Source organism: Amycolatopsis sp. CA-128772, assembly GCF_002904295.1.
In the GTDB taxonomy this organism is placed as follows: domain Bacteria; phylum Actinomycetota; class Actinomycetes; order Mycobacteriales; family Pseudonocardiaceae; genus Amycolatopsis.
Genome location: NZ_PPHG01000017.1, coordinates 1 through 57,671 on the forward strand (window position 1 = coordinate 1; position 57,671 = coordinate 57,671).

A 57,671-nucleotide genomic window follows, 5' to 3' on the forward strand; every position below is an offset into this window, starting at 1 on the left:
GTGTTCGGGGCGGGCTGTGTCGGTGAGGGACCCTCTGGGGCCTGACCGAGCCGGCGAGCGGCGGTCGGGTGAGGCGGTCCTGATCGGGAGCGAGCTATGCCGATGGGCGGTGCCGGGCCGGTGAGCCGCGGCCCGGCAGGGCGGGCCGAGCCGGTCAGCCGCAGCCCGGGAGCTGGGCCGAACGGCGAGCCGGGCCCGGCAGGCGGGCCGAGCCGCTCCAGCGCCGCTGATCGTCGGCCCCCGAAAAGGTTCCCTCAGCCGAGGCCGAGGCCCGAGGCCGAGGCCGAGGCCCGACAACAAAACCTTCGCCGAGCCCACCAAAGGCAACAAACGACAGAACGGCGGGCCGCGCCGAAGCGCGACCCGCCGTCCTCAAGACCTCAAGACCTCACGCCTGCGCGTCGAAGTCCCGCGCCGCCAATGCGCGCAGAATCCCCGCCCGGCCCTCCGACACCAGCCGGCGCAACGCCTGCGGGTGCTCGCCCGCCAGCCACTCGTCCGAGGCCGTCACCGTCTCCGGGGCCACCGCCCATGACGGGTACAGGCCGATGGCCATCGGCTGGGCGCGCTCGCTCGAGCGTCGCTGCCAGACCTCGTCGATCACCTCGAAGTACCGGGCCACGTACGCGCCCAGCAACGACTTCTGGCCCGGGTGGGAGAAGCCCGAGATGAGCGAGTCGCTCACCGCGTTGGGGAGCTCGTCGTCGTACACCGCGCGCTCCCACGCGTCGGCCTTGGCCTCCGCCGTCGGGCGCAGGGCGCGGGCGCGCTCCGCCTGGCGGCGGCCCGTGGCCGTGTTGTCGCGGGACAGCTCCGCTTCGATCTCCGGTGCCGCCGCCTTGCCGTGCGCCACCAGCGCGTGCAGCAGGCGCCAGCGCAGGTCCGTGTCCACCGTCAGGCCTTCGAGCGGCGCCGATCCGTCCAGCCAGCCGGACAGAACCGACAGAGTGGCGTCGTCCAGCACCGAGCCGGCCAGGGAGTTCACGAACGCCAGCTGGTGGTCCGACCCCGGCTCGGCGTTGCGCACCAGCTCCAGCAGCCGCGCGGTGAACGTCGGCCAGCCGCGCGAGGCCGCCCACTCCTGCTCCGCGTAGGAGTTCAGCGCCGTCTGGGCCTGCAGCAGCAGCCGCTGGACCACACCGACCTCGGTCTCCGTGTGGATGCCGCGCTGGACCAGCGTGACGAAGTCGCGGGCCTTCAGCTCCGCCTCGCGGGTCATCTCCCACGCCGCCGACCAGCACAGGGTGCGCGGGAGCGGCTCGGTGATGTCGGCGATGCGGTCGATCAGCGTGGTCAGCGACGCCGGGTCGAGGCGCATCGTGCAGTACGTCAGGTCGTCGTCGTTGACCAGGACCAGCTTGCCCGCGGGGTGGCCGACCAGGTCCGGCACCTCGGTGCGCTCGCCGTCGACGTCCAGCTCGACGCGCTGGGTCCGGACGATCTTCCCGTTGGCGTCCTCGTCGTAGACGCCGACCGCGACCCGGTGGGTGCGCAGCTCACCGGCGCCCGGCTTGGCGCCGGACTGCACGACGGCGAAGGACGTGAACTTGCCGTCCGCGCCGACCTCGTAGCGCGGGCTCAGCGAGTTCAGCCCGGTGGTCTCCAGCCACTGCGCGCTCCACCACGACAAGTCGCGCCCGGACGCCTCTTCCAGCGCACCCAGCAGGTCGGCCAGGGTCGCGTTGCCCCAGGCGTGCTTGCCGAAGTACACCTTCAGGCCGTCGAGGAAGTGGTCCAGCCCGACGTAGGCGACGAGCTGCTTGAGCACGCTCGCGCCCTTGGCGTAGGTGATGCCGTCGAAGTTGACCTCGACCGCGTGCAGGTCGACGATGTCGGCCGCGATCGGGTGCGTCGAGGGCAGCTGGTCCTGGCGGTACGCCCACGACTTCTCGATGTTCGCGAAGCTGGTCCACGCGTTCTTGTACTCGGTGGCCTCGGCCTGGGCCAGCACGCTGGCGAAGGTCGCGAACGACTCGTTCAGCCACAGGTCGTCCCACCAGCGCATGGTGACCAGGTCGCCGAACCACATGTGCGCCATCTCGTGCAGCAGCGTCTCGGCGCGCCGCTCGTAGGCGTAGCGGGTGACGCGGCTGCGGAAGACGTAGTCCTCCAGGAACGTCACCGCGCCGGCGTTCTCCATCGCGCCCGCGTTGAACTCCGGCACGAACAGCTGGTCGTACTTGGAGAACGGGTAGGGCGTGCCGAACTTCTCGTGGTAGAAGCCGAAGCCCTGCTTGGTCTCGGTGAACAGCCGGTCGGCGTCCATGTGCTCGGCCAGCGACGCGCGGCAGTAGACGCCGAGCGGGATGGTCTTGTGGTCGTCGGTGTACTCGTCACGCCACTCGGCGAACGGGCCGGCGACCAGCGCGACGAGGTAGGTGGAGATCCGCTCGGACTCCTTGAACACCGTGCGGACGGCGCCTTCGGGCGTCTCTTCGGTGGACTCGGCGATGGCGTTGGAGACCACCTTCCAGTCCCTCGGCGCGACGACCGTGAGCCGGTAGACCGACTTCAGGTCGGGCTGGTCGAAGCAGGCGAACATGCGCTTGGCGTCGGCCGTTTCGAACTGCGTGTACAGGTAGACGCCGTCGTCGACCGGGTCGACGAACCGGTGCAGGCCTTCGCCGGTGTTCATATACCGGCAGTCGGCGGTCACCGTGAGCTCGTTCGACTCGGCGAGCCCGGCGAGCGCGATGCCCTTGTCCTCGACGTAGGCGCTGACGTCCACGTCCGCGCCGTTCAAGGTGGCCGAGTGCACGCGGTCGGCGACGATGTCGACCCACGTGTTTTCGCCGGCCCGGGCGCTGGAGAACCGGACGGTCGTCGTCGACGCGAAGGTCTTCTCCCCGGGACCGCCGTGGCCGTCGGTGAGATCGAGCTCGATGTCGTAGCCGGTCACGTCGAGCAGATCCGCGCGCAGCTTGGCTTGGTCACGGGTCAGGTTGGGGGCGGGCACAGGCACCTCTGGTCGTTGGTATCGGTTTTCAACTCCTCGCATCCAATCATGGGGACGGGGTGGCAGGCGATAAGGGAACAAGCCCGCGTTCCGAGGTGTTGGGCCGCTACGTGGGGGTCCGCCCACATCGAGACGTGACTTTGGAGTACCCAGATGACCGCTGCCGAGCAGCCCACCAAGGTCGATTTCTACTTCGACCCGATCTGCCCGTTCGCGTGGATCACCTCCCGCTGGATCCTGGAGGTGGAGAAGCACCGCAACCTGGACCTGCACTTCCGGATCATGAGCCTGTCGGTGCTCAACGAAGGCCGGGACGAGCTGCCCGAGCAGTACAAGGAGCTGCTGGCGAAGGGCTGGGGCCCGGTCCGGGTGGCCGTGGCGCTGTCGCAGCTCAAGGGCGAAGAGGTGCTGCGCGACTACTACACCGAGTTCGGCACCCGGTACCACAACCAGGGCACCAAGGACTACGACGTCGTCATCAAGGAGGCCCTGGCCGCGATCGGCGCGCCGGCCGAGCTGGCCGAGGCCGCGCACTCGACCGAGTACGACGAAGCACTGAAGAAGAGCCACCACGAAGGCATGGACCCGGTCGGCATGGACGTCGGTACGCCGACGATCCACATCGACGGTGTCGCGTTCTTCGGCCCGGTCCTGACCTCGATCCCGCGGGGCGAGGACGCGCTGAAGGTGTTCGACGGCGCGGTCGCGCTGTCGAGCTACCCGGACTTCTTCGAGCTCAAGCGCACCCGGTCGGGTGAGCTCAACTTCGACTAGGGGGTCGCGAGGGCGGCCAGGGTGACGTCGCTGGGGTAGCGCGCCGCCGCCACGGCCGCCACCTCGGTCGTCTCGCCGCGGCCCACGCCGGCCTTGAGCGTGATCAGCTCGTGCAGGCCGTCGCGGTGGTAGCGGACGAACTCCGTGCCGACCGGATCGCCGTGGCCGGGCACGACGACGCGCGGCTCCAGCGCGAGGATCGCGTCGAGCGCGTCCGGCCAGGCGGTCAGGTCGGTCTCGTCGCTGAACGAGAACTCGCTGAACCCGGCTTCGGCGTGCTCGACGACGTCGCCGGCGAAGACCACCGCCGCGTCCGGGACGTGCACCACCACGTCGTGGTCGGTGTGCGCCCGGCCGGGGTGCAGCAGGACCGCCGTGCGGCCGCCCAGGTCGAGCTCCACGCGGTCGGTGAACGTGTGGTCCGGGCCGGTGATGGTCGTGCGGGAAATCGCGTCGGCGATCTCCGGCTTGCCCTCCTTGCGGTAGTGGGCCTCCCAGGTGGCGCGGCGAGCGTCGGGATCCGCGCTCAGCTCGGCGGCGCAGCGCTCGTGCGCCCAGACCTCGCAGGGCAGGAACGCCTCGGTGCCCCAGGCGTGGTCGAAGTGCGCGTGCGTGTAGACGACGGCCCAGGGCAGGGGTGTGATCTCCCGGACGGCGGCGGCCAGCTCGGCGCCCTGTTCGAGGTCGCCGCGGGTGTCGACGACCAGGCACCGCTCGGCGCCCACCGCCAGCCCGACGGTCAGGTCCAGCTCCTCGTAGCGGCGGGCGTGGACGCCGTCGGCGACCTCGATCCAGCGGCCGGTCATGCCAGTACTCCTTCGGTCAGGACGGGAGCGGCGTCGCTCACGTCGATCCGCGCGGCCCATGCGACGTCGCCGCCGTGGCCCGATTCGGCCAGTTCGCGCCCGGACACGCAGTTCACCAGCGCCTCGGCGTCGACGGACCGGGCGGCGAGAGCGGCTTCGGCGGACACCGAAAGACCGTAACCGGCCAGCGCGGCGGCGATCGCCCCGGCGCCCACCTGGTCCTCGACGCACGGCCGCAGCGGGCCGAACGTTTCGCCGTCACCGAAAACGTTCACCCCCCAGCGTTCCCCCGCCGCGATCAACCCGATCGGGCCACCCAGCGACACGGCCTTCGCGGCGACGGCGGAGGCGTTGCGCAGACAGCCCGCGAGCACGTGCGCGCCGGTCGCCGCGGCGGCCTCGCACAGCGTCGCGCCGTTGGGCGAGGGGAGCGCGAGCAAGGTCCCCGGAGGGATGTCCGTCACAGAAGACGGCCGGAGGGTGAATTCGCCCTCGCCCGCGATGACCGCCCCGGCCGCCCGTGCCCGGGCGACCCCGCGTTCGTCGCGCCACCGGACGGGCAGCACGCGCCCGCCGCGGCCGACCACCAGATCCGTGGTGGTACTGAAGGAAAGCACGTCGACGACCACCAGGACCGCGCATTCGCGACCGAGGGCGGCGACGCCTTCGGCGCCCCAGTCGAGCCGCACGTCGCTGCCGGTCTGCTCCCAGATCCCCACCCCCGGAGCATGCCCGATATCGGCCCTGGTGGCAGACTCCTGGCCGTGCGCGTCTACTTGGGATCCGACCACGCCGGTTTCGAGCTGAAGAACCACCTGGTGGCTCACCTGGAGAAGCAGGGCCACGAGGTGACCGACATCGGTCCGCACGTCTACGACGCGGCCGACGACTACCCGGCGTTCTGCGTCGAGACGGCGCTGCGCGTGGTGGCCGACGAGGGCAGCCGCGGCATCGTCGTCGGCGGCTCCGGCAACGGCGAGCAGATCGCCGCCAACAAGGTCCCCGGCGCGCGCGCCGGGCTGGCCTGGAGCGTCGAGACCGCGAAGCTGTGCCGGGAGCACAACCACGCCCAGCTGATCGGCGTCGGCGCGCGGATGCACTCCGCCGAGGAGGCCGTCGAGATCGTCGAGGCGTTCCTGGCGACCGAGGTCTCGCCGGAGGAGCGGCACGCCCGCCGCGTGCAGCAGCTGCTCGACTACGAGCGCACCGGGACCCCGCCGGCGTTGCCGGAGGCCTGATGCCCGAGGGGCACACGCTCCACCGGCTCGCGCGGCTGCACAAGCGCCGGTACGCCGGCGCCCCGGTCGAGGTACGCAGCCCGCAGGGCCGGTTCGCCGCCGAAGCGTCCCGTTTGGACGGTCAGGTGTTCGTCGGGGCCGAGGCGCACGGCAAGCACCTGTTCCACGACTACGGCCCGCACGGCGTCGTGCACATCCACCTGGGCCTCTACGGGACCTTCGGCGAAGCCCCGCTGCCCGCGCCCGAGCCGGTCGGCCAGGTCCGGCTGCGGCTGGCCGGCCGGACACATTGGACTGACCTGCGCGGGCCGACGCGGTGCGAGCTGCTGGCTCCGGAGCAGGCCGACGCGATCAAGGCCCGGCTCGGGCCCGACCCGCTGCGCCGCGACGCGAAACCGGAGCTGGCGTGGGCCCGCATTTCGCGGTCCAGGACGTCGATCGCGGCGTTGCTGATGGATCAGGCCGTCCTGGCCGGCGTGGGCAACGTTTACCGCGCCGAAGTGCTGTTCCGCCACGGCGTCGCGCCGATGACGCCGGGACGGTCACTCGATCGTGCGCTCTGGGACGACATCTGGGCCGACCTGGTGACCCTGATGCGCGACGGCGTCCGCGTCGGCCGCATCGACACCGTCCGCCCGGAGCACCTGCCGGAGGCGATGGGCCGCGCCGCCCGGGTGGATCGCCACGGCGGCGAGGTCTACGTCTACCGGCGGGCCGGCGAGCCGTGCCTGGTGTGCGGGACGCCGGTGGCGCACTCGGAACTGGCCGGGCGCAACCTGTACTGGTGCCCGCGCTGCCAGACGGCTTGATCCCGCACGCCCCAATGTGGCGTCGGGTGCATCGGACGCACCCAATGTGGCGTTCGGTGCGTCCAACGCACCGAACGCCACATTGGGGCGCATGAAGCCAGGCGTCAGAAGTCGAAACCGCCGCCGTCGAAGCCTCCGCCGTCGAACCCGCCGCCGTCGAAGCCGCCGCCGCCCCAGTCACCGCCGCCGTCTCCGCCGAAGTCGCCTCCGCCGTCGCCGCCGGCGTCACCGCCGCCGTCGCCGCCCATGTCGCCGGACTCGAGCGCGTCCTGCTGGCCCGCGTCGTAGCCGGACTCCCAGGCCGAGGCGCTCGCGATGCCGCCCATGCCGGAGAACATCGCGCTGAACAGGAACATCGACCCGAGGCCCCAGGCGCCGGCGACGAGCGCGGGCTTCCACCACGGCTCGCTGTACCAGCCCTGCGGCACCGGACGGCCCGCGACGCGGCCGCCGGGGTAGTAGTACGGCGTGTCCTGGCCGGCGTCGGGAGAGGCGGCGTAGTGCTGGCCCTCGACGTCGACGTCCCGGCGCTCGGTGACCTTGCCGGCGCGCTCGCGCTCGGCCTCTTCCGGCAGCTGCGGACCCGGGTCCATGCCCATCGCGACGCGCGCGGCGCGGACGTAGTAGAGGCCCTCGACGGCGGTGTCCTTCACCAGCCGGGCCTGCTCGATGGTGCGAGCCTGCTCCATCTGCGAACCGGCCGCGTTGTAGCGCTCGGCGGCGTCGGCCATCGCCTGCTGCGACGCGGTGTCCGTGCCGTTGAGGTTGAGCACCTGGCCGCCGAGCCGCTCGACCAGGCGCCGGGCGTCGGCCTTGGCGTCGTCGAGCTCCCGCTGCCGGGCCGCGGCGCGCTGCCGCGAGAAATAGAGGCCGCCACCGACGATCACGACGACGAGCACGATCAGGAAGATCGCGGTGCCCATGGACCACTCCCAGAAGTTCGGGGCTCGGTGACCGGTGGTCACCTTTGAAACGGACAACGCGGACGCTACGCGGTGGGTTCCCGGCGAGTGACCGGGCCCACCGCGGGACCTGGCCGAGCAAACTAGAACACGTTATAGTTCAACGCATGAAGTTCACCCTGTCGATCGCGATGAACCCGCTCGATCAGCTGGGCGAGCTCGCCCGGGCCGCCGAAGAGGCCAGCTTCGCCTCCATTGCCCTGCCCGACTCGCTCTTCTACGCCGAGACGGTGGACACGGACTACCCGTACACCCCCGACGGCAGCCGGTTCTGGACCGGGGAAACGCCCTGGGTGGACCCGCTCGTCGCCACGGCGTCGATGGGCGCGGTGACCAGCCGGATCCGTTTCTACACGTCGGTGCTGAAACTCGGCTCGCGCAACCCGGTGCTGCTGGCCCGCCAGGTCGGTTCGGCGGCGGTGCTCACCGGCGGCCGGTTCGGCCTCGGGCTCGGCGTCGGCTGGCTGCCGCAGGAGTTCGAGTACTGCGGCGTCCCGTTCGAGCGGCGCGGCAAGCGCGTCGACGAGGCCGTCGACGTGCTGCGGCTGCTCCTCGACGGCGGGATGGTCGAGTACCACGGCGAGTTCTACGACTTCGACAAGATCCAGATGAGCCCGGCGCCGCCCTCGCGGGTGCCGTTCTACATCGGCGGCCACACCGAAGTCGCGCTGAAGCGCGCCGCCCGGGTCGCCGACGGCTGGTCGTCGGCGATGATGAAGCTCGAAGAACTGCGCGACACGATCGCGCGGATCAAGGAGCTGCTGGCCGAGCAGGGCCGCGCCGACGTCCCGTTCGAATACCAGGCCGTCTGCATCGACAAGTTCGGTCTCGACGGCTACCGCGAGCAGGCCGAGGTGGGCGTCACCGACGTGATCACCATGCCGTGGGTGTTCGACGGCGTCGGCTTCGACGCGCCCATCGAGCCGAAGCTCGACGCGATCCGCAGGTTCGGGGCCGAGATCATCGCGAAGTTCGAGGAGTGAGTGCCGTGGGCGTGCAGGTCAGCTGGGACACGGCGGCGGAGCAGCCGCCGGCGCGGCGCGCGGCGCTCGCGTCGATGACGGCGGTGACGGCGGGCGACAAGGAGGGCTGGCTCGCGCTGTTCGCCCCGGACGCGGTGGTCGAGGACCCGGTCGGCCCGTCGTTCTTCGACGAGGCGGGCAAGGGCCACCACGGCCGCGAGGGGATCGGCGCGTTCTGGGACAAGACGATCGCGAACGTCGAGCGCTTCGAGTTCACCATCCGCGACTCCCACGCGGGCGGCGACGAGGTGGCCAACGTCGGCACGATCACGACGTTCCTGCCCGGCGGCTACCGGGTGGACACGGACGGGGTGTTCGTCTACCGCGTGGGCGAGGACGGGCTGATCCGGTCGGTGCGGGCGTTCTGGGAGACCGACCGCGCGATGGCGACGGCGCGGCAGGTGGACGGCTAGCCCGGTCGGCTCCGCGGCGGGCGGGTTCGCGGCGGGCCGGGCCGGTTCGGATACCGGCGTGCCCGGCAGGTTCGCGTGGGTGGGGCCGCGCGGCCGGTCGACAGCTGACCCCTCACCCTTCGAAGGCCACCCCGGAAGCCCGGGGTGGCCTTCTTCGTGCCCGTGATCGACACATACCGCAACCCCCTCGTTGCGGAAAGACCGCATTCTGGCGATTGTTTGCTCAGCCGTGCTACTTTTTGCTCATGCAAGCAAAAACGTTCACCGAGAACGCACGGCGGGCGCAGATCGTCCGCGCGGCGATCGAGACCATCGGTGAACTGGGGTATGCGAAGGCTTCGTTCGGGCAGATCGCGAAACGTGCCGGGCTGAGCAGCACCGGCATGATCTCCTACCACTTCGACGGCAAGGCCGACCTGATCGCCGAAGTCGTGCGGGACGTGCTGGCCACGAGCCTCGCCTACATGCGGGAGCGGATCGATGCGGTGGCGGGGCCGGCGGCGGAGCTGCGGGCCTACATCGAGTCGAACCTGGCGTTCGTCGCCGAGCACCCGGTCGAACTCACCGCGCTGCTCGACTGCCTGCGCCACGGTGGTGGCGGTGCCGCCGCCGCGGGCAACGACGACTGGTACCACGGCGCCGTCGACGTCCTGGAATCCTGCCTGCGCGAGGGGCAGCGCACCGGCGACTTCGGCCGGTTCGACCCGCGCGTCATGGCGATCACCGTCCGCCAGGCCATCGACGGCGTCCACACCGAACTGATCCGGCGTCCCGAGACGGACGTCGACGCCTACGCGGCCGAGCTCGTCGCCATCGTCGAACGGGCCACCGCACACGACTGAACTGGGGAACCATGGCCACCTCGACCACGTCCGACCGCGCGCTGCGGCCGGTCATCGCCCTGCTCTACCTGAACCTGCTGGTCAGCGTCGCCTTCGCGGTGCTCACCTTCCTGCACAAGGACGGCATCCTCGACTACCAGGTGCTGCACTGGGAATCGACCGGGCAGGCGAACCCGGCCGACCGGGCCGGGACGCGCGCCTCGCTGGAGAGCGTGCTGTGGATCCGGCCGGTGTCCGTGCTGGTCATCGCGATCATCTACGTCCGGCTGGCGGGCCGGCTCAAGCTCGGCCGCCGCCGCACCTACGTACGGCTGGTGGTGATCACCGTGCTCGGGCTGGCCGGCCTGGTCTACCTCGTCGTCGCCGCCGAATTCCCGGACTGGATGCGGGCCGGTCAGGCCGGGCAGGCGCTGGTGCTGCTCGTGCTGTTCCTGCTGCTGTGCACGAAGCGGGTCCGCGGGTACTTCTCGAAGGAAGGGCGCGTGCCCGCCCGGGTCTGACGCGGAACCGGATTTCGTTCACATTGTGTTTCCCGGAGCTTATTCGGCGACGCCGGAAAAAGTGCGGGTTCCGAAGGGGTAATCGTTACCCGACGGCAAAGTGCCCCTACTTCATTCACTCGAATGCCCGAGTGCGCGAGCAGTGGCTTCGACCGTGAGTGGAGTGCGGGTTCCCGCAGCTTGCGCCCGCTGCCCGGGGGCCGGTGCCCGCCTGAGCGGAACGGGACCAATCGGACATCCTTTCGTCGTGTGTCCCCCCATCGGGGTTCGTTGCGGCACGTAGGGGCAGGTGGTAGCTTCTGATCGTTATCTCCTCGCGGCGAACCGGGCGATCAGGGCAGTAATCGTCCAACCGTGAACCGCGGGGATCTGGGGTCTGGGGAAAGGTTGTCCGATGAACGTTTACCGCGGTCCGTCATAACGGACGCCGAATAACACTTCGACGCCGGCTCGTGCGCGAGTCGTCGGGACTTTGTCATCACCGGGCACTCGTCGGGGAGCGGTCTGCCGGGCTGATCGACCGTGAAGCATTGCTCGCGGCGGCATTTGCCCGCTGCGCGCTGCTGTGCTGGTGATTCACGGGAAAATCCGCGTTGGGCCCGTCTGGGGTGGCCGCAACGCGGGCGTGGATCAGACGAATCCAACACGCAACGAATTTCTGGGGGCAGTTCCCGCCATGCTCATCGAACGTGATTTCGAAACGGCGACACTGAGTCAGATGCTCGCCGACACCCACTCCGGGGCCGGCGGTGTCGGCCTGATCCTCGGCCCGGTCGCCAGCGGCAAGACCGCGCTGCTGGAGGCGTTCGGCCGGCAGGCCGCCGGGACCGGCGCGGTCGTGCTGTCCGCCTCCGGCGCCCGGTCGGAAACCGCCGTCGGCCTCGGCGTCGTTTCGCAGCTGGTCCACACACCGGGTGTCCGGGCGGACATCGCGGAGCAGGTTTCGGCGTACGTGGAGGACGCCGAGGCCGACGCGACGCTGCTGGACAGCCGGTTCCTGCACCGCCTTTCCAGCGCGGTCATCGGCTGGTCGGCCGAGAGCCCGCTGGTGATCTGCGTCGATGACGCCCACCACGCCGATCCCGCGTCGCTGCAGTTCCTGCAGCACATGGCCCGGCGCATCCGGCCCGCCCGGGTGCTCGTGCTGCTGGCCGAGCGGGCGGATCCGGGCGAGCGGCGCCCGGTGCGCCACGTCGACCTGATGCGGCGCCCGCACTGCCGCCAGCTGCGGCTGGCGCCGTTGTCCCGCAACGGTGTCGGCGTCCTGCTGGCCGGCAAGCTCGACGAGGTCAAGGCGCACGCCCTGGCCGCCGAGTGCTTCGCGGTCAGCGGCGGCAACCCGCTGCTGGCCACGGCGCTGGTGCACGACATCCGGGCGGCGGGCACGGGCGAGGTCGTCGCCGGGGCCGCCTACCGGCACGCCGTGCTCAGCTGCCTGCACTCCAGCGAGCCGCGGGCGCTCGAGCTCGCCCGGGCGCTCGCCGTCCTCGGCGACGACGAGCAGTCGCAGATCTCGCTGGCCGGCGGCATGGTCTCCTTCGCGCCGGCCACCACCGAGCCGGTGCGCCGGGCGCTGGAGTCGGCCGGTGTCCTCGCCGGGCACCGGTTCCGGCACGCCGAAGCCCGCATCGCGGTGCTCGAGGAGCTCGATCCCGCCGTCCGGTCCGCGCTGCACGGCCAGGCCGCCCGCCTGCTGTTCGACCAGGGCGCCCGGCCGACCGCCATCGCCGCTCACGTGGTGGCGGGCAACGTCGGCGAACCGTGGACCGAGCACCTGCTGTCCGAGGCGTCGGAGGCGGCGCTGCTCGAGGACGACGTCGAGCTGGCCCGCGCCTGCATCGCGCTGGCCAGCCGCTGCTGCACCGACGACCGCGACCGGGCCATCGCCAAGGCGTCGCTGGCCGACATCGAATGGCGGACCACGCCGGCGAAGGCGATGCGCCGGCTGCCGGAGCTGGTGCACGCCACCCGCGCCGGGCACCTGCCCGGCATCCGGGTCGTCGGCATCTTCGAGTTCCTGCTCTGGTTCGGGCGGGTCGACGAGGCCGTGGAGATCGCCAACGCGTTCGGCGACCTGGTCGACTGCCGGGACCGCCGCACCCGCGGCGAGCTGCTGACGCTGTCGTCGTGGCTGGCCAGCTCGGTGCCGGGGATGCTGCACCTGGTGGAGCCGATGCTCGCTTCGATCACCGACGGCACCGCGGCCCCGCAGCTCGGCCTCGCGGTGAACTCGCAGCTCAAGGCGATCGACGCGCTGACCAGCGCGGTCTGCGAGGGCCCGTCCGAGGCCGCCGTGCTCGACGCCGAGCAGGTGCTGGAAGGCACCCGGATGACCGACATCACCCTGCGGCACCTGGTGTTCGCGGCGACGGTGCTGATCTACGCCGAGCGGCTCGACAAGGCGGCCACCTGGTCGGATCACCTGGTGGCGCAGGCCGCCGGCCGCCCGGCGCCGACCTGGCAGGCGTCGCTGGCCGAGCTGCGCGCGGAGGTCGCCCTCCGGCAGGGCGACCTGCCGCTCGCGGCCCGCAACGCGAAGATCGCGCTGACGAAAATGACCCCGGAGGCGTGGGGTATCGGGGTCGGCGCGCCGCTGGCCACGCTGCTGGCCGCGCTCACCGAGATGGGCCGGTTCGACGAGGCCGCGGAGCTGCTGAACCAGCCGGTGCCCGACGCGCTCGGCGAGACCCGGTTCGGCCTGCACTACCTGCACGCTCGCGGGCACTACTACCTCGCGACGGGCCGGCTGCCGACGGCGCTGAACGACTTCCTCGCCTGCGGGGAGCAGATGGCCCGCTGGGACCTGGACCAGCCGTCGCTGGTGCCGTGGCGCTCCAGCGCCGCGGAGGTCTACCTGAAGCTGGGTGACCGCGAGCAGGCGCGGGCGCTCGCCGAGGAGCAGGCGGCGAAACTCGGCCCGGGCTGCGGCGACCGCACCCGGGGCATCACGCTGCGGACGCTGGCCCTCGTGGCCGACCCGGCGAGGCGGCCGAAGCTGATGCAGGAGGCGGTGGACGTGCTCGAGAAGTCCGGCGCCAAGCTGGAACTGGCGCGGACGCTCGCCGAGCTGAGCCGGGCGGGCGGCGACGCCGCCACGGTCCGCACGGCCGGCCGGGACGCACGGGCGCTGGCCAAGGAATGCGGTGCGGAGCTGCTGCGGAAGACGTTCCTCGACGGCGGCGACGAGGACGTGGTGGTCTCGCTGCGCGGCGCGGTCGCCCCCGCCGACGTCAAGCTGCTGACCGACGCCGAACAGCGCGTCGGCTGGCTCGCCGCGCGCGGGCACACCAACCGCGAGATCGCCAGCCAGCTGTACATCACCGTGAGCACGGTGGAACAGCACCTGACGCGCGTCTACCGCAAGCTGAGCGTCAGCCGGCGGCGCGACCTGGCGTCGGAGCCGCAGCTGCGGGTGCCGGAGCAGCAGGAGCGCCTGCCGGGCGGGCCCCGGCCGCCGGTGGCGGTCAACCACCGCGCACCGGCGCCGCCGGTGCGCCGTCCACTGAGGCCGGTGCCGCCACAGCGCTGACGACGACCGGAAGAGCCGGGACCCCGTGCGGGTCCCGGCTCTTCCGGTTGGGGCCCCTAGGTACCCCCTGGGTTTCGCCGCGGGGCCACTGACTTGGCGCCGGATTCATTGACAAAGAAACGGTGTGACGCGAGCGTGGACGTCGTTGCCGGGCACCGGGTTGCGGCGCCCACAGCGCGATTTTCGCGGCGGCAGGGGTTCACCGAAGCTGCTCGCACGGCGGCCGGACGACGCCACGGCGGGGGCTGTACTCGTTACGTGGCAAGGAAGGCGTCTTCATGGCGAAGCGTGCGTTGATCACCGGCATCACCGGGCAGGACGGGTCGTACCTGGCCGAGCACCTGCTGGCCGAGGGCTACCAGGTGTGGGGCCTGGTCCGCGGCCAGGCGAACCCGCGCAAGTCGCGGATCAGCAGGCTGGTCGCCGACCTCCACTTCGTCGAAGGCGACCTGATGGACCAGGTCAGCCTGGTGTCCGCGGTGGACTTCGTGCAGCCGGACGAGGTGTACAACCTGGCGGCCATCTCGTTCGTGCCGATGTCGTGGCAGCAGCCCGAACTCACCACCGAGGTGAACGGCATGGGCGTGCTGCGGGTGCTCGAAGCGGTCCGGATGGTCTGCGGCCTGGACAAGTCGCGGCCGACCGGCGGCGGAATCCGGTTCTACCAGGCGTCGTCGTCGGAGATGTACGGCAAGGTCGCCGAAACCCCGCAGAACGAGCAGACCATCTTCCACCCGCGCAGCCCCTACGGCGTCGCGAAGACCTACGGGCACTTCATCACCAAGAACTACCGCGAATCCTTCGGCATGTTCGGCGTGTCCGGGATCCTGTTCAACCACGAGTCGCCGCGCCGCGGCGCCGAGTTCGTCACCCGCAAGATCACCATGGCGGTGGCGGAGATCAAGCTCGGCCTGCGCGACAAGCTCTACCTCGGCAACCTCGACGCGGTGCGCGACTGGGGGTTCGCCGGCGACTACGTCCGCGCGATGCACCTGATGCTGCAGCAGGACACGGCGACTGACTACGTAGTCGGCACCGGCCGGATGCACTCGGTCCGCGACGCCGTCCAGATAGCCTTCGACGCGGTGGACCTGAACTGGCGCGACCACGTCGTCGTCGACCCGGCGCTGGTGCGGCCCGCGGAGGTCGAAACCCTCTGCGCCGACCCGGAAAAGGCCCGGGCCGAGCTCGGCTGGAAGCAGTCGGTCGACTTCGAGGAGCTGATGCGCATGATGGTCGAGGCCGACCTGCGGAAGGCGTCGAACGAGCACAAGTACAGCGAGCTGATGCTCGCCGGGAGCTGGTGACGGCCGTGGCGCCCATCCTGTTCGCGTCGATCGCCGACGCCGGCATGATCAACCCGTTGCTCGTCATCGCCGGGGAGCTCGCCCGCCGCGGCGTGCCGGACCTGTACTTCGCGTCCACTGAGGACCGCCGCGCCGACGTCGAGGCGATCTCCGCCGGCAACCCGGTCCGGTTCGTTTCGTTCGGGGAGCGGCTCGAACGCCCGCCGGGCGAGTGGGACCCGGACCTCTACGCCGCGTCGACGCGGCCCGCGAAGCCGGGCAGCCTGACCGCGCGGCCGCAGAACGTCGTCGCCTACCTCGCCGGCGTCACCGACGCGAGCATCATGGTGACGATGTACGAGCGCGCGCTGGCCGTGGTCGACGAGGTGAAGCCGGCGTTGATGGTGATCGATTCGTCCAGTGTGTACCCGACGGACGCGGCGATCGCCCGGGACATCCCGTATGTCTACAGTGTACCGATCTCGGTGAGTGAGATCTTCGCCGAGCGGCTCCCGCTGAGCTACCCGAGCCCGAACACGGGCCTGCCGCGCGAGCTTTCGGGGCGGCAGAAGCTGGCGAACCTCGGGTTCCGGCTGCGGCTGCTGTACGGCATGCTGACGAAGGTGCCGGCGGTGCAGTTCACCAAGGCGCGCAGGGAAGCGGGGATCGTGAACGCCACGGCGGGCCAGTCCGGCTACGCCGACCGCGCCCAGGCGATCCTGGGGTATTCGGTGTTCGGCATGGAGTACCCGTTCGACGCGGCGCCCTCGCACCTGCGCATGGTCGGCCCGGTGGTGCCGCCGCTGCCGGAGGCGGTCGAGCCGGATCCGGCGCTGTCGGCCTGGCTGGACGAGCACGAATCGTTGGTGTACCTGGCGTTCGGCACCCACATGCGGCTTACGGCCCCGCAGGTCGCGGCGATCGCCGAAGCGGCGCGCCGGATCGGGCCGGAACACCACCTGCTGTGGAAGCTGCCGAAGGCCCAGCGCGCGATGCTGCCGGCCGGCCTGCCGCCGAACGTCCGGCTGGAGAACTGGGTCCCGTCCCAGTTCGACGTCCTGGCCCACCCGCACGTGCGCGCCTACTACCACCACGGCGGCGGGAACAGTGCGTACGAGGGGATCTACTTCGGCAAGCCGGGCCTGGTCCAGCCGTTCTGGATGGACTGCCACGACCACGCGGCCCGCGTGCTCGACAGCGGTTGCGGGCTGGTGCTGTCGTACGAGGAGACGATTTCCGCCGGCGCGATCGTGGCGAAGCTGCGTCGCGTGCTGGAGGAGAAGGAGTTCACGGCGCGCGCCGAGGAGTGGGCGGACCGCTTCAAGTCGGCGGGCGGCGCGTCGGCCGCGGCCGACGCCGTCCTGGCCGCTCTCTGAAAGGAATCGGCATGTCCGTCAAGTACCCGGTTTCCCGGCCGTACCTCAACGGCGACGAGCTGGCCAACGTCACCGACGCGGTGACGAGTGGCTGGATCTCTTCGCAGGGGCCGTACGTGGCCCGGTTCGAGGAGGCTTTCGCGGCGTACAACGGAGTCGCGCACGGGGTGGCGTGTTCCTCGGGCACGACGGCGTTGACCCTGGCGCTGCGGGCGCTGGGGATCGGCCCGGGCGACGAGGTGATCGTCCCGGAGTTCACGATGATCGCGTCGGCCTGGGCGGTGACGTACACCGGCGCCACCCCGGTGTTCGTCGACTGCGGCGACGACCTGAACATCGACGTCTCGCTGATCGAAGCGAAGATCACCCCGCGGACCCGGGCGATCATGCCGGTGCACGTCTACGGGCGTCAGTGCGACATGGACGCGATCATGGAGCTGGCGTACGAGTACAACCTGCGGGTGGTGGAGGATTCCGCGGAGGCGCACGGGGTGCGCCCGGTGGGCGACATCGCCTGCTTCTCCCTGTTCGCGAACAAGATCATCGCCTCGGGCGAGGGCGGGATCTGCGTGACGGCGGACCCGCGCCTGGCGGAGCAGATGAAGCACCTGCGGGGGATGGCGTTCAACCGCGACCACACGTTCCTGCACAAGAAGCTCGGCTACAACTTCCGCATGACGAACCTGCAGGCGGCGGTGGCGACCGCCCAGGTGTCGCAGCTGGACGCGATCCTGGCGTTGCGCGCGGAGATCGAGGCCCGGTACGACGCCGGGCTGCGCGACGTCCCCGGGGTGACGCTGATGCCCCGGCGTGACGTGCTGTGGATGTACGACCTGCTCTGCGACCGGCGGGACGAGCTGCGGGCGTACCTGACGGCCGAGGGCATCGAGACCCGGGTGTTCTTCAAGCCGATGAGCCGGCAGCCGATGTACCTCGATCCGGTCTGGGTTTCGTTGCGGGCCAACCGGTTCGCCGAGGAGGGGTTGTACCTGCCCACGTACACGTCGCTGGGCGAGGACGACCAGGAGTACATCGTGTCCCGGGTGCGGAAGTTCTACGGGTAGGTCACTGCCGGACCTTGCTGCTCAGGTACGTCAGCACGGCCAGCACCCGCCGGTTGTCGTCCTCGTGCTGGGCCAGGTCCAGCTTCGTGAAGATGCTGGCCGTGTGCTTGCCCACCGCGGCCTCGCTGATCGTCAGCCGCTGCGCGATCGCCGCGTTGGAGCGGCCCTCCGCCATCAGCTCCAGCACCTGGCGCTCCCGCGGGGTCAACGCGTCCAGCGGGTCCTTGCGCGACCGGCCGGCCAGCAGCTTCGTGATCACCTCGGGGTCCATCGCGGTACCTCCCGCCGCCACCATGCGGAGCGCGTCGACGAACTGGTCCGCGTTGAGCACCCGGTCCTTCAGCAGGTACCCGATCGCGCCGGCCCCGTCCGCCAGCAGCTCGCGCGCGTACGTCTGCTCGACGTGCTGGGACAGCACCAGCACCGGCAACCCCGGCCGGCGGCGGCGGGCCGCCAGGGCGGCCTTGATCCCCTCGTCGCTGAACCCCGGCGGGAGCCGCACGTCCACCACCGCGATGTCCGGTGCCTCGTCGTCGATCGCCTTCAGCAGCTCTGTGGCGTTGCCGACCGCGCTCACCACGGTGAACCCGTGTGCCTCGAGGAGCCTCGTCATGCCGTCTCGAAGCAGGTAGAGATCCTCCGCGAGGACAACGCGCACGAACCGCTCCTGGGTTTCCGGGCCGGGCGGGGCCGGGGCTGGGGTGGCCCCACCGTACCGCCCGGCCGCGGCGCGTCAGTCCAGGGCGCGCTTCAGGAACCCGGCGATGCCGAACGCGCCGAAGATCGCCGTGGCCGCCACCATCACCAGCAGGGAGATCCACAGCGGGATCGACGGGACCTGGCCCGGCATCACCAGCCGGCGTAGCGCCTCCGACACGTACGTCAGCGGGTTCGCCGCGCAGATCACCTGGAACCATCGCAAACCGGACAGGCTCAGCCAGGGGAACTGACCCGAACCGGTGAAGATGAGGGGGACCAGGAGGATGGTGAACACCAGGTTGATGTGCCGGGGCGGGACGATCGTGCCCAGCACCATGCCCACCGCCGCGCCCGCCAGCGAGCCCAGCGCGACGACACCCGCGACGCCCGGCAGGGCCGCCGGGCTCCAGCGGACGCCGTCCAGGATGAGCAGGCCGATCGGGATCATCACCAGGCCCGCGATGATGCCGCGGATCGCGCCGAACAGCATCTTCTCCACCGCCACCAGGCGGATCGACAGTGGGGCCAGCAGGCGGTCCTCGATCTCCCGCGTCACCGAGAAGTCCAGCACCAGCGGCAGCGCGGTGTTCTGCAGCGCGCCGGTGAACGCGTTCATCGCCACCATGCCGGGCAGCAGGATCTGCGCGTACCCCGCGCCCGCGTAGCCGATCTGGGACAGCACCTTGCCGAAGATGAACAGCAGGAATAGCGGCTGGATCAGCATCTGGGCCAGGAACGGCAGCAGCTCGCGGCCGGTGACGAAGGCGTCGCGGCCGAGCACCGCGAAGAACGCGCGGGCCTGGCCGGGCTGCGGAGCGGCAGTGGCGGCGGTCATCGGAGGTCCCGTCCGGTGATGGAGATGAACACGTCTTCGAGGGTGGGCTTGCCGAACGAGATGCCGGTGACTTCGCACCGCTCGCGGCCCAGCACGGCCAGGACACCCGGCAGCAGCGACGCCGGCTCGGCTTCGGTGTACAGGCGGAACTGGACGGCCTTCTCGTCGGCGGCGGCCCGGCCGGCCGCGGCGAGCCGCTCGACCCGCTCCACCGACGGCACCTGCTCCAGTTCCTTCCCGACGGCTTCGGCGGGCGAATCCGCCAGGCCCACGCCCACGGTGAGGGTGGTGTTGCCGGGCAGGGACCGCGTCAGCGCGTCCGTGGTGTCGAGCGCCAGCAGCTTGCCGTGGTCGACGATGCCGACCCGGTCGCACAGCTTGGCCGCTTCGTCCATGTCGTGCGTGGTGACCACCACCGTGACGCCCTCGGCGGTCAGCTCGGCGACGCGCTCGTGCACGAACAACCGCGACTGCGGGTCCAGCCCGGTCGCCGGCTCGTCGAGGAACATCACCTGCGGCCGGTGCATCAATGCGCGGGCGATCATCACGCGCTGGGCCTGGCCGCCGGACATCTCGTCGACGCGGGCCTTCGCGCGCGGGCCGAGGCCCATCCACTCGATCAGCTCGTCGGCCCGGCGGTGCCGCTGCGCGCGGCCCATGCCGTGGTAGGCGGCGTGGAACAGCAGGTTCTGCCGCACGGTCAATGACTGGTCGAGGTTGTTGCGCTGCGGCACGACGGCCAGCGCCTGCCGGGCCGCCGTCGCGTGCTTGACGACGTCGATGCCGGCCACCTCGGCCCGGCCGGACGTCGGCAGCGCGCGGGTGGTCAGCATGCTGACCGTCGTCGTCTTGCCCGCGCCGTTGGGGCCCAGCAGGCCGAACACCTCGCCGGCGGCGATGGTGAAACCGAGGCCGTCGACCGCAGGCCGTTCTGCTTTCGGGTACCTCTTGACGAGGTCCCTTACCACCACAGCGTCCGGCACGCCGGGCCTCCAGGAGATCAGTATGGACAGGAAGAGGTGAGGAAGGGCCGCGGTGCTGGGGGACAACCTCGGCCCTTCCCCACCGGCGGCTGGTTCTGCCGAACCAGCGGGTCAGGAAGCGTGTTTGAGGTGCCGCTCGAGCTCGTCGGCCGCGCGCGCCGCGCCACCGGCGGCGCGGACCCGCGCGCCCATCGCCGCGACCGCGGCGCGGATCCGCCCGTCGGCGGCCGTCGACCGCACGGCGGTGCGCAGCAGCTCGGGTGTCGGCTCCTGGCCGGCGAGGTTCGTGCCGAGGCCGAGCTCGGCGACCCGGTGGGCGACGGCGGCCTGCTCGACGCTCTGCGGCAGGGTGACCATCGGCGTGTCGAAGTACAGCGCCTCCATCGTCCCGCCCATGCCCGAGTGGGTGAGGAAAGCCGAGGCGTGCTCCAGCACCGTCAGCTGCGGCAGGTGGGCGTGCGCCTCGACGTTCGGCGGCAGCTCACCCAGCGTCGCCGGGTCGAGCGCGCCGATCGAAAGCACGACGTGCCAGTCCTCGCCGGTGAACGCCGTCACGACGGCGCGGAAGAACTCCGGCCGGTCGTTGAACGCCGTGCCGAGCGAGACCAGCAGCACCGGCCGCCCGTCCGACGGCGGTTGCCAGCCGCCCTGGTACGTCCGGTCGCCCAGGCACGGGCCGACGAACGCGAAGTGGTCGTCGAAGGTTTCGCCGTGGTACTGGAATTCCTTGGCCACGAAGGCGACCGCGAACTCTTCGCGGCCGATGGCGAAGTCGGCCGGCGAGATCGCCGGGACGCCGTGGGCCGCGGTCAGTGCGGCGATCTTCTCGCGGAAGGCGACGCGGGCGGGGTGTTCCTCGCTGAAACCGTTTTCCTCGCCGAGGAACTTGGCCAGCGACCAGTGGTCGTTGTAGGCGAAGGAGGGGAACAGCTCCACCGCGGGCACGCCCCACTTCGCGGCGAGCACACGCCCGGTGGCGTAGACCGTGCGGTCGTAGAGGATCAGATCCGGTACGTCGCCGGCGAACGCCGCCTCGAACACCGGGATCGTCGCGGTGCTTTCCATGACCAGCACCAGCGGCAGCCACGCGGCGAAGTCGGCGGGCGGGTCCTCGGTGCGCGGCTTCGGCGTCAACGAAGATTCGTAGCGCAGGACCTGCGCTCCGGTCGCCGCCACGAGGTCCGCGAACTGGTCCGTGGTGGCGAAGGTGACGCGGTGCCCGCGGCGGACCAGCTCGGCGGCGACGTCCAGCGTCGGCATGACGTGGCCGTACGCGGGGATGTTCAGCAGCGCGATGTGTGCCATGGGAAAGCTCCTCGGGGTGCGGTGGTCGGCCGGGGGCCCTCAGGCACGCAGGTCGTGCTTGCGGGTGTAGTAGGCCATGAAGCCGATGAGCCCGCCGAGGACCACGATCCACTGCACGGTCGTCACCAGGTTGATGTCGTCGAGCGGCAGCGTGTAGGCGAGCGCGACGCGGACGACCGCGTCCACGATCATGCCGACGCCGAAGACGACGGTCAGCAGGCGCAGCCCGTGGCGCATCTTCGGTTCGGTGTCCCAGCGGCGCTCCCACACCTCGGCGCCGGCGCCGCCGCGCTTGGTGCGCGCGATGCTGACCCCGGCGTGCAGGAAGAACGGCTTCTCGAAGAACAGCGTGATCAGCATCCAGATGCCGAACATCGCGGTGAGCCAGCCGTCCTTGGCGAAGAAGAACCGCGCGTCGCCCGAAATCAGCGAGACCGCGGTGCCGATGACCATCATCGTCACCATGAAGAGGCCGAGCCCGTCGATCTTGCGGTAGCGGGCGAAGACGTACACGGTCCGGACCACCGGGACGATGCCACCGATGATCGCGGCGGTCAACAGCGGGACACCGTTCTGGCGCAGGATGTAGTAGACGGCGAGCGGGACGATCAGGTCGAAGGCCGCGGAAGCGAACAGCGCCAGCCGCGGGTTGCGCGGTTCTCCGGGGGAGGCGGTGGCCGGGGTGCGTTGAATGCCGGTTTCGTTCATGGCTTGCTCCTGGTGGTTCGCGAGTTCGTTCTCGTGCGGAACGCCATTCGCTTGCGTCGTGGCGCTGCTCCGGTGACAACGGTAGTGTCGCGATACCGGTGGACGTGAGCCTGTTAGGCCGAACATAGGGGTATGGCTTCCTATACCCCTAGGAGTGGGCTGGGCCGATTGTCCGGTCCCCGGGACGCCGCCACACTGGAGTGACCTCGAGTGCGAGCGGGCCGGTCCGGCCCCCTGGAGACGATGGGGGACGCGATGAGCCGACCGGGAACACTCTCCCGCGGAGAGTATGATCTGGCGATGTCGACGATTCCCCGGCGCAGCGTCTCCGCCCTCCGGCGGGGGCTCGCCGGAATGGCGCGGCTGGTCGTTTTCGTGCTCTTCGCGGTGGTGCAAGTCGCCGTTCTCACCGTGCCCGCGCTGATCTGGCTGCCGGAATACGTCGCCGCCGCGGGACTGACCGTACTGGTCGCCATTCCCGCGTGCCGGCTGCTGCCGGCCCTTTCCCGCAAATGCGCGCCCGCGCTGCACGGCCGCCCGATCGAGTCGCCCTATCTCCCGTTGCCGGCGCTGGAACGCACGGAGAACGGCTGGTACTGGAACGGTTACGACTTCCACAAGTTCCGCTGGGTCTCCCTCGCCCAGCGGCGCGGCCGCTGGTTCTTCACCGACCCGGCGACCTGGCGAGACCTGTGCTGGCTGGTGGTCAACCCGCTGTCGGGCGGCCTGCTCGCCGCCGTCCCGGTCGCCCTCGCCGGCTTCGGGGCGTTCCTGCTGGTCGCGCCGCTGACCGCGGCGCACCTCGCGGCCGGGGCGTGGTACTTCCCGCTGCCGGTGGACACCCCGGCCGGGATCGCCGGGACCGTCGTCGCCGGGCTGGCGCTGCTCGTGCTGGGGCTGGTGGCCGCGCCGGGCGCGGTCGGCCTGCACGAGGCCTGGACGCGGTGGCTGCTGGCGCCGGACGAGCGGGCCCTGCTCGCGCGGCGCGTGGAGCGGCTGTTCGCGACCCGGGCCGCGGCGATCGACGCGCAGGCCGCCGAGCTGCGGCGGATCGAGCGTGACCTGCACGACGGCGCCCAGGCGCGGCTGATCGCGATCGGCATCTCGCTCGGCACCGCGGAGATGCTGCTCGACACCGACCCCGACGAGGTCCGGCGGCAGCTGGCCGGCGCGCGGGAGCTGTCCGCCGCCGCGCTGCGGGAACTGCGCGGGCTGGTGCACGGCATCCAGCCCCCGATGCTCGCCGACCGCGGCCTCGGCGCCGCGCTCGAGGACCTCGCGATGGACGCGCCGGTGCCCACCGACGTCGAGGTCGGGCTGATCGGCCGGCCCGACGCGGCCCTGGAGTCGGCCGTCTACTTTTCCGTGGCCGAACTGCTGGCCAACGCGGCCAAGCACGCGGCCGCCAAGCGCGTCCGGGTGCGCGTCACGCACCGGGCGGGCGCGTTGCAGGTCGTCGTCGCCGACGACGGCAAGGGCGGGGCCGACTTCGGCCGCGGGACCGGGCTCGCCGGCGTCCAGCGGCGGGTCGCGGCGTTCGACGGGATCGTGGAGTGCGTCAGCCCGCCGGGCGGGCCGACCGAAATCACCATCGTCATTCCGTATGCCGAATAACCGGGGGGATCAGCATGCGTCGCCGGATTGCCGGGTGCCTGTTCGCCGTGGTCACTTTCCTTACGGTGACCGGGTGTGACCATTTCGTGGACCTCGGGTGCGCGGAACGGTCCTGTCATTTCAACCTCGTCAGCGGTGGCAAAGTGGACCTCGGCGGCCAGGAGCTGAAGGTCCAGAAAATGGACAACAATTCCGTGACCTTCCTGACCGACGGCATCAGCGTCTCGCTGTTCCAGGGCGTCGATCTCGATTTCCTGGGGTACCACCTGCACCTCGGGGAGATCCGCGGCGGCGAGGCCAGCCTGGACGTCACGCGGAATTAGCCGCCGGGAGCCCCGTCCGTGCTGGTCAAGACAGGGGTTACGGTGCGTGCAACAGTCACCTAGGTTGGTCTCGATTGGACCAACAAGCGGCGGGGGTGACCCGCTCGCGGGTTTCTGGGGTGACTATGCGTAATGATCTTCTACGAACGCGCCCGCGCGCGGTGGCGGTCGTCCTCGCCGGCGTGCTGCTGACGTCCGGGCCGGCGGCCTCCGGTGCCGCGGCCGACCCGATCGCGAAGTTCTCGCCGAAGGTGCGCGGCCTCGTCGGCGAGCTGACCCTCGACGAGAAGCTTTCCCTGGTGCACGGCGGAAACGACCCGGACAGCGTCGGCGAGGCCGGGTACGTGCCGGGCGTGCCGCGGCTCGGGATCCCGTCGCTGCGGCTGGCCGACGGCTCCGCCGGCGTGCGCGTCGACAAGCCGTCGGTCGTCATGCCGGCACCGGTTTCGCTCGCGTCCAGCTTCGACGAGTCGCTCGCCACGCGCTACGGCGCCGGGGTCGGCCGCGAGGCCCGCGCGCTGGGCACCGACGTGCTGCTGTCCCCGATGGTCAACACCATCCGCATCCCCTACGGCGGCCGGAATTTCGAGACCTTCAGCGAGGACCCGCTGCTGACGTCGCGGATGGCCGGGGCCGAGGTGCGGGGCATCGCCGGCCAGGGCACCATCCCGGTCGTCAAGCACCTGGCCGGGAACAACCAGGAGAACGACCGGCAGACGATCGACGTCCTGATGGACGACCAGACGCTGCACGAGGTCGAGCTGCCCGGCTTCGAGGCCGCCGTGAAAGCCGGTGCGGGCGCGGTGATGTGCTCGTACAACAACCTCAACGGGCCGTCCGCGTGCGCGAACCCGGACCTGCTGACCGGCATCCTGCGCGAGCAGCTGGCGTTCCAGGGCTGGGTGATGTCGGACTGGCGGATGTCGCTGACGCCCGGCAGCCTGCCGCTGGGGCTCGACCAAGAAATGCCGGGCGGGACGTACTTCGGCGACCAGCTCAAGGCCGCCCTCATCGCGGGCACCATCCCGCAGTCCGCTTTGGACACGGCCGTCGGCCGCATCCTGAGCCAGCTGGACCGCTTCCACCTGCTCGGCCACCCGGCCCGGCCGTCCCGCGACCTCGCCGGGCTGACGGCGACCGCGCAGGACGTCGCCCAGGCCGGCGCGGTCCTGCTGCGTAACGAAAAGGCGGCGTTGCCGCTGAGCGCCGCGCGTTCGGGCAAGGTGGCGGTCATCGGCTACAACGCGAAGACGCCGAAGCTCAACGGCGGCGGCAGTTCGCACGTGCTGCCGTCGGCCACCCCGGCCGCGCCGCTGGACCTCGTCAAGCAGCGCGCGGGCAGCACCACGACGTACACCCCGGGCTACGACCCGGCGGGCGAGGTCGTGCCGGCCGGCGCGCTGTCGCCGGCCTTCACCCAGGGCGGCGGGCTGCCGGCCGGTGCGGAGGGCGTGTTCTACAACGGCACGATCTCCGCGCCGAGCGAGGGCGACTACAGCATCCAGCTGCAGTCGACCGGGGGCGGCGGGTTCCTCCAGGTGGACGGGACGGCGAGCGGCCTGTTCGGCGATTCCATCGCGGCGGGCTACACCGGGATCACCGTGCACCTGACCGCGGGGCCGCACACGCTGCTGCTGTACGGGTTCGCGGACTTCGTCAACCCGCTGAAGGTCAGCCTGCACTGGATCACCCCGGCCGCGGCGCAGGCGAAGATCGCCCAGGCGGTGGCGGCGGCCAAGGCGGCCACCACACCGGTCGTGTTCGCCTACGACGACAGCTCCGAGGGGCTCGACCGGCCGGACCTGTCGCTGCCGGGCTACCAGGACGAGCTGATCGACGCCGTCGCCGCGGCGAACCCGCGCACGGTCGTGGTGCTGAACACCGGGTCGGCGGTGAAGATGCCGTGGCTGGCCAAGACGGCCGCGGTGCTGGAGATGTGGTACCCGGGCCAGAAGGGCGCCGAGGCGACGACGGCGTTGCTGTACGGCGACGTCAACCCGCAGGGCAAGCTCACGCAGACGTTCCCGGTGGACGAAGCCCACACGCTCGTCAGCGGTGGCGCGGGGCTGTACCCGGGGCAGGACGGCCAGGTGCGCTACACCGAGGGCGTCGACATCGGCTACCGCTGGTACGCCGGCCACAAGACGGCCCCGCTGTTCCCGTTCGGCTTCGGGCTTTCGTACACGACGTTCGCCTACAGCGGCCTGACGGCGGCGAACGCCACCGACGGGGGCCTGGACGTGAAGGTGACGGTCCGCAACACGGGCACCCGCACGGGCACGGAGGTGGCCCAGGTGTTCGTCGGCCCGAGCCCGGAGGTGACGGCCCCGCAGCCGCCGACGGCGTTGGGCGGCTACGCGAAGGTGACGTTGTCTCCCGGTGCCTCCCGGACTCTGACGATCCACGTCGACCCGCGCCAGCTGTCCTATTGGGACGCGACGGCGAAGGCGTGGAAGCGCGGAGCAGGTACGCGCGCGATCCAGGCGGGGTCGTCCTCGACGTCGCTGCCGCTGAGCACCCGGGTCGCGGTGCGCTGACGGGCATCACGCGTGTGCTCAGGGGCATCACGTGTGATGGGCGGGGCATCAGGCTGATGCCCCGCCAGTCGCGTGGAGTTGTCCCGTGGGGTCGGACACCTTGATTCCAGACAGTGTTCTGGAGGGAGGATGTCCTGGTGTCTCGCAGGTCGATCGCCCGCGAACTCGGGGTCAACCACGAAACCCTGCGCTCCTGGGTCAACACCGCCACACAGGCCGCCGAAGCCGGCCTGCCGGCGGCGGATCCCGCGGGATCACCTCGATCCACGCCGAGTACCGCGGCGCCTACGGCGTCCCGCGGATCACCGCCGAACTGCACCGCCGCGGCCACCTGGTGAACCACAAACGGGTCGAGCGGCTCATGCGCGAAAACGGATTGACCGGGATCACCCGCCGCAAACGCCGCACCACCACCCGCCCCGCGGCCGGGCCGGTCGCTCCCGCTCTACCTGGCCACCGTGACCGACCTGCACACCCGGGAGGTCGTCGGGCACGCCATGGCCGAGCACATGCGCACCGACCTGGTCTGCCAGGCGATCGACCTCGCGGCCGCCCGCGGTCCTGTCCAGCCCGACGCGGTTTTCACTCCGACCGCGGCGTCCAACACACCTTGCCGATCTCGGTTTTGAACGTGGCGAAGAAGGCTTCGGCGACGGTGTTGTCGTAGCAGGACCCGACCCGCCCCACCGACGGCCGGATCCGCTGTTGGGCGAGAGCGGTGCGGAACTGGCTGGATCTGGTCACGGATGATGCTTCCTGGATCACGGATCCGGGCATCACGAAACGGCCGGCGCCCGGAGGGGTGCCGGCCGTTTCCTCGTGCTCGTCAGCCGTTCGTCACCGGGAGGTGGCGGAGGCCGCGGATGATTGCCGAGCGGCGGCGGTCGGCGGGGGCCGTCTGGTGCAGGTTCGGCAGGCGGGTCGCCAGGACGCGGAACGCCACCTCCGCCTCCAGGCGGGCCAGCGGCGCGCCCAGGCAGTAATGCGAGCCGCCCGAGAACGAGAGGTTGTCCGGTGTGGTGGGGCGGGTGAGGTCGAAGTGGTCCGGGTCGGACCACACCTGGGGGTCGCGGTTGCAGCCCGCCGTCAGGATCACCACCGCCGTGTCCGCGGGGATCACCGTGTCACCGACTGAGACATCCACTGTGGACACCCGGCTCGACTGCTGGACCGGCGCTTCGAACCGCAGCGACTCCTGGACCGCCTGCGGGGCCAGGTCCGGGTCCGCCACCAGCTTCTCCCACTGGTCCCGCCGCGCCAGCATGGTCTTCACGCCGACGCCGATGAGGTTCACCGTCGACTCCGCGCCGGCCAGGGTGAGCAGCTGGCACAGCGACACCAGTTCGTGCGTCGACAGCCGGTCCTCGGCGCGCGCGGTGAGCAGCGTGCTGATTGCGTCGTCGCCCGGGTGGGCCAGGCGCAGCTCCATCAGCTCGGTGAACAGCGCGTCGAGTTCGTCCAGCGACCGCTGGACGGCCGTGATGTGCTCCACCGAGGTGATCTCGTCGAAGATCGAGCCGAACTTCGGGCCGTGTTCGAGGTAGCGGCTCAGGAACGGCTCGGGGATGTCGAAGATGGTGGCGACGACGGTGACGGGGATGAGGTCGGCGAACGCCGTCATCAGGTCGAACTCCCGGCCGGTGTCGACGCGGTCGAGCAGCTCGTGGCAGATCGCCGTCAGCCGGTCGCGGAAGCCGGCGATCGCCTTGGGGCCCAGGAACGGCGTGGCCAGCTTCCGCAGCCGTGCGTGGTCGGCGCCGTCGGCTCCGAGCATCGAGTTGTCGAACGTGGTGATCACCGGGCTGATCGGCGTGCCGTCGGACTTGAGGACGCCGAACCGGCGGTCCCGCAGCACCTTCGTGGCCGTCGCGTGGTCGACCGTCGTCCACGCCCCGAGCTCGCTGCGGTGCAGCGGGCCCTTCGCGCGGATCCGTTCGTAGAGCGGGTAGGGATCCTCCGGGCCGCGCAGCAGCAGCGCCAGGGGGTCGCCGAGTTCGCCGAGGGTCCACAGCACCCGCATCTGCGTGGTCATGTCCTGGACCGTCATGCCGGCTTCCCCGCGGTGATCAGCCCGGCCACCCCGCGCACGGTCGGCGCCTCGAAGACCTGGGAGATCCGCAGCTTCACGCCGAGGTCGCGGCTGATCCGCGAGCACAGCTGGGCCGCGGACAAGGAGTTCCCGCCCTGCCGGAAGAACGAGACGTCGGTGGCGATGGACGGCACGCCGATGATCTCACGCAGGATCTCCGCCACGGCGGCTTCGGTTTCCGACAGCGGCAGGCCGTCCGCAGGTGCGGCCGCCGTCCGCAGCCGGGCGGCGAGCTCGGCCAGCGCGCGGCGGTCCACCTTCCGGTCTTCCAGCACGGGCAGCCGTTCCAGCCGTTGCACGAGCGCGGGCACCAGGTAACCGGGCAGCCGCTCGGCCAGGTGGGTCCGCAGCTCGTCCTCGTCCGGCGCACCGGTGTAGCACAGGAAGAGGTCCTCGTAAGCGCCGTCGGCGCCGGTCACCGGCACCACCGCGCACGCGCCGACCCCGGGCACGCGGCCGGCGTTCTGCTCGACGTCGTCGAGTTCGATTCGGTGGCCGCGGATCTTGACCTGGCGGTCGGCGCGGCCTTCGAAGTGCAGCAGGCCGTCGGCGGTCCGGCGGCCGAGGTCGCCGGTGCGGTACACGCGCTCCGGCCCGGACGGCAGGGAAACCGTGACGAACTTCCGCGCGGTGAGGTCCTCGTCCTCGAAGTACCCCAGCGCGAGTCCCCGGCCACCCAGGCAGATTTCGCCGACGTCGCCCGGCCGGTCGCCGTCGAGGAGGTACACCTGGGTGTGGGGCAGGGAAAGCCCGAGCGGCACCTCGGAGCGGTCCTGCGGCCGTACGCGGTGGCAGGTGGCCGCGACGCTCGACTCGACCGGGCCGTACATGTTGTACAGCGGGATGTCCGGGTACGCCTCGAGGAACCGGGCCGCGTGCCGAGCCGAGAGCTTCTCGCCGCCGGTGCCGACCGCGCGCAGGCCGGCGAAGGCGTCGAGGTCGTTGTCGACCATGCTGTGGAACACCGCGGTGGGCGGGAAGATCGTGGTGACGCCGTGGATCGCGATCAGGTCACGCAGTTTCGTCGCCAGCTCGAGGGTGTCTTCGAGCAGGACCAGGGTGCCGCCGTTGAACAGCACGCCCCAGGAGTCGAGGCCGAAGGCGTCCCACGTCGCCGCGAGCGCCTGCGGCATGACCACGCCGGAGTCCAGCGGGGTGAACAGCCAGTCGTCGAACAGCCGGACGTTGCCGCGGTGCGCGGTGACCACGCCCTTCGGCGTCCCGGTGGTCCCGGAGGTGAAGAAGACCGCGCAGGGATCGTCGGTGCCGACGTCCACCGCGCCCGGGCGGGCGCCCGGGATCGGCTGCGACGGCGGCGACCACACCGACGGCCAGGAGGTACCGCGCTCGGCGGCGACCACCGGCCCGCCGAGGTGCTCGATCAGCTCGCCGAGCCGGCTCGGCGGCCACCGCAGGTCCAGCGCGGCGTACGCGGCCCCGCACTTGAGCACCGCGAGCAGCGTCGCGAAGAGCTCGGGGGAGCGGGGCAGCAGCACCGGCACGATCGAGCCGCGTTCGACGCCGCGGGCCTGCAGCTCGGCCGCGTAGGCGTCGGCGAGTCCGGCCAGCTCGCGGTAGGTGGTGTCCCGGCCGCGGTGGTGCAGCGCGGTGCGGCCGGGCCACCGCGAAGCGCACCACTCGAACAGGCCGTGCATGGTCTCGGCCCGCTGGAACGGTGCCGGGGTGGAGGACGTGGTCATCGGGTGCTCCCCGCGATGAGCTCCGCCAGCGCGGCCGGCGTCGGGTGGGCGAAGGCGGCGGACAGCTTCAGCCGGATCCCGGTCCGCTTCTGGATCCGCTGGACGAGCTGGGCGGCCAGCAGCGAATGCCCGCCACTGGCGAAGAAATTGGTGTCCGGGGTGACGTCGGCACACTTAAGCAGCTCGGCGAACATCGCCACCACGGCACTGGTCGTGGCGTCGGAGGCGGCTTCGGCGGGCGCCGCCGGCGGCGGCCCGGCCGTGGCGGCCAGCTCGGCGACGGCGGCCCGGTCCACCTCGTGCGCGGCCGTCTCGGGCAGCGCGTCGACCCGCAGGTACCAGGCCGGACGCGCCCGCGGCGGCAGGACTGCCTCGGCGTGCCGGGCCAGCTCGGCGGCGAGTCGCGGCTTGTCCGGCGCCTGTACGACGGCGACCAGGTCCTCGGCGCCGGGCCGCAGGGTCACCGCGGCCGCGACGACGTCGGTGTGGGTGGTCAGGGCGTCCTCGACGGTCGCCAGGTCGACCCGGGTGCCGCCGAAGGTGAGCTGGCGGTCCAGGAAGCCGTGGACGTGCAGGGAGCCGTCGGTGCGCCAGTGCGCGAGCACGCCGGTGGCGGTGCCCAGCCTCAGTTCACCGCGCACGCCCAGCGGCAGCCGCCGCCCGTCCGGCGCGACGACGTAGGCGTCGAGACCCGCGGCCGGCACGCCGTCGGTCAGCACCCAGCGGCCTCCGGCGGAAAACACCGTGTGGACGTCGGCGCCGAGCGCGCGGAGGGTGCGGACGAGCGGCCCGGGCGCGGGTTCGGCGCCGATCAGCGCGGTGCGGCCGCCGACGGCCTCGCCGAGCTGCTCGGCCACGCGGGCCCAGACCAGCGGGGTGGCGTGCACGACGCCGATGTCGTGCCGGGTGAGCAGCCCGGCGAGCAGGTGGCCGTCGGTGCGGGCCGCGTCGGGCGCCACGACCAGCGGCACGCCGTTGGTCAGGGCCAGGAGCAGCTCCGGGACGCTGGCGGACAGCCACAGCACCGGCCGGGAGGCCACCGGGACCGGCCGGACGGAGTCGGCGAGCTCCCGGTGGGTCACGCCGGGGAGCGCTTGGCTGTCCGGGGACACGGCCGCGGCGCCGGGGTCGACGGCCACCGTGACGGCGTAGGAAATTTCTTCGGCGCCCAGCACGATTTTCGCCGCGGAGGGTGAAGTCGTGACGGTGGCGCCGGCCAGCCAGCTGCCGAGGATCGCCGCCGCGAAGGCCGGGCCGCGCGGGGCGGTCACGGCGACGACGTCACCCGGCCCGGTCCCGGCGTCGGCCAGCCGGGTCGTGACCGCGGCCGCGGCGCGCCAGAGATCCCGGTAGGACGTGGTGCTCTCGTCGGTCACGATCGCCGGCGCGCCGGGGTTCCCGGTGATCTGCCGGGCGATCGCGGTGAGGACGGTGTCCGTTCCGGCGGGCTCGCCGGCGGCGTCGAGGACGGCGTGGTCGGTGGCGCCCCAGCCGTCCAGTTCGCGCAGCGGCCGGTCCGGGGCGCTCGCCGCCGCGACGAGCAGGGCGTCGTAGCGCTCCAGCAGCAGCTCGACCTCGCCGCGGTCGAGCACCTCGGCGCCGTAGACCGCCTTGACGCGGCTTTCCTCCGCCGAGGGCAGGATGACGAACTCGAGGTCGAACTTGCTGTGCCCGGGGTCGACTTCGACGACCTCCGCGGGCGCGCCGCCGAGGCTCGTGGCCGCCCGGCCGCCGAAGGGCAGGTAGTTGAAGACGTGCCGGAACATCGTGGTGCGCCAGGACGAACCGGCGCGCTCGACCTCCGGCAGGAGGACGTCCATCGGCACGTCCGCGTGCGCGATCGCCTCGAAGAACAGATCGCGCACCCGGCGGCTGAACGCCCGGAACGTCTCGGCCGGGTCGATCCGCACCCGCAGCGGCACGATGTTGACGTGGTAACCGATCGCGCGCTGGGCCTGCTGGCTGCGGACGTTCACCGGGAAGCCGACGGCGAGGTCGGGGCCGGCGCCGTGGGCGTGCAGCAGCAGGTAGTAGGCGGCCAGCAGCACGACGACGTCGGGGGCCTTGAGCTCCTTCTGCAGCGCGGTGACGACGTCCTTGGCCGCGGCGGAGAACGGGCGGACGAGCTGCTCGCCGCGCAGCGTCGGCTGTGCGCTTTCCTGGCCGCCGCACCAGAGACCGGGGCCGCCGGAGTCGAAGTCCCGCAGGTGCTCGCGCCAGAAGGCGAGGCTTTCCGGCTTCGGCTCGGACTCCGGCCAGAGCGGGACGGGCGGGCCGGCGTCCGGGAGGTCACCGGCGAGCACCGCGTCGTAGGCGGCGGCGAGCTCCTCCAGGAAGATCGACATCGACGTGCCGTCGAAGACGAGGTGGTGCACGGCCACGCCGATGGAGTCGTGTTCGGGGCCGTGGAACAGGCCGACGCGCAGCAGCGGCGATCCGTCCAGGGTGAACGGCCGGGTGATCAGCTCCCGCAGGGCGCTGTCGACGTCGGTGCTCTCCGAACCTTCGAGGCGGATCGGGAAGGACGTGCGCACCGACTTGGTGAGCCGGGTGTCGTCGGCGTGGAAGACCGTCCGCAGGGCGTCGTACCGGCGCACCAGCTGCGCGACGGCCTCCTGCAGGACGGCCCGGTCCAGCCGGCCCGCCACCCGCAGCGCGACGCCCGGCACGTTGTTGACGCCTTCGCCGGGCACCAGCCGTTCGAGCAGCCAGAGCCCTTCTTCCTTGCGGGTCGCCGGAATCCGCGGCGTCCCCTCAGCGGTCGGCATGTCCGGTCCCTTCGGGAAGGTCTTCGACGGTGACGAAGGCGTGCGGAACCGCCTCGGCGGGCAGCCGCGCGGCCAGGTAGGCCCGCAACTCGGCGACGAACGTGCTCGTCTTCGCGGCGCGCGAGGGCGCGTTCGCGTACGCGGTGAACGGCAGCCCGGGCGTGGCGGCCGAAGCGGGCACGGTGACCGGCTCGCGGGTGTACACGACGTCGACCAGGCCGGGGCCCTCGGCCGACCACGTCACCGCGGCCTGGTACCCGCGCCGGCGGCCGATCTCGTGGAGGTCCTCCGGGTCCGGCGCGGTCACGGCGGCGGGCGCGGTGCCGGTGTCCAGCTTGGCCAGGGCGGCCAGCTCGCGGGCGACGCGGCCGTTGGGCACGCCGGTGATCCGCGCGGACGGCGGACGCCGGTCGCTCAGCAGCGCCTCCAGCGCAGCCGGGTCCCAGGCCAGCGTGTGCGCGGGCTCGGCGGTCTCCGCGGGTTCCTTGCGCAGCACGGCGTCGTAGCGGTGCCGGCTCAGCTCGTTGTGGTGGCGGGCCCGTTTCAGCCGGACGTCCGCCGCCGCGATCCCGGGCAGCGACGCGGCCAGCGCGGGGAAGAAGTCCGGGTCCACGAGCAGTTCCTTCTCCTCGAGGACGCTGTTTTCGAGCAGTTCCCGTGCGGTGTCCGGAGAAGCGGCCAGCTCGCCGGCCAGCACGGCGGCGCGGAAGGCCCGCAGCAGCCGCAGGTTCCGCACGTCGCCGACGAACACCGCGCCGCCGGGCACGACCAGCGCGGCCGCCTGGCGCAGGACGTCGGCCAGGTAGCCGATGCCGGGGAAGTACTGGACGACGGAGTTGACGACCACGGTGTCGAAGTGGCCGGCCGGCAGCCCGGAGAAGTCCGTGGCTTCGCGGTGGTGCAGGGTGACGTGGGCCAGCGCGGGATCGGCGGCGACCTGCCCGGTGAGCGTCTCGATCACCGTCGCCGAGAAGTCCGTCGCCACGTAGTCTTCGCACGCCGGCGCGAGCCTGGCCATCAGCAGGCCGGTGCCGACGCCGATCTCCAGCACCCGCCGCGGCCGCAGCGCCCGGATCCGCTCGACGGTGGCGTCCCGCCACTCCCGCATCTGCGCGAGCTCGATCGGCAGCCCGGTGTAGGTGCTGTGCCAGCCCACGAAGTTCTCGCCGAGCCCGCCGGCCTCGGGCAGCTCGCCGTAGACCCACTCGTAGATGAGCTGCCACTCGTCGACGCGCGCGCGGTCGTCGCCGTCCTCGGCGACCGGGTCCCGGGGCACGACGTGGGCGACGAGCCGCCCGGTCCCGGGCTCGCGGGTGACGCCGGCCCGCGCGACCCCGGGGTGCCCGGCGAGCGCGGCTTCGGCTTGGCTTTCCGTGCCGGTGCCCAGACCGGTCGGTGACGTCGGCATCAGCTCTCCTGCTTGGTCTTTCCGGAAAGCGGCACTTTCACGTGAAAGTGCCGCTTCGGGCGGGGCGGTCAGGGGAGCAGGCCGCGGACGGCCTGCGCGACCTCCGGCTGGCTGAGCAGGCCGGAGTGGTCGATGTCGAAGCGGATCTCGCGCGCACCGATCTCGAGCGCGCCGGGCAGTTCGGCGGAGCGGATCACGTCGACGCCGTCGAGGTCGCCGGTGACGGTGAGCTGGGAGGCGGCCACCAGGTAGGTCAGGTAGCTGCTGAACCACGCGACCAGCTCGTCGGCGCGGTCGGCGTCCAGCTCGACCCGCTCGAACGCCGTGGTGCCGACCTCGCGGTAGAGGCGCACGAACTCCTTCGTCAGCGTCCCGAGGTCGTCGTGGGTGCGCTGGGCGGCCTCGCCGGCGGCGTGCGCGGCCTGCACCTCGTCCTCGGTGAGCACGGCCGCGAGGGCGTCCACCACGCGGAAGAAGCCGTAGTGCAGCACGGTGAAGCCGGTCGCGGCGGTCGGGTCGAACAGCACCACCCGCGGCTTCGCCTGCCAAATCGCGATGCGCTCGGCGATGGCCAGGGCGAACACGCTGGACGCGCAGTAGCCGAACACCGCCTTGACCTCGGTGCCGCTCGCGCGCAGCTCGGTGGTCCACCGGTCGAGGTAGTCGTCGCCGGTCATCCCGGTCTCGTCGCCGACGGCGGGCGGCAGGCTCTCCCAGATGCCGTACGGCGTCTCGAGGTGCTTCGCGAGCTCGGCGAACCCCGCCTCCGGCCGTCCGGTGACCGTGAAATCAACCGTGATGATTACTTCCTTGTCGTCCGCATTCTCGTCGATCGGGTGCCATGAATAGAGTTCGGCCACGATTGTCCGCCCTTGTTTTTAGCAGAACAAAGATTTCCGCACGGTGAAAGTAGCAGCGGCCGACCAGGCCGGTAACCCCTAACGCGCCCCTAAGCAACGCCAGGTCGAGCCGTGGTTCCGGGGGGTTAGGGGTTGGAGTGCGCGGGATCGCGGCCGTAGTGTTCGACGACGATGAACAAACCGGTGAATGAGGGCGATCGATGGGTGCGGTAACAGTTCTGCCGGACGACGCCCGGTACGCCGATCTCGTGCGCGGGGTGAATCAGCGCTGGGTCGGCAAGCCCGATTACGTCTGCGTGGCGACCTCCACGGAAGAGGTCGTGGCCGCGGTCGGCACCGCCGTCCGCGAGGGCAGGCGGATCGCCGTCCGCAGCGGCGGCCACTGCGTCGAGGCGATGGTCGGCGCACCGGACGTCCAGGTGGTCATCGACCTGTCCGAACTGAACGGAATCGGCTTCGACACCGAACGCGACGCCTTCTTCGTCGAGCCGGGCGCGACCGTGGGCCAGGCCTACCGGACGCTCTACAAGCGCTGGGGCGTCACCATCCCGGCCGGGTCCTGCCCGAGCGTCGGCCTGGGCGGGCACATCGCGGGCGGCGGGTACGGCCCGCTGTCGCGGAAGTTCGGCTACGTCTCCGACCACCTGTACGCGGTCGAGGTCGTCGTGGTGGACGCCGACGGCACCGCGCACGCGGTGGTCGCCACCCGTGACGAGGGTGACGAGAACCACGACCTCTGGTGGGCGCACACCGGCGGGGGCGGCGGCAACTTCGGCGTCGTGACGCGCTACTGGCTGCGGATCCCCGGCGTGACCGGCGGCCCCGAGGCCCTCCTGCCGGCCCCGCCCGCCCGGCTGCTGGTGCAGCAGGACGTCTGGGTCTGGGACACCCTCGACGAAGCCGCGTTCACGCGCCTGCTGCGCAACCACGGCGAGTGGTACGAGCGCCACAGCGACCCCGGTTCCCCGTACGAGGACCTCTACAGCGGCCTGTGGTGCGGGACGCGCGCGTCCCAGTTCGTCGCCATGTCGACCCAAATCGACAGCGCCGCCCCTAACGCGGCCGGCCTGCTCGACGAGCACGTCGCCGCGATCCGCCGTGACCTCGGCGTCGAACCGGCGTTGAGCAGCCGCCAAGAGCTGCCGTGGCTGCACGCGACGTCGTGGGGCGGCATCGCCGACAGCGGCGACCACACGCTGAGCTTCAAGATCAAGGCCGCGGACCTGCGGAAGCGCTGCACCGACGAGCAGGCCGCGAAACTCTACGCGCACCTGCTGCGCGAGGACTACGGCAACCACCGCGCCGGCGTGATGTTCGTCGGCTGCGGCGGGCGGATGAACGCGCTTTCGCCGACGGACACCGCGATCGCGCAGCGCGACTCGATCCTCAAGCTCGTCTACTCCACGCACTGGGACGCCTCCGAGCAGCCCGAGCCGCACCTGGCGTGGCTGCGCGAGTTCTACGCCGACGTCTACGCCGGGACCGGCGGCGTGCCGGTGCCGGACGAGCGCACCAACGGCTCCTACGTCAACAACCCGGACTTCGACGTCCGGGACGAGCGGTGGAACTCCTCCGGGCTGGCCTGGCACGAGCTCTACCACCAGCACAACTACCCCCGGCTGCAGCGGGTCAAGGCGCGGTGGGACCCGGGTGACGTGTTCCGGAACCCGTTCTCCGTGCGCCTGCCCTGAGCGCCCGACCCCGGAGGTACTCCCGTGGCCACCCCGACCCTGACGACCGAGCCCGAGCACACCGGCCGGGGTCACGACGTCGTGCCCCTGATCGTCTCCGCCGACAGCAAGGCGGGCCTGCGGTCGAAGGCGCACCGGCTCGCGCGGTACCTCGCCGACCACCCGGACACGCCGTTCGGGTCGTTCGCGCGCTCGGTCGCCGCCGAGGACACCGGCCGCGCGCACCGGGCCGTGCTGCTGGCCGGCGACCGCGCCGACGGCCTGCGCGGGCTGGAGACCCTCGCCGCCGGGCAGACCCCGCCGGACGTCGTGCGCGGCAGCGCCCGGCGCGCCGAGCGGGTCGTGTTCGTCTTCCCCGGGCAGGGTTCGCAGTGGCGGGGGATGGCCCTGGACCTGCTCGGCTGGTCACCGGTGTTCGCCGCGGAACTCGCCCGCTGCGACACCGCGCTCGCGCGGTTCGCCGACTGGTCCGTTGTGGACGTCCTTCGTGGACACCCCGGCGCGCCGACCCTGGAGGACGGCGCCGACGTCGTGCAGCCGGTGCTGTTCGCGGTGATGGTGGCGCTGGCCGCGCTGTGGCGCGCGCACGGCGTCGAGCCCGCCGCCGTCGTCGGTCACAGCCTCGGCGAAGTCGCGGCCGCCTGCGTGACCGGTGCCCTGTCCCGCGAGGACGGCATGCGCGTGGCCGCGTTGTGGAGCCGCGCGCAGGCGACGCTGTCCGGGCGGGGCGACATGATTTCGGTGCCGCTGCCGGTGGCCGAGGTGCGGTCGCGGCTGACCGGCCGCGACGGGCTGGACATCGGCGCGGTCAACGCGCCGTCGTGGGTGATCGTCTCCGGGGATTCCCCGGCGGTGGCGGAACTCCTGGCCGACCTGACCGCCGGCGGCGTGCGGGCGCGGCGCATCCCGGTCGGGCTGGCCGCGCACTCGCGGCACATCGAAGACATCCGCGAGCGGCTGCTGGCCGACCTCGCGCCGCTGACGCCGGTGTCCACTGTGGTCCCGTTCCATTCGACGGTGACCGAAGGGCTGCTGGACACGGCCGCACTCGACGCCCGCTACTGGTTCCGCAACCTGCGCAACCCGGTCCGCTTCGACGAGGCCACCCGCGGCCTGGTCGAGCAGGGCCACGGCGTCTTCGCCGAAATCAGCCCGCACCCGGTGCTCACGGTCGCGGTGCAGGACACGATCGACGCCCTCGACGGCCGGGCCGTGGTGCTCGGCAGCATCCGCCGCCGCGAGGACGGTCCCCGCTCGTTCCTCGGCTCGCTCGCCGCGGCCTACGTCTCGGGCGCCAGTGTGGACTGGACCGCGGCCTTCCCCGGGGTGGCCGAACCGGTGTCCCTGCCGGAGTCCGGCGCGGACGCCACGGTCGCCGCCGCCGGGCTGCTGGCCGCCGGGCACCCCCTGCTGGGCGCGGCCGTCGAGCTCGCCGAGGACGGCGGCTGGCTGTTCACCGGCCGCCTCTCGGCCGCGCAGCACCCGTGGCTGGCCGGGCACACCGTGCTCGGCCGGACCGTGCTGCCCTCCGCCGTGCTCGTCGAGCTCATCGGGCACGCGGCCGGCGAACTGGGCTGCGCCCGGATCGAGGAGCTCACCCAGCACCTGCCGGTCGTCTTCGCCGAGGACGCGCTGTGCCTGCAGGTGCGGATCGGCCCGGTCGACGACGCCGGGGCACGCCGGATCGGCGTGTTCGCCCGGCCGGACTCCGTCGGCGCCGCCCAGGGCGGGCCGTGGACCCGGCACGCGACCGGGACCATGGCGGAGACCGCGGGTTCGGCGGCCGGGCCGGAGCCCCTGGAGTGGCCGCCGCCGGGTGCCGCCGTCGAGGACACCGGGACCGCCCGGGACCGCCTGCGGGCGCACGGCATCGAGCTGGGTCCCGAGTTCGGCGGCCTGACCGGCGCCTGGTCGCTCGACGGCGAGCTGTTCGCCGAGGTGGTGCTGCCGGCGTCGGCCGGCAGCGGCGCGGGGTACGGCCTCCACCCGGCGTTGCTGGACGCCGCCCTGCAGGCGGTCGCGCTGTTCCCCGCCGCGGCGGAGTCCGGCGGCTGGCTCGCGTCCTCGTGGAGCGGCTTGGCCCTGCACACCCCCGGCGCCCCGGCGTTGCGGGTCCGGCTGCGCGCCACCGGCCCGGAGTCGGTGTCGGTTTCGGCCACCGACCTCGTCGGCCGGCCGGTGTTCTCCGCCGAGCACGTCGTGCTGGGCGCGCTGCCCGCGGCGTACGTCCGGGCGCCGCACGCCGAGCCGGAGACCCGTCCCGGCCCCGGCGGCGGCTGGGCCGCGCGGCTGGGCGAACTGCCCGCGCCCGCCCGCGCCGAACTGGTCCTGGACCTGGTCCGCGAGCACACCGCCGAGGTGCTCGGCCGGGACACCGCGGCCGGGATCGGCGGCGACGACGCGTTCACCGACCTGGGCTTCGAGTCGCTGACCGCGGTGGAACTGCGCAACCGGCTCACCGAGGCGACCGGGCTCAAGCTGCGCACCACCCTGGCCTTCGACTACCCGACCCCGGCCGCGCTGGCCGGGCACCTGCTGGCGGCGCTGGCCCCGGCGGAGTCCGGCGTGCTGGCCGACCTCGACCGGCTGGAGGCGGCGCTGTTCGGCGAGCCGGGTGGGTCGCCGCTGCACGGCCGGGTCAAGGTCCGGCTGCGCGACCTGCTGTTCCGGCTGGACGGCGCGGTGGACGTCCGTGACCCCGAGGCCGGGGACGCCCCGCTCGACGCCGCGTCGGACGACGAAATCTTCGCACTGCTCGATCGGGAGCTCGACCTGTCCTGAGACACCTCAGGCGGACAACGCACGGAGTTGACGGCACATGGCGAACGAGGACAAGCTCCGCGACTACCTGAAGCTGGCCACCGCGGACCTGCGCCAGGCCAAGCAGCGGTTGCGGGACTTCGAGGCGCGGGAGACCGAGCCGATCGCGATCGTCGGCATGGGCTGCCGCTTCCCGGGCGGGATCGAGACGCCGGAAGCGTTGTGGCGCCTGGTGTCCGAGGGCGGCGACGTCGTCGGGGACCTGCCCGCCAACCGGGGCTGGGCGTCCCGGTACGACCCGGACCCGGCGCGGCCCGGCACGTTCTCCATGCGCGGCGGCGCGTTCCTGCACGACGCCGACCGGTTCGACGCCGGCTTCTTCGGCATCTCGCCGCGGGAGGCCTTGGCGATGGACCCCCAGCAGCGGCTGCTGCTGGAGACGTCGTGGGAGGCGCTGGAACGCGGCGGCATCGACCCGCGGACGCTGCGGTCGAGCCGCACCGGCGTGTTCGTCGGGGCCATGCAGCAGAACTACGCGCCGAGCTCGCACAAGGTGCCCGAGTCGGTCGAAGGGCACCTGCTCACCGGCACGATCACCAGCGTCGCCTCCGGCCGGATCGCCTACGTCCTCGGCCTGGAAGGCCCCGCGGTCACCGTCGACACGGCGTGCTCGTCGTCGCTGGTCGCGCTGCACTGGGCGGTGCAGGCGCTGCGCCGCGACGAGTGTTCCCTGGCCCTGGCCGGCGGTGTCACGGTGATGGCGACGCCGGGCATCCTGATCGAGCTCAGCCGGCAGCGGGCGCTGTCGCCGGACGGCCGGTGCAAGCCGTTCTCCGCGGACGCCGACGGCTTCGGCGCCGCCGAGGGCGCCGGGATGCTGGTGTTGGAACGCCTTTCCGACGCCCAGCGCCACGGGCACCCGGTGCTCGCGGTCGTCCGCGGCTCGGCGGTCAACTCCGACGGCGCGTCCAACGGGCTCAGCGCGCCGAACGGGCCGTCGCAGGAGCGGGTCATCCTCGACGCGCTGGCCAACGCTCGGGTCGCGGCGAGCCAGGTCGACCTGATGGAGGCGCACGGCACCGGCACGCCGCTCGGCGACCCGATCGAAGCGCAGGCGCTGCTGGAGACGTACGGCCGCGGCCGGTCGCCCGAACAGCCGCTGTGGCTGGGCTCGGTGAAGTCCAACATCGGGCACACGCAGGCCGCGGCGGGCGTCGCCGGGGTGCTGAAAGCCGTGCTGGCGCTGCAGCACGCGACGCTGCCCGCGTCGAAGCACGCCGGGCGTCCGACGTCCGAAGTGGACTGGTCGGCGGGCACCCTGCGGTTGCTCGACGCCGGAGCCGAGTGGCCCGAGCGTGACCACCCGCGGCGGGCGGCCGTCTCGTCGTTCGGCATCAGCGGGACCAACGCGCACGCCATCCTCGAAGCCGCGCCGCCGGTGGAACCCGTGCCGGCGGCGCCGGTGCCCGCGGTCACGCCGTGGGTCGTTTCCGGCCGCACTGCCGAAGCTCTGCGTGCCCAGGCGGCTTTGCTGTCCGAAGTGGAGGGTGCGGGCCTGCCCGAGGTCGGCTACTCGCTCGCCGTGACGCGGGCGCGGTTCGAGCACCGGGCCGTCGTGGTCGGCAGCGACCGGGCCGAGCTGCTCCGCGGGCTCACCGCCGTCGCCGCGGGCGTCCCGGACGACTCGGTGGTGACCGGGGTGGCCGGGAAGCCGGGCAAGGTGGCGCTGGTGTTCCCCGGCCAGGGTTCGCAGTGGGCCGGGATGGCCCTCGAACTGGCGGAGTCGTCGCCGGTCTTCGCGGCGCGGCTCGACGAATGCGCGGCGGCGCTGGAGTCCTTCGTGGACTGGTCGCTGCGGGACGTCCTGGCCGATGCCGGCGCCCAGGCACGGGTCGATGTGGTCCAGCCGGCGTTGTGGGCCGTGATGGTGTCGCTGGCCGGGCTGTGGCGCTCGTACGGCGTCGTGCCGGACGCCGTCCTGGGGCACTCGCAGGGCGAGATCGCCGCCGCCGTCGTCGCCGGCGCGCTGTCTCTCGAGGACGGTGCTCGCGTGGTGGCGTTGCGCAGCAGGGCGATCGTGGCGCTGGCCGGACGCGGCGGGATGGTCTCGGTGGCCGCGCCCCGCGCGGACGTCGAGACCCGGCTGACCGGCGGGCTGTCGATCGCGGCGGTGAACGGCCCGGCCGCGGTGGTGGTCTCCGGCGAGCCGGGAGCCCTCGCCGAGCTGGTGCGGTCGTGCGAGGCCGACGGCATCCGGGCCAAGCGGATCCCGGTGGACTACGCGTCGCACTCCGCGCAGGTGGAGGAGATCCGCGACGAACTCCTGGACGTGCTCGCCCCGATCACGCCGCGGACGGCGGAGATCGCCTTCTTCTCCACGGTGACCGGCGACTGGGCCGGCGGCGCCGAGCTGGCCGCCGGCTACTGGTACACGAACCTCCGCGGGACCGTGCTGTTCGACGACGCCGTGCGGGCCCTGACTCAACGCGGCTTCGGCACATTCGTCGAAGCTTCGCCGCACCCCGTGCTGACCATGGCCATCGGCGAGACGGCGACCGCGTTGGGCACCCTGCGCCGCGGCGACGGCGGCCTCGCCCGGTTCCAGCGCGCCCTCGGCGAGGCGCACTGCGCCGGCGTCGAGGTCGACTGGACCCCGGCGTTCCCCGGGGCGAGCCGCGTCGACCTGCCCACCTACCCGTTCCAGCGGGAAAGCTTCTGGCTGCGCACCGAGGACAGCCACGGCGAAGCCGCGCCCGCCGACGCGCGGTTCTGGGACGTCGTCGACCGGGCCGACCCGGCGGACCTCGCGGGCACCCTCGGCGTCTCGGTCGACACGCCGCTGGAGGAAGTCCTCCCGGCGCTGGCCCGGTGGCGCCGCCGCCGGAGCATCGAGTCCACTGTGGACTCGTGGCGGTACGGGATCACCTGGAAGCCCGCGGAACTGCCCGCCGCCACGCCGTCCGGGCGCTGGCTGGTCGTGCGCGGCGAAGCCGGCGCCGGCCAGGACGTCGTCGACTTCCTGGCCCGCACCGCCGACGTCGTCACCCTCACGCTGACCAGCACCGATCGGGCCGCGCTGGCCGAGCGGCTGACCGGGCCGTTCGACGGCGTGCTGTCCCTGCTCGCCGCCGGCGAACGCCCGCACCCGGACTTCCCCGGGAGCCCGGCCGGGCTGGTCCTGACCCTCGTCCTGGCCCAGGCGCTGGGCGACGCCGGCGTCACCGCGCCGCTGTGGGTGCTGACCCGCGGCGCGGTCCGCACCGGACCCGCGGACGAGCTGCCGGGCCTCGAGCAGTCGCCGCTCTGGGGTCTCGGCCGCGTCCTCGCCCTGGAACACGCCGGCCGCTGGGGCGGCCTCGTCGACCTCACGCCGCAACCCGGCGCCGCGGAACTCGGCCACCTGGGCCGGATCCTCGCCGCCCGCGGCGACGAGGACCAGATCGCCGTCCGGCCGGGCGGCCTCCGCGTCCGGCGCCTGCGGCCCGCCGGGCGGGGTGACCGGCCGCGGACCTGGCGGCCCGCGGGCACGATCCTCGTCACCGGCGGCACCGGCGCGCTCGGCACCCACGTCGCCCGCTGGCTCGCCGCCGAAGGCGCCCCGCACCTGGTCCTGACCGGCCGCCGCGGCCCGGACGCCCCGGGCGCCGCCGAACTGGCCGCCGAACTCGAAGCGCTCGGCACCCGCGTCACCCTCGCCCGCTGCGACGTCGCCGACCGCGCCGCCCTCGCCGCGCTGCTGGCCGACCTCGGCGAGCCGGTCCGCTCGGTGTTCCACGCCGCGGGCACGGTCGAGCTGCGGCCGGTGAGCGAGACGATCCTGCCCGGCTTCGCCGAGGTCGTCCGAGCGAAGGTCGCCGGCGCCCGCCACCTCGACGAACTGCTCGGCGACGACCTCGACGCCTTCGTGCTGTTCTCCTCGATCGCCGGGGTCTGGGGCAGCGGCGACCACGCGGCCTACTCCGCCGCCAACACCTTCCTCGACACCCTGGCCGAGCGGCGCCGGGCCCGCGGCGCGGCCGCGACGTCGATCGCCTGGGGTGTTTGGGCGCCGACGGCGATCGACGGCCGGGGCGGGATGTCCGAGGGCGTCGACGCCGGGCAGCTGGCCCGCCGCGGGCTGCCGCTGATGGACCCGGCCACCGCGATCGCCGGCCTGCACGAAACCCTCGGCCACGACGACGCGTTCGTGGTGCTCGCCGACGTCGACTGGGCCCGGTTCCTGCCGGTGTTCACCGCCGGCCGCGCCCGGCCGCTGTTCGACGACCTGCCGCAGGTCCGCCGGCTGCCGGAAGTCACCGGGCCGGAGCCGGCGCCCTTGGCCGCCCAGCTAGCCGGGTTGTCCGGTGCCGACGCCGACCGGCTGCTGCTGGACCTGGTCCGGGCCCGGGCCGCCGCGGTGCTCGGGCACGCCGGCGGCACCGCCGTCGACCCGGACCGGCCGTTCACCGACCTCGGCTTCGACTCGCTGACCGCCCTGGACGTGCGCAACCGGATCGCGGAGGCGACCGGCGTGCGGCTGCCCGCGACCCTCGTCTTCGACCACCCGACCCCGCGGCGGCTGGCCGCGCACCTGCGTGACGCCGTGCTCGGCACCCGCACCGGGCCGGCCGCGGTGACCCGGGTGGCGAACGCCGACGAGCCGATCGCGATCATCGGCATGAGCTGCCGGTACCCCGGCGGCGTGCGGTCCGCCGACGACCTGTGGACCCTCGTCACCGAAGGCCGCGACGCCATTTCCGGGTTCCCCGCCGACCGCGGCTGGGACCTCGCGAAGCTGTTCGGCGGCGAGGCCGACGAGCAGGGCACGTCGACCGTCCGCGAGGGCGGCTTCCTGCACGACGTCGCCGACTTCGACGCCGGGTTCTTCGGCATCTCACCGCGGGAAGCGCTGGCGATGGACCCGCAGCAGCGGCTCCTGCTGGAGGTCTCGTGGGAGGCGATCGAGCACGCCGGGATCGATCCGGCCACCCTGCGCGGCGAACCCGCGGGCGTCTTCGTCGGCGCCAACTACCAGGACTACCACGCCCGGATGCGCGAAATCCCGGACGGCCTCGAAGGCCACCTGCTCACCGGCAGCGTGTCGAGCGTGCTGTCCGGCCGGGTCGCCTACACCCTCGGGCTGGAAGGACCCGCCATCACCGTCGACGCCGCCTGCTCCTCGTCGCTGGTGGCGTTGCACCTGGCCGCGCAGGCCCTGCGCCGCGGCGAGTGCTCGGTGGCGCTCGCGGGCGGGGTCGCGGTGATGGTGACGCCGTCGTCGTTCACCGCCTTCAGCCGCCAGCGCGGCCTGGCCGCCGACGGGCGCTGCAAGGCGTTCGGGGCGGAAGCCGACGGCATGGGCATGGCCGAGGGTGCCGGCCTGCTGCTGGTCGAGCGGCTGTCCGACGCCCGGCGGCTCGGGCACCCGGTGCTCGCCGTGCTCCGCGGCAGCGCGCTGAACTCCGACGGCGCGTCCAACGGGCTCAGCGCACCCAGCGGCCCGGCCCAGCAACGGGTGATCCGCGCGGCCCTCGCCGACGCCGGTCTGTCCACTTCGGACGTCGATCTGGTCGAAGCGCACGGCACCGGTACCGCGCTGGGCGACCCGATCGAGGCGCAGGCGTTGCTGGCCACCTACGGCCAGGACCGCGACGAGCCGTTGTGGCTCGGTTCGCTCAAGTCGAACATCGGCCACACCCAGGCCGCGGCCGGGGTCGCCGGGGTGATCAAGACCGTGCAGGCGCTGCGGCACGGGCTGATGCCGCGGACGCTGCACGCGGGGACGCCTTCGTCCCATGTGGACTGGGACAGCGGTGCGGTGCGGCTGCTCGACGAGCCGCGCGCGTGGGAGCGGCCGCGGCCGCGCCGGGCGGCCGTCTCGTCGTTCGGCATCTCCGGCACGAACGCCCACGTCGTCCTCGAACAGGGCGATACCGCCGAGGCCGGGCTCACTCCCGAGCCGCCGGTCGTGCCGTGGGTGTTGTCCGCGAAGACGCCCGAGGCGTTGCGGGCCCAGGCCGCCGCGCTGCAGGAGCGTGCCGCCGAGGACAGCCGCGCCGACATCGCCTTCTCGCTGGCGACGTCCCGCACCGCCTTCCCGCACCGCGCGGTCGTCACCGGCTCGGACCGCAGTGCGCTGCTGGCCGGGCTGTCCGCGCTGGTCCAGGAGCTCCCGGCGGCGAACGTGGTCACCGGTGCGGTGGTTCCGGGCCGGACCGCCCTGGTGTTCCCGGGGCAGGGTTCGCAGTGGGCGGGCATGGCGCTCGACCTGGCGGAGTCGTCGCCGGTGTTCGCGGCGCGGCTCGACGAGTGCGCGGCGGCGCTCTCGTCCTTTGCGGACTGGCCGTTGCGGGCGGTGCTGGCCGACGCGGAAGCGTTGAGCCGGGTCGACGTGGTGCAGCCCGCGCTGTTCGCGGTGATGGTTTCGCTGGCCGCGTTGTGGCGCTCCTTCGGCGTGGTGCCGGAAGCGGTGGTGGGGCACTCGCAGGGCGAGATCGCGGCCGCCGTGGTTTCGGGGGCCCTGTCCCTCGAGGACGGCGCCCGTGTCGTCGCGTTGCGCAGCCGGGCCATCCTGGCGCTGGCCGGCGGCGGGGGCATGGTCTCCGTCGCGGCACCGCTGGAGACGGTCGAGGCGCGGCTGACCGGCGGGCTGTCGATCGCCGCGGTGAACGGCCCGGCCGCCGTCGTCGTCTCCGGCACGCCCGGGGCGCTGGACGCCCTGCTCGCCGCCTGCGAGGCGGACGGCGTGCGCGCCAAGCGGATTCCCGTCGACTACGCGTCCCACTCGGCGCAGGTCGAGCAGCTGCGCGCCGAACTCGTGGACGTGCTGGCCCCGATCCGGCCGCGCACCGGCGACATCCCGTTCTTCTCCACCGTCACGGGCACCTGGCTCGACGGCGCCGAGCTGGACGCGCGGTACTGGTACACCAACCTCCGCGAGACCGTGCGGCTCGACATCGCGGTCAGCACGCTCGCCGCGGAAGGCTTCGGGACGTTCGTCGAGTCGTCACCGCACCCGGTGCTGACCATGGCGATCGGTGAGACCGACGGCGTCGAGGCGCTCGGTTCGCTGCGCCGCGAAGACGGCGGGTACGAGCGGTTCCTCCGGTCGCTCGGCGAAGCGCACGTCCGCGGGGTCGCGGTCGACTGGACACCCGCGTTCCCCGGCGCCCACCGCGTCGAGCTGCCCACCTACGCCTTCCAGCGCCGGCGCTACTGGCTCGACGCGGGCACCGCGGCCGCGGACCCGGTGGACGCCGCGTTCTGGGCCGCCGTCGACGGTCTCGACCTCGACGCCGTCGCGGGCACCCTCGACGTCGACCCCGCCAGCACCCTGGCCGAGGTGCTGCCCGCGCTGACCCGCTGGCGCGACCGGGCGCGCACCGCGTCCGATGTGGACTCCTGGCGCTACCGGATCGAGTGGAAGCCCGTGGCCACGCCGGCCACACCGGAGCTGTCCGGTCGCTGGCTGGTCGTCGTTCCGGCGGGGTACGACGACGCAGGTGTCCCGGCCGCCCTCGCCGGCCACGGCGCCGAGCCGGTCGTGACGTCCGGATTCACCGGCGCCGACGGGTACGCCGGGGTCGTCTCGCTGCTCGCGCTGGACGAAACCGCCGGAGCCACCGCGAACCTCGCGCTGGCCCAGGCCATGGCCGGCCGCGCAACGCCGTTGTGGCTGGTGACGCGCGGCGGAGTCACCGGCGACGACATCCGGCCCGCGCAGGCGATGACGTGGGGCCTGGGCCGGGTGATCGGCCTGGAACTGCCCGGGATCTGGGGTGGGCTCATCGACCTGCCCGCCGAGCCGGACCGGGCGACGGCGGCCCTGCTCGCCGCCGCACTGTCCGGAGTGGACGAGGAGGACCAGCTCGCCATCCGGCCGTCCGGCCTGCTCGCACGCCGGCTCGTCCGCGCACCGTTCACCCCACCGGCGCGGCGGTGGAAGCCGCGCGGCATGGTCCTGATCACCGGCGGCACCGGCGCTCTGGGCGGGCACGTCGCCCGCCGCCTGGCCGCCGACGGCGCCGGGCACCTGGTGCTGACCAGCCGCCGCGGCCCGGCCGCCCCGGGTGCGGCCGAACTCGAAGCCGAGCTGGCCGGGCTCGGGGCGCGGGTGACGATCGCCGCGTGCGACGTCGCCGACCGCGCCGCGCTCGCCGCGCTGCTGGCCGGCTTGGACGAGCCGGTGCGCGCGGTCGTGCACGCGGCCGGGCTGCCGCAGGCGACGCCGGTGCTGGAGACCACGCCGGCCGAATTCGCCGACGTCACCGGCGGCAAGGTCGACGGCGCCCGCCACCTCGACGAACTGCTCGGCGACGACCTCGACGCCTTCGTGCTCTTCTCGTCGAACGCCGGGGTCTGGGGCAGCGGCGGGCAAGGCGCGTACGGCGCGGGCAACGCCTACCTCGACGCCCTCGCCGAGCAGCGCCGGGCCCGCGGGGCCGCCGCGACCTCGGTCGCCTGGGGCTTCTGGGGCGGCGGCGGCATGGCCGGCGACGTCGACCTGGAAGAGCAGCTGCGCCGCCGCGGCCTGCGCGAGATGGCACCGGAAGCCGCGGTGGAGGCGCTCTGCCAGGCCCTGGACGCGCGCGAAGTGTTCCTGGCCGTCGCCGACGTCGACTGGGCCCGGTTCGCCCCCGGCTTCACGCTGTCCCGGCGGCGGCCGCTGATCGAGGACCTCCCCGAGGTCCGGGCGCTGCTGGCCGAGGAGCCGGCGGTGGCGCGCCCGGCGCTGGCCCGCCGGGTCGCGGAGCTGGGGGAGGCCGAGGCCCGCCGGTTGCTGCTGGACCTCGTGCGCGGGCAGGCCGCGGCGGTGCTCGGGCACGACTCGGCGACGGCGGTCCCCGCCGGGCGCGCGTTCCGGGAGCTCGGCTTCGACTCGCTGACCGCGGTCGAGGTGCGCAACCGGATCAACGCGGCGACCGGGCTGACCCTGCCCGCCACCCTGGTGTTCGACCACCCGAACCCGGGCGCGCTCGCCGCGGAACTGCACCGGCTGCTGCTCGGCCGCGCCGAGACCACGCAGGTCACCGCGGTCGCGGCGGTCGACGAGCCGATCGCGATCGTGGCGATGGGCTGCCGGTTCCCCGGCGGCGTGCGCTCCCCGGAGGACCTCTGGCGGCTGGTCGACGGCGGCGTCGACGCGCTGACGGAGTTCCCCGCCGACCGCGGCTGGGACCTGGCCTCGTTCGGCGACACCGACCTCGCCGGGATCGGCGGGTTCGTGGCCGGCGCGGCCGAGTTCGACGCGGGGTTCTTCGGCATCTCGCCGCGCGAAGCCCTCGCCATGGACCCGCAGCAGCGGGTGCTGCTGGAGACGTCGTGGGAGGTGTTCGAGCGCGCCGGGCTCGACCCGGCCACCCTGCGCGGCAGCCGGACCGGCGTCTTCGTCGGGGCCAGCACCTCCGGCTACGGCGCCGGGCTCGAGCCCGGTTCGGAGGGGTACCTGCTCACCGGCGAGGCACCCAGCGTGATGTCCGGGCGGCTGTCCTACACCTTCGGGCTGGAGGGCCCGGCGGTCACGGTGGACACCGCGTGCTCGTCGGCCTTGGTCGCGATGCACCTGGCCGCGCAGTCGCTGCGGCAGGGCGAATGCTCGCTGGCGCTGGCCGGCGGCGTGGCGATCATGGCCAAGCCGATGGCCTTCCTGGAGTTCGCCCGCCAGCGCGGCCTGGCCGCGGACGGCCGGGTCAAGGCGTTCGCCGACGCGGCCGACGGCACCGGCTGGGGTGAAGGCGTCGGCCTGGTGCTGCTGGAGCGGCTGTCGGACGCCCGGCGCAACGGCCACGCGATCCTCGCCGTGGTCCGCGGGTCGGCGGTGAACTCCGACGGCGCGTCGAACGGCTTGAGCGCGCCGAACGGGCCGTCCCAGCAGCGGGTGATCCGGGCCGCGCTGGCGAACGCCGGTCTGTCCACTTCGGACGTCGACGCGATCGAGGCGCACGGCACCGGAACGCGGCTCGGCGACCCGATCGAGGCGCAGGCGCTGCTGGCCACCTACGGCCAGGACCGCGACGAGCCGCTGTGGCTGGGGTCGGTCAAGTCCAACCTGGGCCACACCCAGGCTGCGGCCGGGATGGCCGGGGTGATCAAGACGGTCGAGGCCCTGCGGCACGGCGTTCTCCCGCGCACCCTGCACGTCGACGCGCCTTCGTCCCGGGTGGACTGGTCGGCCGGGTCGGTCGAGCTGCTCACCGAAGCCCGCGACTGGCCCGAATCCGGCCGGCCGCGCCGGGCCGCGGTGTCGGCGTTCGGCGTCAGCGGCACGAACGTCCACACGATCCTGGAGCAGGCGCCCGGCGTTCCAGCGGTCGCGGAACCCGCGCCGACGGAGGCGCTGCTGCCGTGGGTGCTCTCCGCCCACGACCCGGAGGCCCTCGCCGCGGTGACCGCGCAGGTCCGCTCGCTGGCCGCGAACCCGGTCGACATCGGGTTTTCGCTGGCCACGACCCGCGCCCGGCTCGGCCGCCGCGCGGTGCTGCTGGGCGAGGACGTCGTCACCGGCACCGCCGACCCGGACGCCCTGCTGGCCGTGCTGTTCACCGGCCAGGGCGCCCAGCGGGCCGGCATGGGTCAGGAGCTCTACGAACGGTTCCCGGTCTACGCCTCGGCGTTCGACGCCGTGCTCGCGCACTTCGGCCCGGAGCTGCGCGAGGCCTTCGCCGACCCCGGGCTGCTCGACCGGACCGAGTTCACCCAGCCCGCGTTGTTCGCGGTCGAGGTCGCGTTGTTCCGGCTGGTTTCCTCGTGGGGGGTCCGGCCGGACTTCGTGGCCGGGCACTCGATCGGCGAAATCTCGGCCGCCCACGTCGCCGGGGTGCTCTCGCTGGATGACGCCTGCCGCCTGGTCGCCGCGCGGGCGTCGCTGATGCAGGCGCTGCCCGCCGGCGGGGCGATGGTGTCGATCGCCGCCTCCGAGGCCGACGTCCTGTCCGCTGTGGACGGGTGCGACGGCGTGTCCGTCGCGGCGGTCAACGGCCCGGCCTCGGTGGTGATCTCCGGGGTTTCGGCCGTGGTGCTGGACATCGCCGCCGGCTTCGCCGCGGACGGCGTCAAGACCAAGCGGCTCGCCGTGAGCCACGCGTTCCACTCGCCGCTGATGGACCCGATGCTGGCCGCGTTCCGCGCGGTCGCGGAATCCCTGACTTACCACCCCGCCGAGATACCGGTGCTTTCGAATGTGAGCGGTGCTCTCGCCGAGCCGTTCACGGCGGGTTACTGGGTCCGGCACGTCCGGGAGGCGGTCCGGTTCGCCGACGGGGTCGCGACGTTGCAAGCCGCGGGCGTCGGGGTCTTCCTCGAACTGGGCCCCGACGGTGTCCTCAGCGCGCTGGTCGACGGCACCGCGGTCCCGGCGCTGCGCCGCGACCGCTCCGAAGAGAGAGCGCTGCTCTCGGCGGTGAGCACGGTTCACGTCCACGGCATCGACGTCGACTGGGCCGCGTTCTTCCCCGGCGGCCGCCGCATCGACCTGCCGACGTACCCGTTCCAGCGCGAGCGGTACTGGCCCCGCCCCGGCGTGGCCCGCGGCGACCTCGGCGCGGCCGGCGTGGGCGCGCTGGAGCACCCCTTCCTCGGCGCGGCGGTCGAGCTGGCCGGCGACGAAGGCACGGTCCTCAGTGGACGGCTGTCGCTGGAGACGCACCCGTGGCTGGCCGGGCACGCGCTGTCGGGCACGGTCCTGCTGCCGGGCACGGCGTTGCTCGAACTGGCCGTCCAGGCGGGCGACCAGGTCGGCTGCGACGTCGTCGACGAGCTCACCTTCGCGGCGCCGCTGGTGCTGCCCGCCCGCGGCGCGGTCGCGGTCCAGGTCTCGGCCGGTCCACCGGCCGCGGACGGCCGCCGTCCGATCACAGTGTCCTCCCGGCCCGCGGGCTCCGGCGCGGACTGGACCCGCCACGCCACCGGCACCCTCGGCCAAGCGGCACTTTCACGTGAAAGTGCCGCCGAGTGGCCGCCGCCCGGCGCCGCGCCCGTCGACACCGGCGCGCTCTACTCGCGGCTCGCCGCCATGGGCTTCGGCTACGGCGACGCGTTCGGCGGCCTTACCCGCGTCTGGCGGGCCGGCGCCGAGGTCTACGCCGAAGTGGCGCTGCCCGAGCCGTTCGACGCCACCGGTTTCGCCCTGCACCCGGCCCTGCTCGACGCCGCCCTGCACCCGCTGGGCCTCGGCATCGTCACGCCGGACGACGGCGCCGCCCGCGTCCCCTTCTCCTTCACGAGCGTCGCGGTGCACGCCACCGGCGCGACGACGCTGCGGGTCCGGCTGTCGCCGGCGGGGGAGAACGCCGTCGCCCTCACCGCCTGGGACGCCACCGGCGCCGCCGTGGTGACCGTCGGCTCGCTGCTGCTGCGCCCGGTCGCCCCCGCGGCGGCCGCCGTCCCCGACACGCTGTTCGAGCAGGTCTGGACCGAGGTCGCCGCGGATCCCACGGCACCGCGCGAGGAGCTCACTTTCGCGGCGGTGACCGGGAACGACGTAGCCGAAACCACCGGCCGGGTCCTTGGCAAGCTGCAGACCTGGCTCGCCGAAGAGCGACCCGGCCGGCTCGTCGTCGTCACCCGCGGTGCGGTCGATGGCGACCTCGCGGCGGCGGCCGTGGGCGGCCTGGTGCGGTCCGCGCAGTCGGAGCACCCGGGCCGGTTCCTCCTGGCCGACGTCGACGACGACCCGCGCTCCCGAGCGCTGTTGTCCATTGTGGACACTTTCGGTGAACCGCAGCTGGCCCTGCGTGAAGGCACCGCTTCGGCGCCACGGCTGGTCCGCGCGACCGGGATGCCGCTCACCCCCGCCGGCGCCGCCTGGCAGCTCGTCACCACCGGCACCGGCACCACGGACGGCCTGGCCGTGGCCGAAACGACCGAGACCCCGCTCGGCGCGGGTGACGTCCGGATCGAGGTGCGCGCGGCCGGGCTGAACTTCCGGGACGTGCTCATCTCCCTCGGCATGTACCCCGACCCGGAGGCCCGCCTCGGCTCCGAAGCGGCGGGCGTGGTCGTCGAGGTCGGCTCGGACGTCCGTGATCTCGCCGTCGGGGACCGCGTGTTCGGCCTGGTCGACGACGCTTTCGGCCCGCGAGCCGGCACCGACGCCCGGCGGCTGGCCCGGATCCCGGCCGGGTGGACGTTCGCCGAGGCGGCGACCGTCCCGGTCGCCTTCGTCACCGCCTACTACGGCCTGTTCGACCTCGGCGGCCTGCGCGCCGGGCAGTCCGTGCTGATCCACTCGGCCGCCGGCGGCGTCGGCATGGCCGCGGTGCAGCTGGCCCGCTGGACGGGCGCCGAGGTGTTCGCGACCGCGAGCGAGGGAAAACACGCCGTGCTGCGCGAGCTCGGCCTCGACGACGCGCATCTGGCGAGTTCCCGGACCCTGGCGTTCCGGGACAGGTTCGGCCCGGTCGACGTCGTCCTGAACTCCCTGACCGGCCCGTTCGTCGACGCTTCCCGTGAGCTGCTCGCCCCCGGCGGCCAGTTCGTCGAGCTGGGCAAGACCGACGTCCGCGAGGGCCCGGGCTACCACACGTTCGACCTCGGCGACCCCGGCCCGGACCGGATCGCCGCCATTTTCGCCGACCTGCTGACCGCCTTCGGCCGCGGCGAGCTGACGCCGTTGCCGCTGCGTGCCTGGGAACTCGGCCGCGCGGCCGACGCCTTCCGGTTCGTCAGCCAGGCCAAGCACGTCGGCAAGAACGTGCTGACGCTGCCGCGGCCGGAACCGGCGGGCACCGTGCTCGTCACCGGCGGCACCGGCACGCTCGGCGCCGCTGTGGCCCGGCACCTCGCCCGTCGCCCGGGTGTCGAGCGGCTGGTGCTGGTGAGCCGGCGGGGCCCGGACGCCCCCGGCGCCGCGGGGCTGTGCGAAGAACTGACCGCGCTCGGCGCCGAGGCGATCGTGGTCGCCGGCGACGTGGCCGAGCCCGGTTTCGTGGCGGACGTGCTGCGGGAGATCCCCGCCGGGCAGCCGCTGATCGGGGTGGTGCACGCCGCCGGGATCCTCGACGACGGCGTGCTCGAAGCGCAGACACCGGCCCGGGTGGCCGCGGTGCTTCGCGCCAAAGTGGACGGCGCGTCGGCGCTCGACAGGCTTACCCGGGACCACGACCTGGCCTGGTTCGTCCTGTTCTCCTCGGTCGCCGGGATCGTCGGCGCGGCCGGCCAAAGCGGGTACGCGGCGGCGAACAGTGCCCTGGACGCCCTCGCCGCGCGACGGCGGTCACCCGGTCTGCCCGCGGTTTCCCTTGCGTGGGGCCAATGGGCGCTCGGCAGCGCGATGACCGGCCGGCTCGGCGACCGCGACCGCGGCCGCATCGAGCGCTCGGGTATCCGGCCACTGTCCACCGAGGACGCCTTGGCCGCGATGGACGCCGCCATCGGGCTCGGCCGGCCGGTCGCCGTGCCGATGCGCCTCGACCTCGCCGCCCTGCGCGCGGCCGACGACCTCGCTCCGCTCTGGCGCGGGCTGGTGCGCACGCCGGTCCGCCGCGCCGCCGCGGCCGCCGTCGCCGAAGAGGGCGCGGCCGGCCTGACCCCCGACCAGCTCCTGGAGCTGGTCCGCAAGCACGTCGCGGCGGTGCTGGGACACGCGGACCCCGGCGCCGTCGACCCCGCGAAGGCGTTCAAGGACTCCGGCTTCGACTCGCTGACGTCGGTGGAGCTGCGCAACCGGCTCGCCACCGCGACCGGCCGCCCCCTGCCCGCGACCCTCGTCTTCGACTACCCGAACCCCCTGGCCTTGGCCGGGTTCCTGGCGGACTCCCGGCCGGCCGCCGCCCCGGTCGTTCCCGCGGCCCGCGTCGCCGACGACCCGATCGCCATCGTCGCGATGAGCTGCCGCTACCCGGGCGACGTCGATTCCGCCGACGCCCTGTGGCGGCTGGTCGCCGAAGGGCGCGACGCGATCGGCGGGTTCCCGGCCGACCGCGGCTGGCCGGTCGGCGAGCTCTACCACCCGGACCCGGCCCACCCGGGCACGTTCTACGCCACCGGAGGCGGCTTCCTGCCCGGTGCCGCGCAGTTCGACGCGGAGTTCTTCGGGATCTCGCCGCGCGAAGCCCTCGCGATGGACCCGCAACAGCGGCTGCTCCTGGAAGTGTCGTGGGAGGCGTTCGAGCGGGCGGGCATCGACCCGGGCACGTTGCGCGGCAGTAACACCGGCGTGTTCGTCGGCGCCGCCCACTCCGGCTACGCCGCGGGCGCGCCGGCCGGCGTCGAGGGGCACCTGCTCACCGGCAACGCGGGCAGCGTGCTGTCCGGCCGGGTCGCCTACCACCTGGGCCTGGAAGGTTCCGCGGTCACGGTGGACACGGCGTGCTCGTCGTCGCTGGTCGCGCTGCACCTGGCGGGCCAAGCCCTCCGCCACGGCGAATGCGACCTGGCGCTGGCCGGCGGCGTCGCGATCCTCGGCACACCGGACATCTTCGTCGAGTTCAGCCGCCAGCGCGGGCTGTCGGCGGACGGCCGCTGCAAGGCCTTCGCGGACGCGGCGGACGGCACCGGCTGGAGCGAGGGCGCCGGCATGCTGGTCTTGGAAAGGCTTTCCGACGCGCGCCGCAACGGTCACGAGATCCTGGCGCTCCTGCGCGGTTCGGCGGTCAACTCCGACGGCGCGTCGAACGGCTTGACGGCGCCGAACGGCCCTTCGCAGCAGCGGGTCATCCGCGCGGCCCTGGCGAGCGCCGGGCTCCGGCCGTCCGATGTGGACGCCGTCGAGGCGCACGGCACCGGTACGACCCTCGGCGACCCGATCGAGGCGCAGGCGGTGCTGGCGACGTACGGCCAGGACCGTTCGACACCGTTGTGGCTGGGCTCGCTGAAGTCGAACCTCGGCCACACGCAGTCGGCCGCGGGCGTGGCCGGGGTGATCAAGATGGTGCTGGCCATGCGCCAGGGCGTGCTGCCGCGGACGCTGCACGTGGACGCGCCCTCGAGCCGGGTGGACTGGACGACGGGTGCGGTCGAGCTGCTCACGGAGCAGCGGCCGTGGCCGTCGGTGGACCGCCCGCGCCGCGCGGGAGTGTCGGCGTTCGGCATTTCCGGGACGAACGCGCACGCGATCCTGGAGCTTCCGTCGGAGCCGGTTCCGGTGCCGGAACCGGTGCTGACGCCGGAGCCGCCGGTGGTGGCCTGGGCGTTGTCGGCGAAGGGCGAACCGGCGTTGCGCGCGCAGGCACGCAAGCTGGCCACGGCGGTCGGCTCCCCGGCAGCGGTCGCCGGTGAACTGCCGGCCGCGGGGGAATCGGCGTGGCGAGGGCAGGGGGGCGAGCTGGCGGCGGCGGTGGCCTCCCCGGCAGCGGTCGCCGGGGCGCTGCTCACCCGGGCCCGGTTCGAGGACCGGGCGGTCGTCCTCGGTGGCAGCCGCGCCGAGCTGGTTGCCGGGTTGCATGCTCTGGCGGCCGGGGAACCGGCGGCCGGCGTCGTCCGCGGGACGGCGTCGTCCGGCCGGCTCGCCGTGCTGTTCACCGGCCAGGGCGCGCAGCGGGCCGGCATGGGACGCGAGCTGTACGACCGGTACCCGGTCTACGCGGAGGCGTTCGACGAGATCTGCGCCGAGTTCACCGTGCCGGTGCGGGACGTCGTGTTCGGCGACGCGCCCGGCTTGGACGAGACCGGGTTCACCCAGCCCGCGCTGTTCGCCGTCGAGGTCGCGCTGTACCGGCTGTTCGAGTCGTGGGGCGTCCGGCCGTCGTTCGTCGCCGGGCACTCGATCGGCGAACTGGCCGCCGCGCACGTCGCCGGGGTGTTCTCCCTCGAAGACGCGTGCCTGCTCGTCTCGGCGCGGGCTGCGTTGATGCAGGCACTGCCGAAGGGCGGCGCGATGGTGTCGATCGCGGCACCGGAGTCCGAGATCCGGCCACTGCTGGGCGAGGGCGTCTCGATCGCCGCGGTCAACGGCCCGGCGTCGGTCGTCGTCTCCGGCGACGAACCCGAAGTCCTGGCCGTCGCCGCGGAGTTCGCGGGCCGGGGCGCCCGGACCAAGCGGCTCAGCGTCAGCCACGCCTTCCACTCACCGCACCTCGACCCGATGCTCGACGAGTTCCGCGCGGCCGCCGACAAGGTCACCTACCACCCAGCCGGAATACCGGTGCTCTCGAATGTGAGCGGTGCTCTCGCCGAGCCGTTCACGGCGGACTACTGGGTCCGCCACGTGCGGGAAGCGGTCCGCTTCGCCGACGGTGTCGCGACCCTGGAAGCCGCCGGTGCCGGCGTCTTCCTGGAGCTGGGCCCGGACGGCGTCCTCAGCTCGATGGTCCGCGACAGCGTGCCGGACGCGGTGGTGGTCCCGTCCCTGCGGCGCGACCGCCCCGACGGCGAGGCGGCGCTGACGGCGCTGTCGACCCTGTTCGCGCACGGCGCCCCGGCCGACCTGGCCGCGGTTTTCGCCCCCGCCGGGCGCGTGGACCTGCCGACGTACGCCTTCCAGCACGAGCACTACTGGCTCGAACCGACGGCCCCGGCGTCGGACACGGCGTTCTGGTCGGCGATCGAACGCGAGGACGTCGCCGAGCTGGCCGGCACCCTGTCGATCGACGACGACCAGCGCGCCTCCCTGACCGCGTTGCTCCCGGCCCTGTCGTCCTGGCGGCGGCACCACGCCGACGAGTCCGTCGTGGACGGATGGCGGTACCGGGTGGTCTGGGAGCCGTCCCGCGAAACCCCGGCGGCGCCGTCGGGTCGCTGGCTGCTGGCCGTCCCGGCCGCGCAAGCGCGCTTGGGCGACGAGGTGACCGCGGCCCTCACCGCACACGGCGTCGCGTTCACCCGCCTCGACGACCCGGCCGGCGACGACCTCGCCGAGGCAGCCCGGGCCGCGGACGCAGTCCTGTCCCTGCTCGCGCT

The 57,671-nt window shown here is 73.0% G+C and carries 33 protein-coding genes (1 of these 33 running past the window's edge); 19 read left to right on the plus strand and 14 right to left on the minus strand.

Translation table 11 applies throughout. From position 1 onward, the window contains the following. Positions 1 to 388: 388 nt before the first annotated feature. On the minus strand, positions 389 to 2,956 hold the full coding sequence (pepN, locus tag C2L59_RS06725) for an aminopeptidase N (protein WP_103348645.1): 2,568 nt from the start codon (positions 2,954 to 2,956) through the stop codon (positions 389 to 391). A gap of 153 nt (positions 2,957 to 3,109) precedes the next feature. On the opposite strand from pepN, the gene C2L59_RS06730 reads away from it, so the two are divergent. Then, positions 3,110 to 3,730 (plus strand): DsbA family protein, encoded by a 621-nt coding sequence (locus tag C2L59_RS06730; protein WP_103348646.1) that lies wholly within the window; start codon positions 3,110 to 3,112, stop codon positions 3,728 to 3,730. Here C2L59_RS06730 and C2L59_RS06735 read toward each other — a convergent pair. Next, positions 3,727 to 4,536 (minus strand): MBL fold metallo-hydrolase, encoded by an 810-nt coding sequence (locus C2L59_RS06735; RefSeq protein ID WP_103348647.1) that lies wholly within the window; start codon positions 4,534 to 4,536, stop codon positions 3,727 to 3,729. The two genes, C2L59_RS06730 and C2L59_RS06735, sit on opposite strands and share 4 nt — an antisense overlap. Beyond that, positions 4,533 to 5,255 carry a 2-phosphosulfolactate phosphatase gene (locus C2L59_RS06740; protein ID WP_370444719.1) on the minus strand — a complete coding sequence of 241 codons (723 nt, stop codon included), beginning with the start codon at positions 5,253 to 5,255 and terminating at the stop codon, positions 4,533 to 4,535. The genes C2L59_RS06735 and C2L59_RS06740 overlap by 4 nt, the downstream gene beginning before the upstream one ends. Before the next feature lie 45 nt (positions 5,256 to 5,300). On the opposite strand from C2L59_RS06740, the gene C2L59_RS06745 reads away from it, so the two are divergent. Continuing rightward, on the plus strand, positions 5,301 to 5,774 hold the full coding sequence (locus C2L59_RS06745; RefSeq protein WP_103348648.1) for a ribose-5-phosphate isomerase: 474 nt from the start codon (positions 5,301 to 5,303) through the stop codon (positions 5,772 to 5,774). Next, complete coding sequence (locus C2L59_RS06750; RefSeq protein ID WP_103348649.1) at positions 5,774 to 6,583, plus strand: Fpg/Nei family DNA glycosylase; 810 nt, start codon at positions 5,774 to 5,776, stop codon at positions 6,581 to 6,583. Before C2L59_RS06745 ends, C2L59_RS06750 begins: the two co-directional genes overlap by 1 nt. 104 nt (positions 6,584 to 6,687) lie before the next feature. Here C2L59_RS06750 and C2L59_RS06755 read toward each other — a convergent pair whose 3' ends face one another. Next, on the minus strand, positions 6,688 to 7,506 hold the full coding sequence (locus C2L59_RS06755) for a hypothetical protein (RefSeq protein WP_103348650.1): 819 nt from the start codon (positions 7,504 to 7,506) through the stop codon (positions 6,688 to 6,690). A gap of 146 nt (positions 7,507 to 7,652) precedes the next feature. Here C2L59_RS06755 and C2L59_RS06760 point away from each other — a divergent pair, with 146 nt between their 5' ends. The 8 genes from C2L59_RS06760 to C2L59_RS06795 all read left to right on the plus strand — a co-directional run bounded on the left by C2L59_RS06760 (position 7,653) and on the right by C2L59_RS06795 (position 17,577). After that, entirely contained in the window at positions 7,653 to 8,528 is an 876-nt protein-coding gene (locus tag C2L59_RS06760) for a TIGR03619 family F420-dependent LLM class oxidoreductase (RefSeq protein WP_103348651.1), read from the plus strand. Positions 8,529 to 8,533: 5 nt separating this feature from the next. Beyond that, positions 8,534 to 8,980: a nuclear transport factor 2 family protein gene (locus C2L59_RS06765; RefSeq protein ID WP_103348652.1), complete on the plus strand. Its 447-nt coding sequence runs from the start codon at positions 8,534 to 8,536 to the stop codon at positions 8,978 to 8,980. Positions 8,981 to 9,225: 245 nt separating this feature from the next. Then, positions 9,226 to 9,822, plus strand: coding sequence for a TetR/AcrR family transcriptional regulator (locus tag C2L59_RS06770; RefSeq protein WP_103348653.1), 597 nt, complete (start codon positions 9,226 to 9,228; stop codon positions 9,820 to 9,822). A gap of 11 nt (positions 9,823 to 9,833) precedes the next feature. Then, positions 9,834 to 10,322, plus strand: coding sequence for a hypothetical protein (locus C2L59_RS06775; RefSeq protein ID WP_103348654.1), 489 nt, complete (start codon positions 9,834 to 9,836; stop codon positions 10,320 to 10,322). A 676-nt stretch (positions 10,323 to 10,998) separates the two neighbouring features. Then, positions 10,999 to 13,851 carry a LuxR family transcriptional regulator gene (locus tag C2L59_RS06780; RefSeq protein WP_103348655.1) on the plus strand — a complete coding sequence of 951 codons (2,853 nt, stop codon included), beginning with the start codon at positions 10,999 to 11,001 and terminating at the stop codon, positions 13,849 to 13,851. 278 nt (positions 13,852 to 14,129) lie between these two features. Then, a complete protein-coding gene (locus C2L59_RS06785) occupies positions 14,130 to 15,158 on the plus strand; it encodes a GDP-mannose 4,6-dehydratase (protein WP_103348656.1) in 1,029 nt (342 codons plus the stop codon). Between the two features lie 5 nt (positions 15,159 to 15,163). Next, the gene (locus C2L59_RS06790; protein WP_146060271.1) at positions 15,164 to 16,513 is read left to right on the plus strand and encodes a glycosyltransferase; all 1,350 of its coding nucleotides are present in this window, start codon (positions 15,164 to 15,166) and stop codon (positions 16,511 to 16,513) included. Positions 16,514 to 16,524: 11 nt separating this feature from the next. Continuing rightward, positions 16,525 to 17,577, plus strand: coding sequence for a DegT/DnrJ/EryC1/StrS aminotransferase family protein (locus tag C2L59_RS06795; protein ID WP_103348658.1), 1,053 nt, complete (start codon positions 16,525 to 16,527; stop codon positions 17,575 to 17,577). A gap of 1 nt (position 17,578) precedes the next feature. On the opposite strand, the gene C2L59_RS06800 is transcribed toward C2L59_RS06795, so the two are convergent. The 5 genes from C2L59_RS06800 to C2L59_RS06820 form a co-directional block, all read right to left on the minus strand. After that, positions 17,579 to 18,235 carry a response regulator transcription factor gene (locus C2L59_RS06800; protein WP_103348659.1) on the minus strand — a complete coding sequence of 219 codons (657 nt, stop codon included), beginning with the start codon at positions 18,233 to 18,235 and terminating at the stop codon, positions 17,579 to 17,581. Positions 18,236 to 18,310: 75 nt separating this feature from the next. Then, positions 18,311 to 19,111 (minus strand): ABC transporter permease, encoded by an 801-nt coding sequence (locus C2L59_RS06805; protein WP_103348660.1) that lies wholly within the window; start codon positions 19,109 to 19,111, stop codon positions 18,311 to 18,313. Then, a complete protein-coding gene (locus C2L59_RS06810; RefSeq protein WP_103348661.1) occupies positions 19,108 to 20,094 on the minus strand; it encodes an ABC transporter ATP-binding protein in 987 nt (328 codons plus the stop codon). Before C2L59_RS06810 ends, C2L59_RS06805 begins: the two co-directional genes overlap by 4 nt. Before the next feature lie 111 nt (positions 20,095 to 20,205). Then, positions 20,206 to 21,399: a macrolide family glycosyltransferase gene (locus C2L59_RS06815; RefSeq protein WP_103348662.1), complete on the minus strand. Its 1,194-nt coding sequence runs from the start codon at positions 21,397 to 21,399 to the stop codon at positions 20,206 to 20,208. A 39-nt stretch (positions 21,400 to 21,438) separates the two neighbouring features. After that, positions 21,439 to 22,107: a VC0807 family protein gene (locus C2L59_RS06820; protein ID WP_103348663.1), complete on the minus strand. Its 669-nt coding sequence runs from the start codon at positions 22,105 to 22,107 to the stop codon at positions 21,439 to 21,441. Between the two features lie 300 nt (positions 22,108 to 22,407). Between C2L59_RS06820 and C2L59_RS06825 the strand changes: the two genes are divergently transcribed. From C2L59_RS06825 to C2L59_RS50230, 5 genes are all read left to right on the plus strand, one after another. Then, positions 22,408 to 23,721, plus strand: coding sequence for a histidine kinase (locus C2L59_RS06825; protein ID WP_146060272.1), 1,314 nt, complete (start codon positions 22,408 to 22,410; stop codon positions 23,719 to 23,721). 65 nt (positions 23,722 to 23,786) lie between these two features. Continuing rightward, positions 23,787 to 24,044 (plus strand): hypothetical protein, encoded by a 258-nt coding sequence (locus C2L59_RS06830; RefSeq protein ID WP_146060273.1) that lies wholly within the window; start codon positions 23,787 to 23,789, stop codon positions 24,042 to 24,044. 161 nt (positions 24,045 to 24,205) lie between these two features. Further along, positions 24,206 to 26,581 (plus strand): beta-glucosidase, encoded by a 2,376-nt coding sequence (locus C2L59_RS06835; RefSeq protein WP_233223308.1) that lies wholly within the window; start codon positions 24,206 to 24,208, stop codon positions 26,579 to 26,581. Positions 26,582 to 26,718: 137 nt separating this feature from the next. Next, positions 26,719 to 26,919 carry a helix-turn-helix domain-containing protein gene (locus C2L59_RS48620; RefSeq protein ID WP_233223309.1) on the plus strand — a complete coding sequence of 67 codons (201 nt, stop codon included), beginning with the start codon at positions 26,719 to 26,721 and terminating at the stop codon, positions 26,917 to 26,919. Continuing rightward, entirely contained in the window at positions 26,895 to 27,248 is a 354-nt protein-coding gene (locus tag C2L59_RS50230) for an IS3 family transposase (protein WP_370444720.1), read from the plus strand. Before C2L59_RS48620 ends, C2L59_RS50230 begins: the two co-directional genes overlap by 25 nt. A 159-nt stretch (positions 27,249 to 27,407) precedes the next feature. Here the strand turns inward: C2L59_RS50230 and C2L59_RS50030 are convergent, their stop codons facing one another. From C2L59_RS50030 to C2L59_RS06865, 5 genes are all read right to left on the minus strand, one after another. Next, a complete protein-coding gene (locus C2L59_RS50030) occupies positions 27,408 to 28,628 on the minus strand; it encodes a cytochrome P450 (RefSeq protein WP_103348667.1) in 1,221 nt (406 codons plus the stop codon). Beyond that, positions 28,625 to 30,370, minus strand: coding sequence for a non-ribosomal peptide synthetase (locus tag C2L59_RS06850; protein ID WP_103348668.1), 1,746 nt, complete (start codon positions 30,368 to 30,370; stop codon positions 28,625 to 28,627). Before C2L59_RS06850 ends, C2L59_RS50030 begins: the two co-directional genes overlap by 4 nt. Further along, complete coding sequence (locus tag C2L59_RS06855; protein ID WP_103348669.1) at positions 30,367 to 33,138, minus strand: condensation domain-containing protein; 2,772 nt, start codon at positions 33,136 to 33,138, stop codon at positions 30,367 to 30,369. Before C2L59_RS06855 ends, C2L59_RS06850 begins: the two co-directional genes overlap by 4 nt. After that, positions 33,125 to 34,546, minus strand: a complete 1,422-nt coding sequence (locus C2L59_RS06860) for a methyltransferase (RefSeq protein ID WP_103348670.1) — start codon at positions 34,544 to 34,546, stop codon at positions 33,125 to 33,127. The genes C2L59_RS06855 and C2L59_RS06860 overlap by 14 nt, the downstream gene beginning before the upstream one ends. Before the next feature lie 68 nt (positions 34,547 to 34,614). Continuing rightward, positions 34,615 to 35,406: a hypothetical protein gene (locus tag C2L59_RS06865; RefSeq protein WP_103348671.1), complete on the minus strand. Its 792-nt coding sequence runs from the start codon at positions 35,404 to 35,406 to the stop codon at positions 34,615 to 34,617. 200 nt (positions 35,407 to 35,606) lie between these two features. On the opposite strand from C2L59_RS06865, the gene C2L59_RS06870 reads away from it, so the two are divergent. The 3 genes in view from C2L59_RS06870 to C2L59_RS48635 are tightly spaced (at most 37 nt apart) and all read left to right on the plus strand, a layout consistent with a single transcriptional unit that may run on beyond the window. Beyond that, on the plus strand, positions 35,607 to 37,097 hold the full coding sequence (locus C2L59_RS06870; RefSeq protein ID WP_233223312.1) for an FAD-binding oxidoreductase: 1,491 nt from the start codon (positions 35,607 to 35,609) through the stop codon (positions 37,095 to 37,097). A 24-nt stretch (positions 37,098 to 37,121) separates the two neighbouring features. Beyond that, positions 37,122 to 39,878 carry an acyltransferase domain-containing protein gene (locus C2L59_RS06875; protein ID WP_103348673.1) on the plus strand — a complete coding sequence of 919 codons (2,757 nt, stop codon included), beginning with the start codon at positions 37,122 to 37,124 and terminating at the stop codon, positions 39,876 to 39,878. Positions 39,879 to 39,915: 37 nt separating this feature from the next. Continuing rightward, positions 39,916 to 57,671, plus strand: the 5' portion of a protein-coding gene (locus tag C2L59_RS48635; RefSeq protein ID WP_304485931.1) for a type I polyketide synthase. 1,804 nt of this gene lie beyond the right edge of the window; 17,756 of the gene's 19,560 nt are visible here — the first part of the coding sequence; its start codon is at positions 39,916 to 39,918; its stop codon lies beyond the right edge, outside the window.

Excerpts from the sequence above, each read along its gene's own strand:
- C2L59_RS50030 (WP_103348667.1), bottom strand. The coding sequence starts at position 28,628 with ATGACGGTCCAGGACATGACCACGCAGATGCGGGTGCTGTGGACCCTC.
- C2L59_RS06870 (WP_233223312.1), top strand. The coding sequence starts at position 35,607 with ATGGGTGCGGTAACAGTTCTGCCGGACGACGCCCGGTACGCCGATCTC.
- C2L59_RS06815 (WP_103348662.1), bottom strand. The coding sequence starts at position 21,399 with ATGGCACACATCGCGCTGCTGAACATCCCCGCGTACGGCCACGTCATG.
- C2L59_RS06760 (WP_103348651.1), top strand. The coding sequence starts at position 7,653 with ATGAAGTTCACCCTGTCGATCGCGATGAACCCGCTCGATCAGCTGGGC.
- C2L59_RS06785 (WP_103348656.1), top strand. The coding sequence starts at position 14,130 with ATGGCGAAGCGTGCGTTGATCACCGGCATCACCGGGCAGGACGGGTCG.
- C2L59_RS06730 (WP_103348646.1), top strand. The coding sequence starts at position 3,110 with ATGACCGCTGCCGAGCAGCCCACCAAGGTCGATTTCTACTTCGACCCG.
- C2L59_RS06860 (WP_103348670.1), bottom strand. The coding sequence starts at position 34,546 with ATGCCGACGTCACCGACCGGTCTGGGCACCGGCACGGAAAGCCAAGCC.
- C2L59_RS06750 (WP_103348649.1), top strand. The coding sequence starts at position 5,774 with ATGCCCGAGGGGCACACGCTCCACCGGCTCGCGCGGCTGCACAAGCGC.
- C2L59_RS06795 (WP_103348658.1), top strand. The coding sequence starts at position 16,525 with ATGTCCGTCAAGTACCCGGTTTCCCGGCCGTACCTCAACGGCGACGAG.
- C2L59_RS06770 (WP_103348653.1), top strand. The coding sequence starts at position 9,226 with ATGCAAGCAAAAACGTTCACCGAGAACGCACGGCGGGCGCAGATCGTC.
- C2L59_RS06805 (WP_103348660.1), bottom strand. The coding sequence starts at position 19,111 with ATGACCGCCGCCACTGCCGCTCCGCAGCCCGGCCAGGCCCGCGCGTTC.
- C2L59_RS06780 (WP_103348655.1), top strand. The coding sequence starts at position 10,999 with ATGCTCATCGAACGTGATTTCGAAACGGCGACACTGAGTCAGATGCTC.
- C2L59_RS06820 (WP_103348663.1), bottom strand. The coding sequence starts at position 22,107 with ATGAACGAAACCGGCATTCAACGCACCCCGGCCACCGCCTCCCCCGGA.
- C2L59_RS06755 (WP_103348650.1), bottom strand. The coding sequence starts at position 7,506 with ATGGGCACCGCGATCTTCCTGATCGTGCTCGTCGTCGTGATCGTCGGT.
- C2L59_RS06775 (WP_103348654.1), top strand. The coding sequence starts at position 9,834 with ATGGCCACCTCGACCACGTCCGACCGCGCGCTGCGGCCGGTCATCGCC.
- C2L59_RS06850 (WP_103348668.1), bottom strand. The coding sequence starts at position 30,370 with ATGACCACGTCCTCCACCCCGGCACCGTTCCAGCGGGCCGAGACCATG.
- C2L59_RS06855 (WP_103348669.1), bottom strand. The coding sequence starts at position 33,138 with ATGCCGACCGCTGAGGGGACGCCGCGGATTCCGGCGACCCGCAAGGAA.
- C2L59_RS06735 (WP_103348647.1), bottom strand. The coding sequence starts at position 4,536 with ATGACCGGCCGCTGGATCGAGGTCGCCGACGGCGTCCACGCCCGCCGC.
- C2L59_RS06825 (WP_146060272.1), top strand. The coding sequence starts at position 22,408 with ATGTCGACGATTCCCCGGCGCAGCGTCTCCGCCCTCCGGCGGGGGCTC.